This is a genomic window from Bacillus sp. RC51, from assembly GCF_044908115.1.
GTDB classification, from domain to species: Bacteria; Bacillota; Bacilli; order Bacillales; family Bacillaceae_G; genus Bacillus_A; species Bacillus_A mycoides.
Genome location: NZ_JBIYCW010000023.1, coordinates 1 through 50,898 on the forward strand (window position 1 = coordinate 1; position 50,898 = coordinate 50,898).

Below are 50,898 nucleotides of genomic sequence, written 5' to 3' on the forward strand. Positions count from 1 at the left end.
ATTATTATTATATAACAATTAAACAGTTATAGGTAGAAAAAAAGACACCCTAAGGTGCCTTTCTCCGACTTGAACCACTTTAATTTTAATAATATGTATTGGATTTCCATCCAAATATTATTTTAGGGGTCACCATATCATTCTGGGAAAATTGTACGCTAAGAGATTTATAAAGGTCGTTGGTACTTAATATACGTTTATAAATATTTCGTTACATGTTTATAAACATGACAAACCTTGATTTCATAAGGAGTAAAGTTTCTTCCTTAAAGGTATAACTTTATAAACAGGTGGTTTTTGAAACGAGAAAATGTATAACTTAAGTGAATTTGAAAGTAAACTAATGGCTAAAAGTTTACATTGGAGTTTTGAATCATTTTATAACTAATTTTGTAATAAATTTCTCAATATAGATATACTTGTTAATTATGGTTATAATATTCAAAATTAACAAGAAATAAATTATAATAAAAATGTGATGGTTATTCCCTTTGTTTACTCCTTGTGCTAAAGATAAGATTGTGTTCCCGATCTTATCTTTTTTCTTTGTAGATTTTTGATACAAAAAAAGAATCCTTATAACAAGGATTCTGCAACAGGAAATAACAAAATATAAAAGATTGTATCTCTGGTGCACAAGATAATTGAGATAGAAGAGAATTTACATTATATCTTTGTAAGAGATATTTTGCGTATTGAGTATTCTGAATAAACTTTTCATACATAAATTAAAACTCCATAATAATAATCTTTTTTTATATCTCTTTACAGAAAAATATATAAATTTAGTTCTTATTATAATGGTAATCCTTTGGCTACTCTATTTTGATACTCTTTAAGGGGTAGTGTAATAGATTTATTTGGTGCATCTATTGGAGTTGCTTTAACATATATCTCAGAATAATGACCACCTTCACCGCTAAACTCAGATTGAATATCTACTACTGGTATTTGTATATTTTTATTATCTGGTTGTACATAAGATTCAAAGTTTAAATATGATGGTGTTGGTTTTGAACCATTCGTAAGTAAAGAATACACTTTTGAATTGTAAAAATTAGGACGTGATTCCTGCCACGTCCATCCATATCCATTTTGATCATAGTAGGATAGTTTCGGAACATGAACTTTTGATTCCGTTTTAAATGTTCCTGAGAAATTAGCGGCTTTCACTATACCAAAATATGTTGTGGTATAACCAGCCTTACAAATTACAGGCTGTGATTTAAATATAATTTGTTCTTCATGAGTAGATGTGTTAGAACTTGTATGAGTATAATTAAATTCAGATGAAAGTGTGATCTCTTGACCGCCTTCAGCAACAAAAGGAATTTTAACTGCTAACGTTGATTTTGAAGATACTCCTAATTTAGCCCCTTCTTGGTTTGAATAGGTAAAAGACTCTGTTGTTTTGATACTTTTTTCAGGAGAATACCATGTTTGATCTACTAATCCATCATTTTTGTATGATAGTAGTTCTATTTGTTGTGTAGGTCCCCAACTATCAAAATGTGCTGTTATATCTAAGTTATTAACATCAGTATGATATTCGGGCTTAGATACATATTTAGTTGCAGTATTTGGATTAGCTGCAGTACCTTCTGGAGTCATTCTATCTTTTATATCTTGTATAAACTTATCTTCATTATAAACATTATCACTCTTTGTATTAACATTTAATATTGTACTTTTTGTAGCATCTGCAAAAGAAGTAGTAGGCATACTTACTACTCCTATACTTAACATACATGCGAATGGCATCATTACAGCCATTTTTTTATATGATTTCATCAATATTCCACCTCTCTTAATAGATTTAGCATTATGCTATTAATATATCTAATTGACAGAAAATACTCAACATTCCATTTAATTAGTCGCTATCGGATAAAATTAACTAGTTTTTTACGTTTTATTACATATATGCATCTAGAAATATGTTAATTTTTTTTGTTAATGTCATATTTAAGATAAAAAGATATATAGAAATTAAGAAATCTACTGTTAATTGTCATAAATTCTACAATGTTTTTAAATGTGTTTATCTTTCTGGCGTACCGCCAGCATTTCGGAAAAAAACCACGCTAAGCCAAAAATACAATAAGCTGTCCATATAGACAGCTTATTTACATAATTATCGAAAACGGAAGTAAATAATTCAAATATATTTCTCGATAGTTTAACATCTTCTTTTCAATTACAATTTATGTTGATTTGGTGATAAACTATGATTTTATTAAACAAAATAAGGGGAATTAAAATATGAACCTATTTGCTTACATAGTTGGTATATTTTTAATTATTATTGGTGGTTATAATATTTATAAAAGTCTTTGTTTCAGATTTTCCAAATATGGTACAACTATAAAAACAATGGTTATACCATTTTGGGTTATTCAACTTGGGGGATCTTTACTACTTATAAGTTTAGGAATGTTTCTAATAATGATTTAAAAAAAGCTAATTCTATATAAATTAGCTTTTTTAGTTTATGTAAAATTCAAAAGTGAAAATCAATGTATACCGTATTCACGTGAGGTTAACATAACGTCTCATTATCGGTAGCAGGACTCGAAGCATTACGTTGGACAATTGAAGAAAAAGAGAAATTAACAAAAGCTGATTTATTACAAATATATAGTAAAAGATGGTTAAGGAAACATGGATTATCCACACCTTTACAAAGGTTTTGGAGATGAAATATAAATTTAATGTTGCAAGATCTATATGAGGTCTCGATACCCAAATGACATAAATCCTATATTAGGGGTCGCTATATTTTATGAGATAATACTTTCAAAATTTTAAGAGAACAGGAGTCAAAATTGACTCCTGTTCTCTTTTGTTAATTATTAAGAAGACACTATTCTTACATAGCAATTGTGGAAATAGCTTGCTTGTAGACTAGTTGTTGTTTACTCTGAACCATCATAAGAACGGTAAATTTATCCGTTGCAAGGATCTGCCCACGCACTGGAACGCCATTCTTTAAAAATACAGTAACTTCCCCTTTTTTCTCTTTCAATTGTTCATACATATCTTCTTGTAAATTAAACATGAAATGCGCCCCCTGGTTTGTTTGGATTTACTTTTCTTCTAATACCTGCTGCTTTTCACTGTTGGATATTTGTGATTCCCATTCGCTTTCTATTTTTCTAAACCATTTTCCTATTTTGCTTAGATAATATCTTTTTACTTCGCCATTAGGAATCCAAATTTCACGTTCCTGTATTTGATTCATCACTTCATGAAGAATCTCATCATGTTCATACTTTCTAGGTTTTCTATAATGTATTTTTACAAACTGTGTATATTCTCTACGTAACCAATTAGAAATATGTTGTCTTTGTCTTTGCTTGAGATGTGACCATTTTTTATTTGTTTGAAGGATTTTTCCATTTACTTTTATGTGGTTTTCCATCGACACTCCTCCCCTTTTACTAGCAAAACGAATATATAACTATCGTATCACATTTAAATTGAAATACTGCTCTAGGTACATATTTCGCAAGAAATCTATCCAAAACACACAATACAGTTTCCATTAAGGCGTCACCATATCAAAAAAGAAAATTGTACGTTAAGGAAGCTTTTTACATGAAAAAGATTATTCTTTTTATAATATTTTTCTTTATCCTAACTAGAAATTATTTATCAATATCTATCTAGGAAGAAATTTGGAGGTATTTGTAAAAAGAAAAAGAATGTTTATAATTGCTAGATAAAAAAATTAAAAATGTAGGAGGATGTTAAAATGGAAAAAACAATGATGGTAGGTACAACAAATATGATGATGTCTATGGAAAAAATGATGTGTGAAATGAAGTGTATGAAGATGATGATGAACAACATGATGCAAATGAATGTAAACATGGATAAAGCTATGATGAATACAATGCATGAATGTGATGAAATGATGACTTCTACTATGTCTATGATGAAAGCTATGAAAGAGAAATGCTGTTAAAAGATATTGGTATTTCATTCCGTATGGCACATAGTTTTCTATATGGTTTTTAGCTGTCATATATGAATGTACATTTGCATTTTATTTCTTAGAAGACGGTTCAATATTGACCGTCTTTTTCGGTTGTTTTCCCTATGCCAATCACAGAGGGAAATAAATATGAGGTAACTTACAATGGCCGTGTGATTAGTACTTTTGTTGTCCGAGGACATTAATTAATCAAAAAGAACTGAAGTCAAAATTGACTTCAGTTCTTTTTCTGGAACCTTATAATCCATTTTTTATTTGATTCGACCATATCCTGCAATATATTTACTCCAATACGTACTATCTAAGCTAGCTTCACCTACTCCGGAATTACTAGCACTATAAAACTTGTTATTACCAATATACATACCAACATGAGTAATACCTGATTTGCCCGCGACCGTTCCTTTAAAGAAAACTAAATCTCCTGGTTGAAGAGCCTTTTTTTCAACGCGTGTTGTTTTATTATATTGATCTTGTGATGTACGCGGTAATTTAATCCCTTGTGTTCCATATCCCCATTGCATTAATCCCGAACAATCAAATCCAGTTTTAGGACTATTTCCACCATATTTATATGGTTTACCTTCATATTTTTTCATCTCTGCATAGACTTTGCTAAATTGGCTCGCAGTTAATATAAATATTATAATTCATTCTTCCGTACTTACAGTATAAGGCTAACTCATAACAAAAAATCCCGTATACAATTATTAGTATTGGATTTGTTACTAATGACAGGAGTATCTTTTTGCATTTTCCTTAAATATAGAAATCACTCCTAATTACATGAATTACTGATATTAAGTATATCTTAAATTCCAATTCACCTAGTATATATACGTCTTTATGATAGCTGAGCAACAGACTTTATTCTGTATGTGCCATAATATTTTTTAACAACTTTATTAATATTATCAAATTCAATTCCTGCGTTTTTGGCGATTAGCTTCCTACAGTGAAGCTTGGTTTTTTTTGCTGTCCTTTTTTGCAGTTGCTTTCTTAATACGTAGGCTGAAAGCTCACGCACAACTGCTCTGGCAATTTCTTTTAAAAGTTCAAACAATAATTCCTTGTTATATTACCTCCTTTTCTTCCGAATGGAAAGAAGGGAGAAATAATAAGTTAAAGAAAGCAATAGGTGTTTTTACTGAGACACATTGATTACTCTTATTACTCATTACAACAAAGTTTATTCAACTGAATATATTATGTTTTTTATAAAATAATACAAACCCTGATACAATATGACTACACTGTATCAGGGTTAATTTTTGATGTTGCACTATCCTCTAATACATATGATAACTATAGTTATCATATGATGGAGATTAGTTAGGCCAAGACCCTGTCCACGTATTGTGCGCACTTTTGGAATGGTGGTCTACTAACCATTAACAGCCGCGAATTGGCTGTTATACAGATTGGCGTAGTAGCCGCTGCGCTCCAGCAGCTGCTCATGACTGCCGCTCTCGACGACATCCCCGTCCTTCATGTAGAGGATCATATCTGCCTCACGGATTGTCGACAAACGGTGGGCGATAACGAAGCTCGTTCTGCGTTCCATCATCTTCAGGAACGCCGCCTGGATACGAATCTCCGTAAGCGTATCAATGCTGCTCGTTGCTTCGTCGAGAATTAGCATAGGCGGATTAACCAACATAACCCGAGCGATCGTCAATAGCTGTTTCTGTCCCTGGGATAGGCTGTCACCGGAGCCATTGATTATTGTATTATAGCCCTGCGGCAGCCGCTTGATGAAGCTGTGGGCGTTAGCTGCCTTAGCGGCAGCAATAACCTCCTCCTGGCTAGCATTCGGTTTCCCGTAGGCGATATTGTCATGAATTGTCCCGCCAAACAGCCAAGTATCCTGTAGCACCATCCCAAAGGTATGGCGTAAGCTGTCACGGTCCATATCGTTAATGTTAATACCATCTATCGCAATCTCGCCGGCATTAACATCATAGAATCGCATTAACAGATTCACTAACGTTGTCTTGCCAGCACCCGTCTGTCCCACGATTGCGACACGTGTTCCTGGTTCGACAACTAGGTTCAAATCGGTAATAAGGGGGCGGTCAGGCTGGTAAGCGAACTTCACATGATGGAATGTAATCGTCCCCTGCTTAGCTGGGATATGAACTGCATCTTCAACGTCCGGTGACTCCGCCGATTTATCAAGTACCTGGAAGATACGTTGTGCAGAGGCCGTAGCTGATTGCAACTGTGTAATTATTCCGGTAATCTCGTTGAACGGTTTAGCGAACAGATTGGCATAAATCAGGAAGCTCGATAGTCCCCCGACCGATATTCTAGACATAATGACCATAATACTCCCAATTAAGGCGATGATTGAGAAGGTAACATTGTTCACGAAACGGGTGGATGGATTTGACAGAGAGCTGACGAATTGTGATTTTACCCCGGTGTGATACAATTCATCATTTCGCGCTGTAAACTCCGCAAAAGAGTGGTCTTCATAACGGAAGGCCTGAACAACCTTCTGCCCGCCGATCATCTCCTCGACATAGCCATTCAGCCCACCCAATATACGGGCCTGATCACGAAATAACTGCTGAGAGCGCATCGTGATGAACCGCGCTACGAAGAAAGTCACTGGTGCAGATAACAGCACGACGATGGTCATGAGCGGATTCGTATACAACATGAACGCGATCGCCCCGATGATTGTAACAACACCGGTTAATAATGTGGAGAATCCCTGCAGCAACCCGTCCGATATGGCATCCATATCGTTTACGAATCGGCTGATGCTGTCCCCTTGCGGATGATTATCATGATATTTCAGTGGCAGTACATTCAGCCTGTCGAACATTTCGCTGCGCAAATCATTTACTGTTTGATTAGCAAGTCGATTCGTAAGATATGTCAACAGCCAACCGAACAAGCCTCCGATGAGATACACCAGACTAAGCTGTATAAGCAGTCTGAATATGTCCGCGAACTCAACAGCACCCTTGCCGACCATATGGTCGATCGTAATCCCAATCATAAATGGACCGATCAAGCTGGAGGCTACGCTAATAATCGCACTAATGAAGGCCCAGATTGTATACCTTTTATATTTTCCTGTATAAATTAGTAGTCTTCCCCATGTTTGCTTCATGTTCATTGTTGTCCTACCTCCTCATTAGCGAACTGTGAGCGGCAAATATCTTGATAGACACTACAATCTCGCTTGAGTTCAGCATTGGTGCCGATGCCAGCAATCCGTCCGTCTTCGATGACGATGATTTTATCCGCCTGCTGCACGGTGCTAACCCGCTGCGAGACGATGAATACCGTAATTCCCTGGCTGTTTTCCCGGATCGACCTTCTTAACGCCACATCTGTGGCAAAATCAAGTGCACTCGAAGAATCATCAAGGATGAGAATATCGGGACTGGCGACAATTGCCCTGGCGATTGTTAAGCGCTGCTTCTGCCCACCCGACAAATTAAGTCCGCCCCTTGACACCAGAGTGTTATAGCCTTCTGGCATTTTCGTTATGAATTCATCGGCCTGGGCAATGATAGCTGCCCGTTTGACTTCTTGATCCGAAGCTAATTCGTTACCCCAGCGGATATTATCGGCAATCGTCCCTGTGAAGAGCAGTGCCTTCTGCGGAACGATCCCGATTTCGCCGCGTAGCTCATGTAGACTATAATCCCTTACATCAATTCCGTTGACGAGTATTTGTCCGGAGGTAGCGTCATAAAATCTCGGAATCAAGTTCACAAATGTAGATTTGCCTGAACCAGTACCACCGATAATTCCCACAGTCTCGCCACGTTTTATCTCCACCGATATATCTGTCAGTGCCGGTTCACTCGTTGTACTATATCCGAAGGAAACATGATTAAATGTAACAGCAGGACCATCCTTCTTGTCTTCTATTTTCGCTGCAGACTGTTTTTGCTCCTCAGGCACAAGGTCAGCGATGGAAGGAACGGTTTCGAACACCTCATTGATCCGTGATGCTGAGGACGCTGCCTTGGTAAAAATAATAATCAGATTCGACACGACAATCAAAGCGAGCAAAATTTGCGTTACGTAGTTAATAAAGGCGATGATCTCGCCAGAAGATAATGTCCCCGCATTAATATGGAAACCACCAATCCATAGAATAGCGATAATTACTCCGTTGACAACAACCGTCGTTGCCGGATTAAGCAGCGCAGACACCCGCCCTACTCGGATTGCAGTGGCCGTAATGTCGTCGGAAGCCTCGCTAAATCTCACCTTCTCTGCCTGTCTCTTGGCGAACGCACGGATGACGCGAACTCCCGTCAAATTTTCGCTCAATACTAGTGCGATTCTGTCCAACTTTTTCTGGTATAACCGATACATAGGTGCTGTTTTGGTAATTATTAAATATAGAATAATAGCAAACACTGGTGTCGCCGCAATCAGAACAAGCGATAGTCTAAAATCAAGCAGCATCGACATAATGATTGCACCAATGCAAATGAACGGGGCACGAATCACAAGCCGAATCAGCATCGCTACTGCAATCTGGAGCTGATTGACATCATTTGTGATACGGTTGATCAATGATGGTGTCCCAAAGCGGTCAATCTCAGTATAAGACAGCGTCGAGATATGCCGGAACAGCGTATTACGCAGTGTTGTACCGAACCCCTGTGATGCCCGGGCTGCATAATATTGACAAATCAGCGAGCTACCGAACCCCATTATCGACATGACGACCATTAAACCACCCATCTTCCATACATAAGCGATATCATGCCTGCCTATTCCATGGTTGACAATCAGGGCCACAATCGTCGGCAGAAGAAGCTCGAAAATTGCTTCCACCAGCTTAAAGAAAGGGCCAAGAATACTTTCCTTCTTATAAGGTTTTAAAAATGTTGTGAGTCTAAACAAAGTATCATCCCCATCATAATTGTCATAAGGTCGCTTTTGATTATGAAGTGATTTCGATATCGAATCTTGAATTCACCTGGGCATTCCTGCGCTCACGTACAAACTATGTACGCTCCGCTCCTCATGGCCTAGCTTCATCCAAATTTCTCAGTACTAAAAAGCGGCCATTCTGAAATTGGACTAAAATATTTAATTTAATGCAATTCAAAAGGTTTGACGAATTTTATTTACCGGATATGATTAAAAAATAACATAACATCTTCCATATTAATAATATTTGATTAGTATCTAATCTATATGAAATTAATATGGCAATTCAAAAGGAGAACCTTATGGACATTAGGCAATTGAAATACTTCCTGATGATTGCGGAAGAAGGCCAGATTACCTCGGCCGCCAAAAAACTGCAAATGGCTCAACCCCCGCTCAGCCAGCAGCTTAAGCTGTTGGAGGAGGAGCTTGGCGTAAAGCTGGTAGAGCGCGGTGCACGCAGTATCCGACTCACGGACGCCGGGGAGATGCTGCGCCGCAGAGCGCAGCAAATTGTAGATTTAACAGATTCGACGTCAAGAGAGGTCAGTGACTTTGCCAAAGGATTGAAGGGAACATTGGCAATTGGAACGGTTTCCTCCTCTGGAGCAACGTTATTAAAGGATAGATTATCCGAATTTCACAAAGCTTACACCGGGATCAAATTTGAAATCCATGAGGGAAACACGTTCAGGGTCATTGAATTGCTACAGAGTGGGGTCATCGAACTGGGAATCGTCAGAACTCCCTTTCATAATGCGGGGATGGGATACAAATGTGCGGAAAACGAGCCGATGATCGCCGTGATGACCCCGGAGCTGGATTGGAGCAGCGGGCAGGATGCAATCCGAATCGAAGAGCTGCACGAGCGCCCTCTGGTCATTTACCGCCGATTCGAACAGCTGATTCGCGAGACTTGTCAGAAAGCCGGCTTCGAGCCAAACCTATTCTGTAAAAATGATGATGCACGTACCACCCTATTATGGGCCAATGCCGGCCTCGGAATCGGAATTATCCCGAAATCCGCGTTTGAGCTGGCGAACCACAGTAGTCTGATCTATAAGGAAATCGACAGTCCTTCCCTCCAGACCAGGATCGCGGCAATCTGGATTAAGGACCGTTACATGTCCTCATTGGCCAGAAAGTTCTTGGAAAATTTCAGTAAGGAATAATAAAAGAAAGGAGTGAACAGTCGGTTCACTCCTTCTCTCTCCAAATCTTTGAGGGCTTTTTTGATCTTTTCATGAGGAAAGATCAGGCGCCTCTGATTATTTATTTATAACTATTTTTTAATTAAAAAGGCAGTAGCTGCAAACTGGGCGTGTGATTTGATATTGCAAAGCTCTCTGGCATCAATTTTCTCATCATCTACCATTTTAAAAACAACAACAAATCACTTTACTTTATCAATAGCCAACTTCTAAACTTTCAATACTTGTAGTAAATTCCCCGCCAAACAGCTTTTCTAAAAATAAATGACAGCTACCGAAAGTGAGTCACAGATTGAATTACAAAAAAGAACCAGCTCTTATAGCTGGTTTAATTGTGCCAATCATGAATATGAAATAAGGATTTCTAAGTCTTAAAGATAATTTGAATCTGCCAACGAATGGAATAAAAATCATGTATTTGTACCATTTTTAATAATTTATAAATTCGTTGAAATGTTCGCATCAAATTCATCTGATTTTTTAGTATCTATTTTTTCCCCATCTATTGTCACTCTTATTTCTTGTTTTTGGTTTGCTGTTACCATCCAAGCATTCGGTAAATAACGATCTTCATGGGATAATGTAGAAGGTGAATTTATAACCTTTCCTCCTAAATATAGCGTAGCAGAAGAACCTCCATCCATAGCCATTGCATTTATTGCTCCTTTTTCATATAGAATATCTTGACACTCTTTTAACGTAGCTCCTATGCTATGTGTCTGCCTACCGTCAATCACTAGAAACATTATTGTGCCATCTTCTTTTTGTGCCATAATACTTCGCGGAGCAGAGCCCCAACCACCGTCTCCTTCTGTAATCATTTTTTCTCCATTAACAATTAACTGTGGCATAAATCCTGCTGCTGAAACGACTTGTTTATCCAAAAGTTGTTGGGTAGAATAATTCCCTGTTATCATTTGTCCAAACTTTGTTAAGCCCGTAATAATTGTAGGGGTATTTTTATCTATATTTGTATCAATTTCTTTCCCATTTTCTATTACTATTCCAGTTGCAATATTTCCTCCACCCCTTCCTGTTTCATCAGCAAATCCACTTGCATTCACTGCAACAAGTGCATGATTACGTTTTGCCATTACACTAATTTTTTCTCCCCTGTTAGCTCCTTGTGTTCCTTGATGGCTAACAAGTTTAACATTGAAGGGATTGCTAATGGTAATTAACTTCCCTTCGAAAAGAAAACGACTATCTTTATTACTTTTAATTGTTTCTACATCAATTTCTAATGGCTGATTTTTTAATTCTTCTAATCTTTTTCCTGCTATTTTTTTATAAATGGCCTCATCACTATTTGACCATTTTGGATGATTAATTCTATCTTGCAGTTTATCTAGTTCCTTTTGGGATAGGAATGTATATTTCGCATATTGTGGATGCTGAGAAGTTAGTATACTTCCAGCAATTGTTACACGAAGATCTCGGCCATAGTTAGTACCAAATAATATTCCTATGCCAATAAGTATGAAAATAGAAAAAAGAAGCAAAATTCGTTTGAAGATTTTTCTTAGATGTTTCATAGGTTTCTCCTCCGGCATTAATTACATTCAATGAATCCTTTAAGATATTATTTGCCTAAAGACAAAAGTGGTTATTTCCCTCATTCCCGAGTTCCCCATTATGTCTTGGCAAGCAAAGCAAAATATTTATTCTACATTTCGTATTTATTTCAGTGTATATTTACAAATTTAATAACGTTTTTGCAACCATGAAATAAATTACTAATCCTGTTCCGTCAACAAATGTTGTAATAAATGGACCAGAAACGACTGCAGGATCTAATTTTAATTTTCTCAGAATCAAAGGTAAAACAGCTGCAACAAGAGAGGCCCAAATAACAATAAATAATAAAGTGATTGCTACAACTTGTGCAACTTCTGTTCCAACTCCTAACATATAAGCACGAGTGAGCCCAGCTAACCCAAGTGCAAGTCCGAGAAGCATGCCAATTGCAAATTCCTTTTTCATTACACGGAAAATGTCTTTAAATTTCACCTCTCCAATACCGATTGCACGAGTAATTGTTGCTACAACCTGTGTTCCTGTATTTCCTCCAGTACCTACTAATAACGGTACAAAGAAAGCTAGGGCAACTACTGTTTCAATTTCGTCTTCAAAATACTTTAGTACTGTACCTGTATATGCTTCAGCAACAAAAAGAAGCAATAACCATGGTAGACGTTTGAAGAAAATGCTCCAAATACTAGATTCAAAGTAAGATTGATTTAACGGTTCACTTCCGCCTAACTTTTGGATATCTTCTGTAGCTTCTGCTTCCATAATATTCATTACGTCATCAAATGTTATAATACCAATCATTTCATTATTTGCTGTTGTTACGGGTAATGCTGCTAAATTATAATTCAGTAGCTTTTTTACAACTTCTTGCTGATCAACTTCAGCGTGTACTGAAATTACCTCTTGAATCATGATAGTAGATAATATCTCCTCATCTGCTGCTAGTAATAGCCCATGTATGGAAACGATTCCCTTAAGATAACCATGACTATCAAGAACATAGATATAAGATATTGATTCTACATTTTCAGAATGCTCCCTAATGTACTTCAATGTCATTTTTACTGACCAATTCCCTCTAACTGCAACAAAATCACTTGTGACAAGACTTCCTGCCGTTTCAGGTTTGAAAGCCATTAATTTTTTTACATTATGTTTTGTAATTTTATTTAAATACGCCATTAATTTAGCTTGTTTTTCCGGATGAACCGCTAGAAGTAGATCTACTGTTTCATCAATCGGTTGTAAATCTAGTAACTTTTTAGCTTTGTTTTCAGATAAGTGAATTAAGATATTATATTTTTCTTCTGTACTCAAATGTTGAAGAATTTTTGAGCTTTTTAATACAGGAATCTTATCTAGTAATATGACTTGATCTTCAATTGAAAACCGTTTTACTTCTTGCGCAACATCATACGACGGATGACGTAAAACTTTCTCTGCATCCAAATTATTTTGGGTTACAAGTAATTCATTTAATAATTTCTTCATGTTAACTCCTCCTTATATTGCTAAGGGAGACTCTAGAGTTTCATGAGTGGTTTTGAGTTATTTTATCTGTCTAAAATTTTTATTAGAGCATTAATAGTTACATTGCAATCAATTTATTATTTAGAACTACCTCCTTTTTGAATATAGACAAGATAAAAATAAATAACATTAAACAAAAAAACCTTTACTCAAAAAGGAGTAAAGGTTTTTTACAATACAAATAAATGATTATTAAGACAGCTCTGCAAAAATCCCAGAGGTGCCTTTCTATCAAATCGTATACCACTCCCTCGTTGAGTTTTAGCACTGTATAGCATAGGTTTTTATAACCAGCTACATTAAAAAGGGCCTTAATCCGACCGTTCCTGTTGACCCATTGGCGTCTCTCGACATTTTTGGGCAGCAGCGTTTCTCTATACAGGAGCCTCACCTAACAAAGATTATTGAATTACTTCAAAATTTAAACCAGAATTTAATATTTGTCAACTAACTTTCGATTCGATTCATAATAAATTCTTTTTTAGAGAAATGTAATTCGACTCTATTGTAAATTTGAAATTCAACTTAAAAGATATACAATTAGTTCGAAGAAACGTTATAAAATATATGAAATTTCGTATAGGAAACTTATTGTTTATGATTTATTTGTAACTTTATAGCAGAAGTTGAATTATTAGTCATACCGTACTTCAAAAGAACATTCTTCAAAAATCTTATTTTATGATTAAAATCTTCTTTACCGTTTATCAAATTTATATGGTTAAACCACTTAATCAAATAATCCACTACAGGCCGAAAATAAGTATCTATACGAGATGATTAAATACATTTCCTTGCATTATTTCTCAAAATTCATAAAACAATAAAGAATATAAAATTAGCAATATGCTTACTTGACAAGCAAAAAAAAAATATTTATGCTGGCTACACGAAATAAATACATAAAACTTATATTGCTAAACCTGTTAGGTGAGGCTCCTATACAAACACAGGCTATTGCCCAAAAATGTCGAAAGACGCCAATGGGTAGAACAGGAATTGTCGGATTAAGGCTCTTCTTAAGATAGCTAAGTAATCAATTTCCATTACTTTACGTTGTATAGTGCCAAAGCTCTACTAGGGGGAGGAAAGCTTTATTTAGTCATGCCAATTTAAATCCCCCCTAGTATGTAACTAGGGGGGATTTTTGCGTAAGAAAACAGGGTGTAAGCTATAGAATCTTTCAAAACAAGAATACTATTTAGTAGTTGATGAGAACAAGATTCTACTCATTAGCAAATGTAATATTAAGTGTTAATGTAATCAGGAGGATATTAAAATGAAAAAAATATTAAAACTCGATTATCTATTGCTCCTCCCTCTATTCATAACATGTACTTTAGGTATTATCATGATGTATAGCGCGAGCTCCATTGTTGCTGTTCAACATTACGGTTATAACAGTAGGCATTTTGTTGATTCTCAATTAACAAAGCTATTTTTAGGAACAATAGGGTTAATAGTTTGTGCTATTCTCCCATATGAAATATGGAAAAAACGAATAGTCTCTATCTGTATTATGGTTGGGGGAATTTTTTTATTAATTATGGTTTTGTGGAAAGGAAAAGTGGTAAATAATGCTCAATCATGGATCTTTGGAATACAGCCAGCTGAATTTCTTAAATTAGGAACAATACTTGTAACAGCCCGTTTTTTTGCATTACGACAAGAACAAGCTAAAAATATTTGGAGTGGTAGCGGAAAACTTTTATTTTTTTTAGCTGCAATTTTTTTCCTAATCTATAAACAGCCAAACTTAGGATCTGCACTTTTAATATTAGGTATAGGTTTTAGCATATTTCTTTGCTCTGGAATAAATGTAAATCTATTAATTAAAAGAATTATAATCGCTTCTATTTTTTGGTTACCTTTTTTATACTTTTTAATTCAATTTAGCTTGTCAGAAGTTCAAAAGACACGTATTACTACAATTCTCAATCCCTTTGTTGATGCGCAAGGAAAAGGATATCAACTTGTAAATTCTTTTATTGCCATTGGCTCTGGAGGAATTACTGGACGTGGATTCGGAAATAGCATTCAAAAAACCGGCTATCTTCCAGAACCACATACTGATTTTATAATGGCAATAGTTTCTGAAGAACTAGGGTTTATTGGTGTATTTATTGTATTGGCAGGGGTTTTGACTATCGTTCTTCGTTCCTTAAAAATTGCACAACTATGTGTAGATCCATTCGGAAGTTTTATAGCAATTGGTATAGGATGTATGATTGGTATGCAATCCATTGTAAATTTAGGTGGTATTACGGGACTATTTCCTCTTACTGGTACCCCATTTCCATTTGTTAGTTTTGGTGGAAGTTCTTTAATGGTCAATTTAATAGCAATAGGAATATTGCTTAATATTTCAATTTTCAATAAAATTAAGTTTAATAATTATAATATATAATTCTATTTTTTAGAGATTATAAAATTTAACCTCATTGAGCAATCTATGTTCAAATAATTTCTAATTAGGTTTTTAACTGTATGAATATTAATTTTAATACCAAAAAAGGCAGGAGCTTTTGGTGAAAACTTGTTAAATAATTGTTTAATCAATGTATGTGTCTTTTCATTATATGTATTATTCATCTCAATCACATACCCTTCACCTAAAATGATTAGAAATATATTGACTTGTTATTTTTCTTGTATTGAATTTAATTGGATCACTGTTGTATTGTCGTATCGCCTATAAAAAAAAGAAAACTTAATTAAGTTTTCTTTTTTTATGTTATTCCAAATCTGATTAGTTTTCATAAAGTATCTTATGTTTCCGCTGGAACGGATAAGTTTTAATTTCATCTGTATCTAAATTTTCATGAAATAAATGAATAGCTATAATTTGTCTACAATCATAGGTATGGTAATAATATGTACCAGACTCCATACACATTGCGCTTGTATAAATGGTATTATCTAATGTACCTTCTTCCGTTATTACTCCACCTTTTGGAACCTCACAATTTGATAAGATATGAAAAATGGCCGATATGCCCTCTTCTTCGTTATCTATACCTTGAATATTTTGTTTGCCATACGCTGCCCGAACAAACCTTGATGGTGGGGTGAAATCCCCAGGGAGTCCCATCGAACCTGAACCTTGTCCAAAAGCACTTAATGGTACATCCCCCCATTGTGTTGGCGCATATGGCTGCGATTTAAGACCGATATATTGTCTTAAATTTTGTAAATGCCAGTTAAACTCAGGACTATTGGTCATTACCCCAAGAGGATTATCATATATTTTTAGTCCTTCAGTTGTCGGCTCTAGTACAATACAATCTCCCCATTTATCCGCTAAAATCCAATGTAGCGGTGGAGTAACCCCTAAAACAGGTAATGGTACATCCAAAAAGGAAATACTATCTACAGAGTTCTTTAACTCTTCGACAGAATTGAATTGTGTGAGACTCCATGCCACAAAATCAAATGGAGCCAGATTCGTTTTATTTTCATCTATACTGTTACTATAACTTGCGAATCCTGGAAAATAGAGTGTTGCACATGTCATACCTGATTCATTTACTCCGTCCGCCAGGATGATCCTTCCTTGATGGTTAATCCCCATCCCTACAACAGCTTGTTTCGCCTCGATAGTTTCACCAGTTATATTGTTCCATTGATAACTACGAGGAACTATTATTACTTCTTGATTGAAATCTAATGTAAAATCCATCGTTCTTGCAAAAAGATGCTGACCGCTTTTTGTCTGTAATGTCAAACTGGTACACATAAAGAACGCCCCTTTATTTAGTTTATTTGAACAAAAACCATTTAATTTCTATCCTTAAGTTAATAGGCATGTATCGTGACCTTTATTAAAAAATATGATTGCTAATTTTATTTCGATCTTCCTTGCACCCAAGCAGCAATATCATTTATAACATACTCAGGGATATTAGCAGGACTATAATATTCATCCGGTTTACTTAACTCCCCATCTCCTTCTGTAAAGAAGTGATTTAACTTTGGATATAGTCGATAATCAACGTTATCTCGCTCTTTTAATTGTTCTTTCCAAAGAGGAATCTCGATTTTTGATTGAACTTGATAGTCTCTTTCTCCTTGAATAATAAGAAGCGGTGTCTTTTGTTCTTTTGACATTTCTGCTGCTTTAATTTTACGAATAGAATCCCAAAATACTGCTGATCCTAAATAAAAATCTTTTGGAGGATTCTGACTAGAGAAATTGGGATCATTTAATAATTCAAATTGCGATTTGTAAAATTTATATTCATCCGATTTCATTGCTCCAATAGAAAAAAGATACTCGAATTGATCTAAAACAACATCTTGGATTGTACGGGCTGGTCCTCCCATCACAATTGCTCCAGCTATATTTTGATTTTGGTCTTTTTCAATCATTTTCGGAAGCATCAGTCCACCTTGACTATGACCAAGAATATAAATTTGATTCTTATTTATCATAGGTTCATTTTGAAGAAAATGAGTCACAAGAAGAGCATCATCTGTTGTCTCTTTATCAACTGTATAAAAAGGACTGTATTGTGTTTTCAATCCATGTTCATAAGTCCGTTTATTATAGCGAAGGACAGCAATTCCTTTCGAGGCAAGACCTTCAGCTAAATCGCGAAATGGTTTTAAAGCAAACGCTGTTTCATCCTGATCGGTTGCTCCAGATCCTTGCACAAGAATAACTGCTGGGAAAGGACCCTTACCTTTTGGAACAGACAATGTTCCTGGTAATGGAAATGCACCACTTCCAACTACTACTTCTTTATCAACAAATGATTCAGGCTTACTATATGATGGACGCTCTGCAACAGGACTAAACGACATGCTGAGTTGAAAATCGTCTATTTTTCCAGATGGATCTAGTTTAATTAGTAAAGGTACAGTAAATTGTTCAAAAGCTAATTTAACTTCTATATTCGCATGCACGGAATTTGTCTCTTTTTGTATTACCTCTCCAATTCCTATAAAAGAACCTGCTTGTAATTGCAATGGGAGTCCCTCCCAATAGCTCTTCAGCCATTCTTCGGATATTATTTTCTGTAATGACCTTGAGGTTAAATCAAATGCAGATTTATAATCTTCACTATTCATATGGCGAATAAATGAAAGAGTAGTAGATATAATAGGATTTTCATCATCAATATTGTCTACTTTTTTTATAGTTGTGTTTGTTTCCTTTAATGTCGGAATAAATTGATGGTTAAACGGATTATTATATGTATTGGGATATACACTTGTTTTCAATACATCCATATTCCGTTCCTCATACAGACTTGAAGCAATCGCGAAATTTTTAGGTAAAGTTACTTCCTCCGCATATGAAACTGAAGGAATCGTTATTGTACAAATTGCACTGACAAATAATAACTTATTACCTATTCTTTTTTTCTTGCCCATATTTATTGATTCTCCCTTCAAAATTTAAAATTTTTAATACAGTATGCCAAATACTATAAGGGAAATAAAAATTATCAAAGAGATTAATAATCTACTTTACGATTCCCCCTAACAAATTAAAAAACTATTATAAACAAACTTCAATAAAAAATGCCTTCCCCCTCTTTTTATAACTCGATTTTTTGATTAGATGGATGTTATCTAAAACAAAATTATTTATTGCATGTGCTTCGTGCTGATTAACTCTATAGTCGATCGCCAGCAGACAATCGACTATAGATTCTTATAATTATTGTGTTCGCTAATTGAGAATTTAACGAACACTTGGGTGATATGAGTTAATCCCCCTTTCTATCTCAGATGTAAATGTAAAAGGACATAAAACTCCAAACTATTTAGACAAGAAAGTCTAAACTTTCGCTTTTAGATATTGGTTGGGACAAGAAACTCTAAAACTAAATTTTATAGATTTACAGAACTAACCCCATTTAATTTTGTTTAAGATACTCCCATTCTTACCTAATGACTTATACCATCATTCTTGTTAATTCATTCATATTAATGTAACGATTCAAATGGATTATGGGAATTACATTATCTTGAAGGAAAACTTTCCCCCCCCAACAATTCATATATGATTCAAAAGGTCTATGTATTTTTGAAGTCCTTCAAAATGTTATCTTGATCCTTTCGACACATTGATTTTTATAGAAATATACCTACTTCAAAAGGCGTACCTTTTGGTATGCAGTATAGAGAATTTATAAAAAGATTATTTGATTAATATAGATGTATCTCTGCAATTTATTTTCTTGAAATGGTATAAAATGAAAAACAAATTATCCAAGATTCAATAAATTTCTTTAAGAGTATTTACAAATGCGTCATCGCATGTTAACGTATAAAAAAATACATGCGATGACGCATTTAATTGGAGTGATTAGATGAAACTAGATAAAGTAATTGGGGTTGAAGAGGCAGCGGTTTTATGGGGATTATCACCTGGATACATAAAAAATCTTTGTGCAAAGGGTGAAGTAGTATCAAAAAAAATTGGGAAAACGTGGGTGATAGATGCTACACAAAACCATCCAGCTTTATGTTCATACATTAAGAATATTCAAGGAGGTCCATTTGTAAAGGAAGTATGTATAAGCGAAAAATCTAAAAATGTAGCTATTCAGTACGTTGATTCTTTTAATGAATATGCCATGTTAAATAAAAATCCAGGTAATGACGCTAAAACCTATGAAGAATACTTCGGAACAGGTGACAGGATTAATAAAATACTAACTCAAGAAAGCGCTCGTTTATTACGTCAATTTCCATTTTTGGAAAATGTCTTAATTAATATTCCATATAAAGGGCTAGTTTATGAAATTGAATTGAACCGAGATAAATTGAACAACTATTTGGGATACAAAATAGAAGATTTAAGTATACAAGATAGAACGTGGCATCAAGATTTTCTAGAAAAACATGCATATCCCAAAGAAGGTAGAGCTAGATTAATAAATGAATTTGTAACAGTTAAATAATTTTTAAATTATTTAACTGTTACAAATTGTACCTTTTGGGACAAAAAAAGAATCCTTTTCATAATAAGGATTCCTAATTAAAAATATGTATTTTTTGCATCCACATCAATAAATCAAATATGGATTATACGTTTTTAATTCCATTATTAATTCTTTGCTGTAATTGTAATCGTCATACCTGATTTAAGTGTGACGTTGTAAACTCGATTATCATTCAAGTTGGTTAATTGTGTTTGGATTTCATTAGCTGTTTCTTCATCATAAGAGATTTTAACAACTGTTTCATGAATCGGCACTTCATTATCCAAGTTATCATCTACCCAATACAGAAGTCCTTCTTTTTCTGTTGTGTTAAATCCTATTTTAATTGCCTCCTCCAAAGTGCTTTCAGGAGTTAAATCATTTGGGTCATTAGGGTCTTTTGTAGCAATCCTGCGCTCAGATGCTGTAACACCGTTTGTTAAAATAATTGAAGCGGTTTTTGATTTTATCTTATCAAACTCATTTTTAAACGTATTATCAAACATATTATCAATTATCTCCCTTATATCTATTAGTATAAAATGTAATGATCTAATAAAATATTCTATAGAATTTATTGATTTCCTTTGTATTAATCACTTCATTTGTAGAGTTTTGAGTATGTAATTTAGTTCATATTTTTGTAAAATTCATTTTCAAAATATGAACATTAAACATGTTTTAAAATTTGTACCTTTATGAACATTGGTCATTTTTTAGGACGGATAATATTTAAAAAGTAAAACTAAGTTTATATCTTTTTATAATTTGTAAAACACACCATTAAATATCCAAATAAAAACCCAGTGATTTCATGCACACATACTGATATCACTGGGTTTTATAAGTTTAACATTTTGTATGTTTTGTAAAACTAATTTTCTTTTGGAAGTACAATTCTTTTATACAATTGAACTGTAGTAAAATAGTAAATCAAGTAAATTACTACAAAAATAATAATTGGTACCCAAATACGATTGTACGGATCAGGCAAAAGAACGCTGAACATGTTCATACCAACTAATACGTGAACAATACCCACAATTGCTGGGACTAAGAATACAAAGAATAACTCCTTATAAATTGATTGTGCTAATAACTCTTGGCGAACACCGATTTTACGAAGCATTTGATAACGTGTACAATCTTTGAATGCACCAGACAGAACTTTAAACATCAAGCAACTTGCCATCATTGCTAAGTACGCAATTCCGACGAAGAAGCCCATGAACATCAATCCACTTAACATACCATGAAGAGAATTATACATTTGATATTTACTCTTCAGTTCTTCAGGTTTCATACTTGTATATTTAGCTAACTGTAATTCGTCAAGTTGTTTCCATTCTTTTAAATATGATTTAAAATCATCTGTTTTCCCCATAAACATAGTACTTTCTGGACCCTTTATACTATGATACATGTTTTTGTCTACAATTTTTATTTTATGATCAGGATATATATACTTTGGCTGGATTGTTTGGAAAGCGTCGCTCCATTGTTGCGGTGTCTTCTTCACGTTTGCACCAATTGGCAACTCTTCTGAAACTCTCTTTGTTTTCCCAAACTCTGCTCTTTCATTTTTATTTTTCAATACTAAAGGACGATTTTTCTCTAAATCCTCTTTTAAATAATAAATCGACTGACCTTCTATTTTGTAATGATATTCAAGCTTCTCTGTAAATAAGATAGTATTCAAAATTTTCTTTTCTTCAGCTGTTGGATTATGAACGACTGAATCGTAAATTTCACTACCATTAACTAGTTTTATTACGTTGTTTTTAAATGCCATACCACACGCAATTCCGCCAGTGCCAAGAGCCACTAAGATTGCTACCGTGGCAAGCACATTTGTTAGGCCGTTAATGCGGAAATTTAATTGTGCAAAAGTAAAAGCATTGAGACCTTTTTCACTACGTTTTTTATTACTCTTTAACTTATTAATCATAACTGGGAGAAGTGATCCAAATAACATGTAAGTACCAACGGTTGCTGTGATTAATCCAACGGCCATTAATCCCAGACCCATTAGCGGGTTTGCATATTTCATATAGATTAGTGATGCATAACCAATACCCAATAAAATCACACCAAGGATTGCAACTACAACTGTCATTTTTCCTTTTATGGCGACACGTTCTGTTTGTTCATCTGCATGTACAAGTTGCAGTACAGAAATACGAGATAATTTAATACTATTTATAATTGCCGATAATACAAATAGTGCAAAGAAGAAGACGCAAGTAATAGCTATAGATGGCAGATAAAATGCTTTATAACCTTCGCCAGCAAACTCGAGTTGTTTCATTAATAGCTGACCGATACCTTCTGCGAGCCCTACACCAACTGTAATTCCAATCACAAGAGATGCGGCACCTAATATAATTGTTTCGATAAACATAAGTAAGGTAACTTTATGCTTTTTTGCTCCTAACATCATATACATACCAAATTCTTTTTGGCGAAGAGATGATAAGAACGAGTTTGCATATAAAATATAAAAAAATGTGATAAACGCTAACAAAAAGGACCCAATTTTAAATACAGACACAATATCCCCAATAGAAGAGTTAGATTCAAGGAACGCCTTATTGAGTGCTAATGTTTGAAACATATAAAAAGTTGAAATAGAGACAATAAGACCAACAAGTAAGACAATGTAATCTTGCAACTTACTTTTTAGGCCTGACATGGAAAGCTTAAATAACATGATTGAACTTCCTTCCTTACGCTTTTTGTGTGCCTAAGTCTGCAAGCACGTCTAAAATTTTTTTATAAAATTCATCACGTGTACCACCGCGATGAATTTCTTTATATAGCTCACCATCTTGAATGAATAAAATACGCTGACAGTAACTTGCACTGTACGGATCATGCGTAACCATCATAATAGATACCCCTTGCTCTTTATTTAAGTTTGTCATCGCATCCAGTAAACTCGTTGCATTTTTAGAATCAAGCGATCCTGTTGGCTCGTCCCCTAAAATAATTGCTGGTTCATGCACTAACGCACGTGCTGCTGCTGAACGTTGCTTCTGTCCACCAGATACTTCAGATGGATACTTTTGAAGTATTGCTGAAATGCCTAACATATCAGCTACTTTTTCTACTTTCGGTCCAATATTTCGTGATGAAACACCTTGAAGTGAAAGTGGAAGAGCGATGTTTTCGTAAATAGATAAGTTCTCTAATAAGTTAAAGTCTTGGAAAATGAATCCTAACTTTTGTGAACGGAAATCAGAAAGCTCACCTTGTTTCATTTTCGTAATATCCGTTCCTGCAATTTCAACAACGCCGCCCGTTGCTTTATCTAACGTTGAAATTACATTTAATAATGTCGTTTTACCAGAACCAGAAGGTCCCATAATTCCGACAAACTCACCCTCTTGAATTGAGAATGAAACACCTTTTAACGCGTGTGAGTGATTCTCACCTTTTTTACCGTACACTTTTTGGACGTTTTTCACATCTACAACTGGTTTTGTCATATATATCCTCCTACGTTTGTTTTTTCATTTCTTTAAAATAAGCTGCTATTCTTATTTGCTTTTAATAAAATTTTCATGTTGCATCCACCTTAAAGCTAAAATGAAAACTTTCTTCTTTATCTACTTCACTCACCTCATCGCTTTCAATATATACATGATAAACTATGAAAATTAGAAAACACCCCGTAAAAACCTTAAGAATTCTTAAGATTTTATAAAAAAAAAGCTTATGGAACCTGTAATTCCATAAGCCATTCTATTTGATTGGATGTTCAACAATAAAGGACATCCAGCCGTCTTTATACTCTGCATGTATATTACCATGATGAAGTTCAACAATTCTTTTTGAGATAGCAAGTCCTAGACCATTTCCCTGGTCATCTTTTCTTGCCTTATCTCCCCTGAAAAACCTTTCAAACAATTTATTTGGATCGCTAACAGGTGGCTTCTCGACTTTATTTGATACTTTTAAAATTGCTTTGTTACCTATTAGTTCAAGACTTATTGATAATTCGGATGGTTTCATGCTGTACTTTATCGCATTCATAAACAGATTTTCATAAACACGTACCATTTTTTCTATATCTATGAAGATAGGTATTGTTTCTTCCGTGATTGATTTTTGAACGATTAAACTTTCCTTTTCAAATATAGGAATGTATTCTCCAACTATTTGTTCTAACAAACCTGATAAATCAACTTCATTAAAGTTTAACTTAGTATCGATGCCTGATAAACGGGTATACTCAAATAGTTCATCTATTAGATATTTCAATCTCTGTGATTTTAAATATGTGGTTTCGAGATACTCCTGTAATTGTGTTTTACTGTCGTATTGCCCTCTTTTTAATAAATCTACATAGCCGATAATAGATGTCAACGGTGTGCGTAAGTCATGAGATACATTGGTTATAAGTTCATTTTTTGTACGTTCCAATCGCCTTTCCTGTTCAAATGTATGCTCCAATTCCTTAGACATATAATTTATATTTTGAGCAAGTTGGGTCAATTCGTCCTTCCCCTTAATCCCAATTGTCAAACCCAGTTTTCCATTGGCAATATCATTCACATTATCAGAAATGAGCTTCAAATATACTATTTTCTTTCGAACCAATATCAAAAAAATTATTATAAAAGTAAAGATTGCGAACGCGATTAAGAAGAATATTGCGAAATAGAATGCAAACATACCCAAACGGTCGTATTTTATAAATAATGGTACTATGATGTATAGAAAATTGAGGATTGTTAAACCAAACGAAGCAAAAAAACTAACTGCAACAGCAACAAGAAGTTTTATAATTATTTTATTTCTAAAACTAACCCTCTTCATATTTTATACCCAATTCCCCAAACAGTTTTAATATAAATGGGATGTTTAGAATCCTCTTCGATTTTGTCTCTTATTTTTGTAATATGCACCATGACGGTATTATCTGATTTATAAAAAACCTCTTTCCAAACGGCTTCATATATTTTTGCAACACTCAGGACAATCCCTTTGTTACGGGCAAGTAGTTCGAGAATATCAAACTCTTTTGGAGTTAGCCTTGTTTCCTTTCCCCTTACCCATACTTGACGTGTATCTGTATTCACGGTTAAATCACCAATTTCTAGGATGCTTTTATTATGATTTATTGACGTATTGTATTTTTTAAACCTTCTTAATTGGGATTTTACCCTAGCGATTAATTCCAATGGATTAAACGGTTTTGTTAAATAATCGTCTGCACCAGAGGCTAGACCCTGAATTTTGTCTATATCCTCAGATTTTGCAGATAGCATAATGATAGGCATATTGCGGTCTTCCCTAATCTTCATACACGCTTCAATACCATCCATATTAGGCATCATAATATCTAAAATAATAAGATCAAACTCCTTTTCTTCTAACAGTTGTAAAGCTTCCATAGCATCTTCTGCCTTTTGAGTTTTCAGACCTTCATTTTCCAAATAAACAGAGATAAGATTTCTAATCTCTTTATCATCATCGACAATAAGAATTTTTGACTCCATATGATTCCTCCATATTTTTTCTCGTATTAAACAGCTAAAGACATAAGCAGGTGAGACATTTCTATCTTCTCTTTTTCTTAAGCTTGCAAACGGAAGACAAGAAATAACATAATGTATATACGTAATATCGTTCTCCCTAATATATTGTTCAATATTTACTACTGATCCATATACAATAAATAAGTTCCCTTTTTCTTTAACTTTTGCTTTTAGTAAAAAAATAAAATTCCTTATTATTTTCCACTAATTAAATAATTGTCTTGAGATTTCTTCTTTTAATTAATTTTTCTGTGAATACACCTGTACTCAGTCCATATTTGACAATGTAATTTACTTTCTTCAAATTAATTCCTTCAATTATTTTGTCTCCAAGAAACCTTAAAATTGGAATGGCTGCACCAACTGATTTTTAGTGCATTATATACAGAAATAAGAAAGCGAATTGTTTTCATACCTAATCATCCCACAGGTTTGAACTCATAATCATACTCTAGAGTCCAAACCTTAAGAAAAAGGGGCAAAAGTTCTTAAGAATTCTTAAGCTTTCTACAGCATTTTGTCATAAGAATATATGACGACTCTCGAAATGTTAGCGGTATCCCCAATAACACTTACTATTCGTCAATCCGAAGGACAAAAAGAACTTGTAGGAATCCCTACAAGTTCTTTTTTAAATAATGTAAAAAAGTTAAAACAAACTATCTCATAATTTGAATCGGAGCAAACACTATAACCACGGGTTGATTATAGTATACAAAAAATATTAATATATGACCTTTATATATTTGAAAATTATGTGAATTTAGAAAAGAATAACAAACAACGATCTTGACTCCATAAAAACTCTAATTATACATTTTGAATAAAACACTGTGAACTACTCGCCACTTAGCAAAGCTTGAAGTGGGAGCTTCTCAGTTCCACGACGAAAGTACCCTTTCGTCTCCCTGAGCGTTACTTCGGGGTGTTCCCCCCCCTAGATGTCCAACGCTTGGACGCTCTTTTGGTACGGTTGATATTTTACGCAGGAACCGAATGGCTTGGTTTTCGCACTCTATTTTCTTCCTGCAACCTCATATATCAAGTTATCAAAGAACTTCATATAGCTAGTTTATCAAAAGTTTTTGGCTATGCCAAACCGAAATTCATCTCCCATCTACCGCTGGGCTACGCCCTTCACACGCTTGAGGAAGGAGAATTCTTTCGGGGAATTCGTTAAAATTAGCTTCTCTTTAACAATCTTTTTTCTCTGATGATTTATGTTTTACTCTATAAGAGAGAGCGGTAACTTGTTGGGAATATCTAAAACATTTTTCAGATTTTTCGGAAATCCATTTTGAAACAGGTCTTAGTAAACTATTTATGCTGACAATAAGAATGGTTCCTGTTATAGCTATAAGTAAATAGCCGCTACCTGCTAATGTTCCTACAGCCGCAGAACACCATAAGGTTGCTGCGGTATCCAGTCCTCGAACTGTCAATCCATCTTTCATAATAACTCCAGCACCTAAAAAACCAATCCCGCTTACAATTTGAGAAGCTATTCTTGTAGGTGTATTATCAGTTGGAGTGAGTACACTTAATAGTACAAAAAGTGCAGCACCAACGGAAACAAGTACATTTGTACGTAATCCAGCAATGCAATTGTGCCATAGACGTTCTAAACCAATTATTGCTCCAACAAGTATTGCTACAAGTAACCTGAGTAGAATGTCTAGTTCCATATTTCTGTCTCCTTAATTTCCATCCTTAATGATCATCATGCTCTAAATTGACTTGTTGTAATGGAATCACCTTTGTTTTTTTTATAATTTTATAGCCGAACCAAAATACAAGAAACAGCAGTAAACCAATATAAGTAGCAAGTACTTCATACCAATCGACATGTGACCCTATAATGACTGAATAATTCTGTCCTAAAATAATAATAGTACATATTACAAAAGCTAAAATAGGACCGATAGGATACCACTTTGCTTGATACGGGAGCTTATTTAAATTCTTTCCTTGATGTAAAAAAGCCTGTCGAAAACGATAATGGCTTATAGCAATCCCTAACCATGCAATAAATCCACAAAGTCCCGAAGCATTCAAAAGCCATATAAACGCTTGCCCTTCTCCAAATAAAGAAGCTGCAAACGCTACGATTGCCACAGCCGTTGTCATAAGTAATGCATTAATAGGAACACCTTGTTTATTTACTTTTTTTAAACACTTTGGAGCTTTCCCTTCTCTTGCCATTACCCATAACATTCGGGTTGCAACATACATTCCAGAATTACCAGCTGATAGAACTGATACCAAGATAACTGCATTCATAATAGAAGCTGCAAATGCGAATCCAATTTTCTCAAATACTAATGTGAAGGGACTCATTGTAATATTACTAATATCATTGTTAACTAGATTCGGATCTGTGTAGGGAACTATGACTCCAATTACGCAAATGGTAAGTATGTAAAATAAGAGAATTCTCCAAAAGATTTGCCGCACAGCTTTTGGAATATGCTTTTCAGGAGCTTTACTTTCTCCAGCTACAATTCCGACCATTTCTGTACCTTGAAAGGAAAACCCCGCAATCATAAACACACTAAAAATAGAAAGAAAACCTCCATGAAAGGGTGCATCTCCAATTGTTAGATTGTGAAATCCAATGGGATTTCCTTTGAAAATTCCAAATATCGTGGCTATTCCTAACATAATAAACACGACTATAGTAATAACTTTTACAAGTGAAAGCCAAAACTCCATTTCTCCATAATGTTTCACTGAAAGAATATTAATTCCAAACATAAACAGGATGAATAACGCACTCCAAAGAATAGATGGACTGTATGGAAACCAATATTTCATAAGAATAGCTCCTGATGAAATTTCAACTGCAAGAGTAATAGTCCAGCTAAACCAGTAATTCCAACCAATTGCAAAACCAAATGCAGGATCTACAAATTTAGAAGCATACGTACTAAAAGAACCCGATGTAGGCATATACGCTGCCATCTCTCCCAAGCTGGTCATCAACAGGTAAACAATACACCCCATCAACAAATAAGCTATAATTGCTCCACCAGGTCCTGCTGTATGAATCGTATTTCCGCTTGCTATAAATAACCCAGTCCCAATGCTTCCACCTATAGAAATCATTGTTAAATGTCTCATCCCTAATTCTCTTCTTAATTCAGAAGGCTGGGAATTAGAAGGGAAAGAAAAAAGTGGATTTTTCGTTTTTATGGGTGTCTCTTTCAAGTGCCTCATCCTTTTTTGAATTATTTTCCAGAAAAAGAGTATAAAAAAAGACACCAAAGTTCACCCAGTGTTTTTAAAAGTCACCATAGTATCCCCTCTCGAAACGCTTACGAGGTTAGCTGTCGGATTCGGGCCTTGAGAGTAGCCCTACCTTCATTTAAGAAGGATTCACCCCAAGTGCAATCGCACAAAATTTGGTTCCCCCGCTCCATATGGATTCAGCGAATAGTGATATGAATTTATGTACAATATATTACTCCTATGCCCTCTTGTTTGTAAACAAGAAAATAAACGTTTTTTCAAGGGTGGATTTTTCGCGCTGTACACTTTATTTATAATTTGAATTCTTAAATTAAGTTACATACTTTAAAAAAAGTGAGAATTACAAGTATAGTAATGCATGAAGAAGAGTTTGAATTAAATAAAAATACTGTGCCACATTTTTATTGAGTCTATTATCTACTAGTGTCTTTACTATTTTTAATTACATGGACTACTGATAAGTGGGGTTATGGTAACTAAGTATATATTGTTTTCGTATGGGGAGGGTATAATTTAGAAAATACATGTTAATCAAAGTTAGGAGGGAGTTCATGGGAAGAGAAGTATTATTTGATAATCAAAGTGTAATTTTAAAGTTAAGTGGGGTAACAGGGTTCTTTGCTTTAAAATTAAAATTAGAAATTCCTTATAATACTATTAAGAATGTATATGTACAAGGACAAAAATATCTAAACTTTGACGTATTTGTTGAAGCAAAAAACTATAAACTAAATGTTTAAAGATCTACAGAATAACATTATTTTCGTTAAAAAAGAAATTGTGTTATTTTTAGAACAAAAACGCTATTTCTCTAATTGGAATTTTCTGTGAGAAATAGCATTTTTGTTCAAAATATGCAATTATCTATGGTAATCGGATTTCTATGTTTACTAAATTACCTTGGAAATTTAATTTCTCTTGTTGAATTAATTTGTGAACACGGAAAGTTAAATAAGTATCACCTATACGTTGTTCATTCTCCCCCATCACTTTTCCAACAATACGGATCGCACGTTGATATTCATTTGACGTATTATCCAAGATGGATACATCATAATAATCTTCAGATACAGTAGTTAGTTGTCCATTTACTAATATTCTTAAGACACCATTCGTTTGGGAGTGTTTTTTCCAATCTTGTATTAAACTTTGAACTTGTTCTTGAGACAATTTTTTTTTCGTTTGAATGGCTTCTAAAACCAGTTCAGAAGGCAATTCACCTAAACTTTTTAGTACATGTGGAATTTCTTTGTCCTGTAAATCACGCACTGTAAATTCAATATGATGGCTAAAATCTGTAACATTCACTTCTTCAACCTGCATATTTTTATCATGAAGCAGTGATAAAACAAACCTTACACCAATGACATCAGATGCATTTTCGCCATACCATAAGATTACTTTACTCCCACTTGGAACCTCTTCTACAATTTGCGAATTCTGTTTAAGCGTAGTTTCAATCCAATCTAAGTAATCTAAGTCTGAAGTGGGGCCAACTGTTGTTAACACCTCTTTTAGCCATTGTTTTCTTTCTTGCATTCCTTCAATAGAATCTAATTTATAAATAGGACCTATCGAAAAATCCTCATTAACACAAATCACTTTTTCATTTTTGTACTCATTTCTTTGTTGAAAAGCATTCTTTAAATTTCCATATGCAGAATCTCCAAAGGTAATATGTATAACATTCATAATATGTAATCTCCTTATTAACTTAATACAGCTATTTTTCTCTATATAGATAGGATATATGAGAATTCCTCTTACTAAAGTTATTATAAATAGCTTACAAAAAAATAACTACCAAAATTACATTACACTTTTGTAAGGTTGACGATTTCCTATCATTGCAGATGATTTTATCTGTAAAAAAATTGAAGGTCTTGTTTTTAAAGTTTTAAAGTGACATTTATCATCCTATAACGAAAATTATGTAAATACGCCTCCCTCCTTCAGTAAGCAAACAGATGTTTTTTTAGATACATTGAATACAGAGAATACTGGATTATGTTAATTGAAATATATGTGTTATTCATAAAAAAACGTAATCCTTTTTAATCTAGCTTGTTTAGAAAGAATAACGCTTTTTGACACTTGAGGGCAGTGAAGATTTTTAAGTCGATGGGCATGTGGCGGTACCCCATCGCTATCAAGCTAAGCTTTTACAAAGTCAATTTTAGGCGAGATTGTTTCTTTTTTCTAAAGGGAAAGTGTAGGTGATTGAAAGATTTGCATACGAAATAAACCCTAACGGGTTTCACTTTTTTGAATTAAGCGGCTTGATTGTCCGACATAGTACAATTGTAAACGACACCTAATATATCAAAGACCGTTTTCTTCTTATATCGATGAGATTTCCGCCCGTTTTGCTGTAGGAGATTGAACAGACGAAGTAACACTTTTGATAGCTCTTGGGTGTTTTTTTGTATAGTTTGGAATAGAAGAAGAAAATAGTCTTTAATCATATATATGGCTGTATACTCACTAAGCTCTCGTTTTTTCTTCATGAGGAGCAATTGGCGCATTTGAAACATGATAGAAGAACAGAGTAGGATGGCAATCAATTGACCATATAAATGGCACTCCAATCGTTCTGGTTTTATCTTTTTACAATGATGGATTTGAAAGAATGACTTCCACGTTTTAAATAAAATTTCGATTTGCCAACGCAAAGAATACCAGTCATGTACCTGTCCCATCGGGACAATATCTGTAGAGGTGTTTGTCATATATACATTGATACCACTGAGTCGTTTACTACGAGGAGAATACTTCATTCCTTTCTTTTTTTCTCTTACAGCTTGATCTTGTAATCGTTTTTGTTGCTATTGTTTTGTTAATCGATGAACAATTACACGAGCTGGCACTTTATCAATCATTCCTACATAAGCATCAGCTATTTCAAATGTTTGTCCTGGTTGAAGGGAGTTCATTAACGTCTCCATATCTATCTGTATATACTCCGTACCTTTCTTAATTCTTCCATCTTGAAAATAATCAGGGTTAGGATTTTTTTGATAAATACGTGTATTCGACTTGATACGAGAGATATAGTAGGCCTCTTTATCTTGTATATATTGAAGGTCTTTTAAATGAAAATAGCCTAAATCTCGGATACATAAATCATTCGCTGTCACAGTTGGGGCACACAGGGAACCGTAGGTTCGATCATGTTGTTTCCCTGGACCTGTATGAATATGAAGGAACTGTCCACTTAATAAATCATACTCAAGCTGAATCTTTACTCCCGCTGTATGGCTGCATCCTCCTGCACCTGGATAAACGGATGAAAAAGGATCTGGAAGTTGAAATGCAGTTGAATCTAAAATACGAATACGCTTGAAAACAGAAGTATATGGAGAAGAAATCGGCATAGATGAGGTTAATTTTTTGTTTAATAGTTCGGCTAGTAGGTGTTGTAAAAGTTGGACGGCCGCCTTATTAAACCGTTGATTCAGTCCCTCAGGACTGATGAGTACTTCTGTTGATGCTTCTAAACAGCTAGATAACTGAGTTAAAGAAGTCATAGCTACATTTTGGCTCACCCATACACATAAAGCTACTAAATCTTTTGCTTGATACTTACTGGTTCGTTGTACAAAACCAACATCTCTAGCAAGATCCCGTAAGGTATTTGGAGATAAAAAGCTTTGGATCTCTTGAGCAAATAGTTGTAATTCGTCAGACACAGAAACAGACATAAAAAACGCCATCCTTTCCTATGATTCTACAGAAAGAATAGCGTATTTTTTCATTTTAGGGTGACATTTCTTTTTATTAGCTTGATAGCGATAGGATAGCACCACATTGCTGTCAAGCTATGCTTTTAAAGTACTCCCAAAACGAAAAATTGTACATATGGGTTCAAAATAAAGTCACGATGTTTTAAATATGGATGCAATGTTTCTATTAATAACTGACTAAATCTGATTCAATAACGCTTGACTGAATTAAGTTCAGTCATTTATCATTGAATCAGATTCAGTCGTAAAAATAATACGGTAGGAGATAAATTATGAAAAGAATATCAAAAGAACCTGATATAAGGCGTCAAGAATTAATGGATATAGGTTTTGAACTTTATATGAAAAACGGTATGGGAGGATTTAGCATAAAGGATGTCGTTAATCATGCAGGTGTAGCGACAGGTTTATTTTATTATTACTTTAAATCTAAAGAAGATTTTGTTGATGAGATTTTAAATGATTTTATTGTAAAAAATATAGAAATAATTCAGCAAATACTTACTTCGAATGAATTGCTCGTTATGCAAAAAATGAAAAATTCTCTAGATATATTTTGGACATTTGTTGAAAAACTAGCACCATACAAAGATGCGAGTTCATTTCAGACAGAACAACATTACCTACTTGAGCAAAAATTATTCATGCAATTACGCCCACTAATTCAGCAGGTAATTGAAGACGGGGTGAAAGTGGGGATTTTCCACACCGACAACTCATTTTTAACTTCTGGATTTATTTTATATGGTCTTAGTAGTATTGCCCATTCGGAGATAAATTTAAATCTTGATACGAAGAAAGAGATGATTAATCTAATATTAACCACATTAAAGTACGATCAAAAAGAAGATATCTAAAATAGCACCATGGAAATTCTATTCCTAGATATGTTTTAAAGAAATACTTTGGTTTTATTCAGTAAACTGACTAACAATAAGTTTGAAAAACGATTGTTGGAAAAACAATTGATTAAGAATACAGGAGAATTAATATGAAAATTTATATTGAAGGAAAAAATATTTCCAATGAACAACTTACAAAATGGAAAAGAAAACGTATTAAAAAGACTTTTCGTATACTGGGGCATAAAGAGTCACAAATAAAAGATACGGACGAATTAGTAAAAAAACTAACTGAACTAAAGATGCGTTATTCCTATAATGAAATGTACGATAAGTTAAAATCTAAACTTAGTCTAGGCGAAATGATTATGCGTCTCTGTGTTACTTTTTCTGGAAAGAGACGAAAATTTTCCAAAACAGATTTCCACTTAGATGGAATTACAGCAGAGGACATTTCACGTGAATTTGATAATCTTATGCTAAAGCAATCACCAGAAAATGATCTAGTAAATTTATCCGCTTGCCCAGATCATTATGTATTAAGACCTATAGAAGAAAATGGACAAGAGGTCATTGAATTTACTGGTAATTCTCCATTTCCTGTTCAATTCTTCATTGTTTATGGTGACGAAACAGGATTAAAAACACCTAGAGACAACTCTTATCAGTACCAATCTGCAGGTGTTGCACGTACGAAAGACGGTACTGTTATTGGTGGAGTTCGACACCAATTCAAAAATACTAACAAGGGGGTTGAAGTAAGAGCTAGTGTTGAATTTCCAGCACTTTGTCCTAATAGCCTTATTAAATCTCATCAAATGCATTTAGCATGTGAGTTTTCTTATTGGCTACAATGGATAAAAGATCAAAAAAATTAATAATGACAGAGCCTTCTTGAAATAAAAAACATAAGTTTTTTAAATGTAATTAATCCTGAACGTATTGTATTCATTATATGTGACGACGACTGTGAAATAATTAATGTCGTCGTTTTAATTTTTTTAAAAGAGAATATTTCAGTGGAAAAGACTGAATTTTAATTCGATAAAATAGGGGGGATTTCTATGTTTGCAATACTTCTAGCTATAAGTTTCGGAGCTATTTTTGCTGTGCAAACAGCCATTAATGCCAAATTAAGAAAATTCGTGATTTCTCCGTTTTTAGCTTCAATGATCTCATTTGGTGTAGGACTAATTTTCTTACTTATCACACTATTAATTAGTGGTTCACCATTAGGTATTCCATTAGACTTATTTCTGAGTCAACCAATCTTTATATGGCTGGGGGGAATTGGTGGTGCAGTTGCTTTAACGACCAATATACTTTTATTCCCTAAATTAGGTAGTGTACAAACAGCGATAATGCCCATATTGGGAATGACTTTAATGAGTATGTTAATAGATAATTACGGTTTGTTTAATTCAATACAGTATTCTTTTGGATTAAACCGAATCTTCGGTGTGGTATTAGTTTTAATAGGAGTCTTTTTAGCTATAGCTATACAAGAGACGAAAAATAAAAAACAACCTTCTCAAACAGACAGGGAAAGCATGTTAAATCAATGGATTTGGCGTATAGTAGGTATAATAGCTGGAATGTTACTGGCTATACAAATTGCTATCAATGGTCAATTAGGAAAGGTTCTTCATTCTTCTTCACAAGCAGCCTTTGTTTCATTCTTTGTAGGCACCATTACCTTAATTATAATTGCCGGGATAATGGATCGCTCTTACACAAATATTAAAGAACCTATTAAGCAGTCAGCTCCATGGTGGATATGGATTGGAGGGATATTAGGTGGGGCTTATGTTCTAATAAATGTATACCTCGTTAATCAAATTGGAAATGGACAAACTGTAAGCCTTACTTTATTTGGTCAAATCACTGGTAGTTTGCTGGTAGAACAATTTGGCCTGCTTAATTCTTCGAAAAATCGAGTCAAACCAATACAAATTTTCGGTTTAATTGTTATGATAGCTGGTGTTTCTTTAATCCGGGTATTTTAAAGCATTCATCAATATCTTCTTTTGGGAGTAACGAATAAGTTCAGTAGTTTTTTATATTTTTATTAGTGCCCCACGGCAATCAAGCTAAATTTTAATGTACCCCCACAATGAAAATTTTCTTTCACTACAGTTAATTACTTTGAGAAATCAGCGTTTTTTCATTTTAGGGGTACTTTGTTTTGTTAGCTTGATAGCGATGTGGCGGTACCCCACATCCATCAACTTAAGGATTTAGACTATTTTTGAAGCTAAAAGCACGTTACTGTTTTGTATCCCACTTTTCTAAACGGAAGTAGAACAATACCCCATCCTCCGTATTGGTTACACCGTATTCTGCAGTATGTAATTCGAATATGTTCTTTACAATCGAAAGACCTAGGCCAGTACCACCGCATACTCGTTTTCTTGATTTATCCACTCTATAAAATTGATCCCATATTTTCTCTATATTTTCTTCTGCAATATGCGATCCTTTATTTTCAAACCCTATATATACGCCATGTTCTTCTTCTATTACCTCTATCACAATCATTCGTCTCGCATCTGTATAACGAATTGCATTCGTAAACAGATTCGTTATCACTTGTTCCAATAAATTAGCTTTTCCCTTCACACGCACATCATCAATATTCATTTTGATTTGCAGTGACTTTTCATCAATTTGACCGTGTAAATCTTTTTCAGCCTGTTGAATAAAATCCCCCATATTGACTTGTTCCATCTGTATTTGATACGTTCCTGATTCATATTTAGCCAAATTGAGCATCTCATCAATCAGTACATTCATTTTCTCTATTTCTTTTTCTAACGCTTCCCAATAATATTGGTTCATTTCAGGCGCAATCCCGTCTTGCAACATAGATGCCGATACTTGCATGACACTGAGTGGTGTCTTCAATTCGTGTGAAACACCTGCAATAAAATCTTTTCTTGTTTGTTCTAATTGCTTTTCTTTTTCTAAATCTTCTTTCAACTGATTGATATACCCTTCCATTCTCTCTGAAAGCTGATTAATATTGGAGGATAGCTCCCCAATTTCATTTTTAGACTTTATAGAAAGCTGGTCTTCAAACTCAAATTCCATGATTTTTTTGGTTGCTTCATTAATTTTCAATAATGGTTTTGTAATGATTCTTGAGTAATAGAAAGACACAATAAGCGATAGAACCAGCACAAATGCAATAATATATACATAGTAATCGCTCATTATATCTGTTGCTTTTGTAATTGGCTGTAGAGAAGACAATGAATAAATAAATTCTTTCACTTGTCCATCTTTTAATATTGGTTTAATGGTTTCTAAATACTTGATTCCATTTATACTAATCTCGTTTTGTACCCATTCTTCTCCGTTTAATTTCACTTTATCGGTAATCCACTCCGATTGAAATTGTAAAATACGATTTGCAAACACTTCGTTACTATATAATGTGTTATCAATTTTTGAATTGAAGTAAACTGGGAAACTTATTTCTTTTACAATTCCTTCTAAAAAATAATATTTTTCGCTTTCTTCTTTTGAAAAAATCTTCATCCCATTTTTAACACCTGACATCATGATTTTGTCTATTTGATAATAGGTAGGCGAGACAAACCCTCCATCATAACCTTTTATTTTTAATGTTGTAGGAATAACTATGTCTTTATTTGACCCTTTACTTGCAGTATCCATAATAGCTATTTTGGTCGTCTTATTAATTAAACTTGTAATTAAAATACTGAAATTAGGATCCATATCTTTCTTTGCATTAATTAAATTATTAAATACAACTTTAGATGTTCGACTTGGATCATTTTTATTTATCGCTTTTATATAATAATCTCCTGACGGTAATTTCTTAATATTTGCTGCTTCATCAAGCCTTGCAATCATAATGCCTTTCTGATTTTCATATGAGAGTTCTTTACTCTGCAGTTTATTTTCATCCTGTTTATAAGCTTCATAAAATGTATTATACTGTTGTAATTGCTTCTGAACATGTTCTTTTTCTTTATCTATATACAAGTAATTCATCACATACATTTGTCCAAAAAATATAACAGCAATAATCATACAGCATAATAAAAACGTTAGAAAAAACAATTGAAAAACTATTTTCTTTCTCATCTTCTGTCTACCTCGAATTTATAGCCCGTTCGAACAACAGTTGTAATATGTTTTGCCCTGTCGCCTAGCTTCACACGTACATTACGCATATGTGCAGTTAATGTTTTATCATCTCCAACATAATCATATCCCCAAATGTTCGTAATTAACGTGTCCCTTGTCAATACTTGCTCCTTATGCTGCATTAACGATAGTAAAATTTCAAACTCTGTATGTGTAAAATCTACTTTTTTTCCATCTATAGAAACAGAACGTGCCGATTTATCTAAATAAATACCACATAAATCAATGCAGTCCTGGAATTGTACAATTTGAGTTGTCTCTTTGAATAAACGCTTTGCTCTCGCTAGTAAAATAGCTGGTTTAAATGGTTTTGTTACATAATCATCGGCTCCTAGTTCAAACCCAAGTAATGTATCATCCTCATCACTTCGAGCTGTTAATAGGATAATAGGAACAGTAGAGTTCTTACGAATACGTCTACACACTGACCATCCATCCATGACTGGGAGCATAATATCTAATATGATTAAATTGATATCATCATGTGCAGTAAATAATTCTAATCCTATTCGGCTATCCTCCGCTGTTATTACTTCATATCCATCATGAGAGAAATATTGTGCTACCGCCTCTCTTATGATTTTTTCATCTTCAATAATCAACACTTTTTTCATATAATTCTCATCCGATCTATGCTTATCTATATGGAAATGGTCATGGCTTGCCTTCCCATTTGAACCCATGATTGTTCAAAATCATCTCGATTAATCGCTATATGTTTCTCTGTCTTTAGCGGATCATTAATATATACATATTGGTCATCATAATTTGTCACTACGACACTATGCTGATGATATGTCACTTTCATTTCCCCTTCGTATGTTCTCCATGTATAAAATTGATCATCGGGTAACAGTTTAAAACGAGCATTTGTTAATACCCATACAGGGAACCCTTGATCTATCGCCTCATAGATTTGCTGAGGTTCTTTGTGGCTTAAATCCTTCACTTTTTCTTCTGGGACATATAACTTTGCCAATTTTAAAATCGGTTCCACATATACACCTAATCCAGGTTTATCAAAAGTAGCCATATTCCCGATAAACCCTTTATGCATATTTCCCTTCAAACCATTTCTCTGAAATGGTACATGTTTTATTTTTGAAGCAAGCTCCATCTTGTCGACTTGCGCACCTGAAAACTGTAGTACCATTGCAAGGCTCGTTACTTCACAACCACGCATCAATTCTGGCTTTTGTAAAATCAGTGGAACATCCAATGGTCTTGCAATTTCTTTCTCTTGTCCTATAGGCACATTTTCATTTTCAACTACCACTTCATTGGCGGATTCTACAGATACATTACGCTTTTCTTCTACTTCTAATCTTTGTTTCACTTCATTTGCTAAGGCACGTTGTTTATTAGTAATTGTTGGGCTATCATTATTTGACATCTCAATACTTGTACCTAACACCACTAGAGTGAATAAACAGAATGTTGTCGTTCTAATTTTATTCATGAGTATCTCTCCTTATTACTTTCTAAGGAGAGTTTAATTTGTTCATATCTATATAAAATCATATTTATAGAAAGACAAAGTAAAATTTATATCAAGATTATATAAAAACGACTCTTACACGTATTAATCGTATGTGTAAAAAATCGTGCTATCGATATGCAATATTTACTATTTTTATGCATTGAACCATTTCATCACACATCATGAATTCAAAAACAGGGAAAAAATGCACCTACTTACAATAATGTAGTTTGCTTAATATGTTTAAAATTCACACGGTATACTTTTCATATCTGGATTGAATACAAAAGTACCGATTCAAAAGTCATACATAAACGAAACGTTTACTCGTCTAATTTAGACCAAATCCATACATCAGCATTATTTTCGTGTTGATTATTTGCTTGTTCAACTTTTTCTATATGATTCGTAGTATTCCAGCTAATTAAAGTTCCATCCTATCCTCCATATTGATTTCACTGATTCTTTTATAAATTTAATTTCTTAATACATACATCGCCTCACACGAGATTGATATTTACTAGTACACGATAACCGGTTCATAAGTGCTTAAATTATCATACACATTTTTTGCAATACTAGGAGAAAGGTTAACACATCCTCCCGATCCTCCAGTTAAATAGGCATTATTTGCCCAGTTTGTTCGCCAGCCAGCATCGTGGAATCCTTGACCGCTATTTGTGAATGGAACCCAGTAATCTACTTTAACTGCATAATCACCTTTACCTACTGCGCTACCTTTAAGTGTATACGGTGATCGTTTATAAAGAACGTACCACACACCTGGTGAAGTATCTTCACCCGTGCTATGTTTCCCAGTTACTACATTTGTTGTAACTGCTAATTTTCCATCCTTGTAAATCCAAATTTGTTGCTCTGCAATTGAAATTTCCACATACGTGTCTCCGATGCCATTATTCGATGTTGTTTCATAGCCGATCCCTTCCTTCTTCCAACCATTTCCGTGAATATTAGAAGTAGAAAGTGATTTTTCGCCTTTCTCAAAGCCTTGTTGAATTTGTTTTGCTTCTTTTTCAACATCCAGTGCCCAGCCATAGCCTTGTCCTTTTACTGATATGACCGCCCCAGAATGAGTTTTAAATGTAAAATCTTTATTTAATGTTGATTTAGCATTGTTAATTTCAGTAACCTTGTTCTTAATATTGCTCACATCGATTGTAACTTTCATATCCTTTGACATAGAGGCATTTTGAATTAAACCTTTCGCTTTTAAAGGATAAACTTCATTCTGCACTTTATAATCAACGGACTGCTGAAGAAGATTTTGTAGTGCTTTCTCCTCTTTTTTGATAATCGGATCGTCTTCTTTGATAGGCTGTATGTATACAGACTTCAAATGAATTTCGCTTCTATGCTTCTGCTTGTCATAATCTTTCAGTAAACTCGTAATGTCATACTGTTTTCCTTCAACACTTTTGGAGATAACAACTTTGCCTTGTTCGAGCTTCGCCATAGCATCTTGAGGCTCTTTTAATTTTTTATTCATAGAGATGAGCTTTTCTTCTACAAGTTTTTTCATCGTTTTACTACGATATTGATCTGCCTTTTCTGGTAACAATGAATAATTCTTTTCCTTTGAGGAAGGGAAAAGTGTCCACTGGCTTTTTAATAGTTTCTTAATTTGAGGCAAATCTTTTTCTGCAAGTTCCATTTTTGTATCTTTTTCATCTAAAATTTGTTGTTGGTCTACATAGACTTTGTTTGCTAGTCCAGATATTTTTAATTTCTGTATTGCCTGATCAGCGCTCAGACCACCGACTTTTGTGTCGTTAATTGTAACATTCGAATTGAAGTGGGTTGCCTGATAATAAATCATTCCCCCAATGAGAAGTGTGATTATACCACCACCCACTGCAATAAGATTCCAATTTGTAAAACATTTGCTTGATCTTACTCTTTTTTTATCAGCTTCTTCAACTGACTCATTTATTCTATTGTTGTTCATCAAACTTCCCCCGTTTACACCAAAGTCAATAGATTTTAAACTAAAATTATTGACTAATGTACCTTATTATTCTTAAAATCCCATTATCTTTGAACAGATTCTATCGCAATTAATTGATCTAATTTAGACTTTTAATAAACGACACATAAAAAATGATAGATAAATTTTTCATTCACACTAAATATTTTTATATAAGTAATAAATCATTATAAATCATTATAAATAGTGGCCCCACTCTATGCCTGAAAATCTAGCAAAACAAGTTTCCCAAAACGATAAATATGAAATTCGGTGCCACAAAAAATACAACTTTTCCATTTAGGGGCTTTAAAGTTGTAACTTGATAGCTACGGCCCCCATCGCTATCAAATTATTTCATATTTTAAAAATAGTTCCCAATTCCATGTCTTTCTACAGTATTCATTCAGATTACTGCCTTAAGTCAATTTAGTTCTACTTCCTTATTACATAGTTTTAGTTTGCATACTTCCCCTGATTATTTTTCAAATTAAAATACGCATCTAAAACCTCTTTACCAATTATTGAATTAACTTTATTGCCTTTGTCATTAATTATCCATGGGACAACAACAGAAAATGCCACCTCCGGTTTATCATATGGAGCGTACCCTGTTAAAGTTAAATTATAACAACGAACACGATTGCCTTCCTGATCCTTACCAACACTATTATCATCACCTCCATAAACTGTTTGTGCTGTTCCAGTTTTACCAGCAGGCTTATAAGGAAGGTTTTTGAAAGTACTCACACCAGTTCCGTCACCTTCTTGAAATACACGTCTAAACCCTTCCTTTACTCGATCTATATATTCTTTTTTCATATCTACATGGTTCAATACAACTGGTTCCATTGATTTCACAATTTTACCAATGTCTTCAGTTTTTGTAGTTTGTTCTCTAATTTCCCTCAAAATTTGTGGTTTCAATCGATTTCCTCCATTTGCAATAGTAGAAACATACTGTGCAAGTTGTAAAGGAGTATACGTATCGTACTGTCCGATAGCTAAGTCTAACAAGAAACCTGGTTGATAATTTTCTTTTTTCATTATTCCAGATGTTTCGTTTGGGAGGTCAATTCCAGTTGGAACCCCTAATCCGAATTGCCCAAAATAATATCTCATTTTTTCAAATGCACTTGCCTTTATATCTAATGAACTATTTGGTACGTAATCTATTCCTGCTATTTTTAATGCCGTATTAAACATATAGACGTTAGAAGAAACTTGTAAGGCTCTTAAATCATCAACAATCCCAAAATCTTTCCAAGATTTCTTCTCCTTTGTCCCTTTAAACTTCATAGGCGCATCATTAAAGTTTGTACCAGGTGTAATAGCCTTCGTTTCAAATCCCGTTAACACTGTGGCACCTTTTACAGTTGATCCAAGCTCATATGAGCTCGTCATCGTACCTAAAGCATAATCAGCTATTTCTATGTTCCGATCTTTCTTCCCTAATTTTTTACCCGCCATAGATAATACTTCTCCAGTATTCGGATTCATCATCACTACAAATGCCCGATCTAAAAGAGGCTCTGACCCCTTATAAGCTTTTAATTGCTTTTCAAGAATTTCTTCTACCGCCTTCTGTAATTTCATATCAATTGTCATAATTAAATTATTGCCATTTTTCCCTTTAGAGATCGTTTCCGTTTGAATAACATTCCCTTTTCTATCAGTAACATTCTTAACTTCTGCCTTAGTTCCATGTAGTACGTCTTCATATCGTTGCTCGATATAACTCTTTCCAATACGATCATTGCGATCGTAATCACGAACTAAATAGTAATCTAAATTTTCTTTTGGAAGCCCCTCTTCAGTACTTGTTATATTACCTAGTACAGAACGGAATAATTCACCATTTACATAATTACGTTCCCAGTCAATAGTTGCATCAACTCCTGGAAATTCAGATAAGTTTTCACTAATTGTAGCGTATTCTTTCTCAGATACATTTTTCTTTATAATTTGTGGTGTCATTTTATAACCTGAATTCATTCTCCCTTTAATAGTTAATATCTTTAAGTCTTGTGGACTTAATTCATTCAATTCCTCTGCTGTGACGCGTCCTCGTCTCAATTCATCTATTTTCTTATCAAATTCTTTTCCTTCAATATTTTGTTTACGTAGATTTTCTTCATCTTTTTTTGTAATCTTTTTTTTCATTTTTTCCTTGTTTAACTGCATCCAGTAATCTTTTTTGTCTGTTTCAGTCAACCTATTTATATCTTCTTCTGTTATTTCAAGTATTTTCGAGAGCTTTTTTGCTATTTTTAAGATTTCTTCAGAAGTGATATCTTTCCCCTTTGTATACGAAATGGTACGAACAGCAGTATTATTAACCACTTTCTCACCTTCCCTATCAAAAATTTGACCACGTGGAACAGTAGTACTAACCGTCGCATTTTCTTGCTTTTCAACTGCATTCTTATAACCCTCCCCGTCAACAATTTGTACTTTTCCAAGCCGAATGATAATAGCTGAAAATGATAAAAAAATGCACAAAAATAGTATATTTAACCTTATAGATACCCTGTTTTTTTGTAATGTTTTTGATTGCTTCATATTAATCTCCTTTTAATACTCAATACAATGAACTAATATCCTTAAAAAATCCCCATCACGTAACCCAAAAGTATTTCCCCCTGCATTTACATTATGTCTACAATAACTATTTGAAAATTTTCCAATAATAAAATTTCCATACTCACTAGATAAAAACATATGCAACAGAAAACAACATAAATTTTATATAAAGATTATATAAAGATGTATATTTCAAGAAAAAATTTAGGGTGTAAATTCATGTGAAAAATAAATATTTAATACGTAGAATTTATATAAAAGTTCTCAACAGACTGATTTTTTATATAAATCTGTTTATTCCAAAAATGTATAATTGTAACATACGAAATAAAAGTTATACGTTGATTAAAGATATTGTCGTAAGTAATAATGTAATTCAAGAAAAATTCAAAACACATAGCCATCATTATTTAAAGTTTAAGCTCTTTAAAGTATAAATGTATTAGTATATTTGAGCTTTAGTACATTGAGACCCCCATAGTTTCTATGTACTAAAGCTATTTTTACAGTTAAGAGTTAAAAATCTATCTTTAGTACATTCTATACTTATCAATCGTATTATGAAAAATTGTTAAAAATAATGGAACACATCATTCAAAATGATCACAATAACATATAAAGGTGGAGAGAACGTTGGATTTTCGAGACTTAAAAATTTTTCAAACCGTAGCAAGAGTTCAAAATATTACCGCAGCTGCACGAAACCTTAATTATGTACAATCAAATGTAACAGCGCGCATTAAACTGCTAGAACAAGAGCTAAATACATTGTTGTTTTATCGACATGCTCGGGGTATCACATTAACTGGTGATGGACAAATATTTCTTAAGAAAGTTAATAAATTGTTAAAAGAATTCGAAGAATTACAAAATACATTTACAGATGATAATAATCCCACAGGTCTTCTCAATATTGGAACTGTAGATACTGTTCATCCCTTACCAACCATTTTGGCCAGCTATCATAAACAATTTCCTAATGTAGATATCTCTTTAAAAACTGATGTTAGTCAACGTCTGATCTTAGACATCCTAGAATTTAAGCTAGATGGTGCTTTTGTAACAAGTCCGATTCAAGATTCTTCTTTAGAACAATATAAGGTAAGTACGAAGACACTTGTTCTATTTTCAAATCGTCCTACATTTGATATACAAGATTTGAAAAATGAAACATTTTTAGTGTTTAGCCCCGGATGTGGCTATCGTTTTGTTTTAGAAAAATGGTTGAAAGATGAAGGAATTCTTCTTAAGAAAATTATGGAGTTTAATATGTTAGAAATGATTTTACATAGCGTATCACTTGGTCTAGGCATTACGGTTCTTCCAGTTACAGCTCTAACTTTTTTCTCAAACATTCCCAATATTTATTGGCATGAAATACCTGAACAATATGGGAAAATTGAAACAACATTTGTTAGAAATAAGGATATGGCTTTGTCGCTTACTATGAGAAAATTCATAGAAAATATACAGAGTTTATAGTAAATATCTATAAATAATAATATTTTTATAACAAATATGACTTCCTTCACACATTTCAATTGAAACATATTCCTTTGCGATTTCTTCTAAACTTCTCATTCCTATAATTGATTTGAATAATTTACGGAAAATAACCGCAGTTGATGGTGACCTTCTTTTTGAAGCGATAAAAAAATTAAATGGTGAAGGAATCGTCGCGAAACAAGGGGGGGTACAAAATTATAAATTGGATTGCGATTAGTGGTTACAATAAATCAAGAACAGTTTGGTATCTATGTGATCCTATCACTAAACGTTCATTGGTTACTGCTATAAACCGCAAAGTAAAAACACTGAGATTCGTCATCTCTGTGTCTCCTTTTTATAAATACATGTCGGTTATTTTGCAATTCCCGCCACAATTCTCCTTCTCCCCAACTAAAAGAGTCCTCTGAACAAGCAATATATGCTGGAAAGCAAAATAGAAAGATGCACATTATTACAGGAATGTATAAAATGACAAAATCTTAAATCATTCACAAAATGTTAATATCGTGGGGATTATGAAAATATCTAACTCTTTAATATAGTAAATATTTTCTTATATAAGGGATTACGTCTGGGTAATGCGTACTTACAACGATAGCCCAATAAATTAAGTAATATGATTCTGGTGCAAAAATAAAATATAGGAGAATAAAGGGTTCTGGTGCAAATATTTGAAGAAGGACACGAATAATAGTAGATTCCTAACGGAATTGTATTTTATGCTATAAGTCCAAACACTTGATGAATGAACTCTTTTTGATTTTGGACAGACTGATTCGGTAAATTAATCTGTCCCTTTTTTATCATATGCATGGCTTCAACACCACTCAATATAGAGGTTGCTGTTTTAAATGACTTGAATCCCAACATAGAACGCACACGTTTCTTAATAAAACGATGATCTTGTTCCACTATATTATTGAGATATTTAGCTTACCTTAGTTGTATGCCTTCAGGCAAATGTTTCTCTTCTTTCAACTCTTGAATCGCTACAGGATAGGCAGGGTTCTTATCTACTGTTATCACGCGAGGTTTAGAAACATACGAAAAAGCCAAGGCTTTCTTGAAAAAGCGCTTGGCTGCTTGTTTATCTCTTGATTTACTTAGATAAAAATCAATTGTATTGCCCTCTGAATCAACCGTACGATATAAGTACATCCATTGACCTTTTACTTTAATATAGGTTTCATCGGCTCTCCACGAGTCATTTGTTGATTTAAGATGATGTCGTACTTTCTCTTCTAATTGAGGTCCATATTGATGAACCGAGCGCATAATCGTTGTGTGAGCAATTGATAATCCTCTTTCCTCCAGCATTTCCACCAGGTTACGGAAGCTCAAATTGTACCGCAGGTACCACCTTACTGTTAATAAGATTAGTTCGGGCTGATAATGCTTCCAATTAAACAAATTCTCCTTTTCCATACTGATCACGCACCCTTTCTAGAGTAATAGTATCAGTATGTCCAAGATTTATAGATTCATTGCAATTTTCTCGAAGTTTTTGCACCAGAACCCCTTAAAATACAATATTATTCGAAATTATTCTATTAAAAGTAAAATACAAATCAGTTACTTTTATAGCTATATTGATTTATAATTTTATGAACGAAAAAAGCACTCTTTCGAGTGCTTTTTCTAATACTGCATAAAAAATTATACTTTTCCACTCTTAAAACATATTGTAAATAAAGTATACTAACTATCTCAATTGAAATTATATAAAGGTATAAAAATGTAATTTTATTTAAACAAATCTATTTTTTAACGACAAAGAAATTTTATATGAGTTAGTTTAAGCTAGTCTCTTTCTAAAATTTTATCGAGGTATTTATTTAGAGAAATATTAAATACTTCTTTAAGAATCTGCTGATATTCTTCTTCATTTATAGTTCGTTTACTTTTTTGGCCTTTTCTTGTTTCTGTAAAACTTTTTTTAGTAAGTGAAATATGTCCATCTTCAATTAATTTGCAGACAATGTATCCTTTGTTAAAAGGTGATTCGGGGTGCTCTACAATAATATTTTGTATAGCATTTACTTTGTTTGTATCTATTTCATCTAATGAAAACGCAAACCCAGTGCACCATGTATTAGTAGGTTCAGAATTAAGGAATTGGGCACTCTCCCCATCTTCTCCTTTTTTCAATTCTAGTAGGTAAGTTCCTTTTTCAGTATTCTGTTTACGAATACGATATTTTCCCGTTTGAGATGAGATCACTTCACCACTAAATGGAACTGGGTGTAATGGAAGATGTGAGGCAAGCCCCCCATCTATAATATATTTCTGATTATTATAATTTAAAATAATAATCACATGTCCATCGTCAGGCTTCCACTTATCACCACCTAAATCGTAGACCGTACCAGATATACGATAGACATCAAATCCACAATCAAGTAAAAAATAATATAATACGGTATTGAGCTCGTAACATAGTCCTCCGCGTTGAGTTAGGAGTAATTTTTCTTGAACATTTTTTCTAGTAATTTTCCGGATATTTTTGTTCATAACGTCTAAATTTTCATAAGGTATTACATATGCCATTTGCTGAAGAATTTCATGTAAATTTTCAAAGCTTACATCTTCTTTCGGAGATATCTGTAACCGTGAGAAAAATTTTTTTTGTAAATCAGTCAACATTGTATATAACCTCCCATTTATAGAAAATTTAACCATTAAACACAATGATACACTAAATAAATATATAATCAAGTGTAATAAAAACAAATCAAGTTATTTTATGGCTTGTTTTTACATAAGAAGCCTCACCAGATCAAAAAAAGAAAATTATAAGCTTAGACATAATTCAGGCAAACTTTCATTTTCTATTGATGTTCTTCTTATTTACAGGGCAATTAACTTTTGCTGGCTAATTTTTTAATTTCTGGAAAAATATACTTATTTATCCCTTTTCTCATATAGTATCTTTAATAATCATTTATGAAAAAGGCGAAAACAATACTATTGGTTTTATCTTCCCTTGTTGTTAAATACAGCAATGGTATCCCTGATAGAGTTTTATACTACTTAAATATGAGATTAAAAAATTAATTTTAAAAGAAAAGAGAACCCATATAGGCTCTCCTTCCTTGGCATACTTACAACATGGAGAATGTTGAGACAACTCTTTCAAAACTTTATTAGGGGAAAGTTTTAAAAAATGTACTCACAATAACCTTTACATAAATGTAATATATAGTAAATTGATATAAATTTTTCTAATTATTTGTAACTTTCTGACACCCATTATAACCCTTGTCCTACAAGAAGGTACCAAAGTATCGCTATTAAGCTAAAAAAACAAATATCCCCAAAAAGAAAAAACAAGTTAAATTACCCATAGATAACTATCTTACAATCAATTACATCCTTATTTTTTGATATCAAATAATAAAGATGTAATGTTTAAAGGGGGATTCAGATTGGTTAAAAACTGAACTTTACAAATAGTTATTTTAATACTTGGTGTAAGTTCTTCTGTATTAAGTAAGAACGGATATTTTTCTCCAGTTATAGAATGGTCTTTACTGATTATAAGTATTATTATAATCATTACTGCAGTATAGGTTGATTACTACACGTCTTTGTATATCAACCTTAATATCTTTCCATTTTCGCTAAATTAGCTAATAGAAACTCCTCTGTTATTCAATTTAGAAGTGATATAATTAAATAAACGATACCATCTATGAAATTCATATTAAAAATAACCGGTTATGCTCAGACCGAGGACATGGATGCAGGAGGTTAACCGATGGCACAAGTACAAATACCCAACCAACGAGTAGAAAAAAAGCGCAACTTCAAATTAGTTAAGTTTACAGGGATTGCTGTTTTGATGATTGTTCTAATCACGGCTGCATTCACCATTTGGACACCTCAGCCAAGCATTTGGGTGCTCCAAATGCTTGGCAGCAAGAATAATCCTGAAAATTATGGCTCCCACCCATCCGATTTGCCGGCTCTTATGAAACAAACTCGGGTTCTCTCTGACATCTCATATCCATCCAAGTACCAAGAAAATAAATTGGACCTTTACCTTCCTCAAACCGATTCGAAGCCACTGCCTGTGATTATCTTTATCCACGGTGGAGGCTTTATTAATGGAGACAAGTATATGCCTGCGGATTATTCAAGGGCGCTTGCCTCGGAAGGATTTGCTGTAGTATCCATGAATTACGAGTTAGCGCCAGGGGCCACTTTGTTTGATCAGACGAAGCAGGTCGGCGAGGTATTGTCTTATTTGCAGCAGTTAGCTCAAAAATACCCCTTGGACCCATCGCAGGTGATCTTGGCCGGTTCCTCAGCGGGAGCTTTCTTGGCCGGGGAGTTTGCCCTGATCCAAACCAATTCCGAATATGCAAATCTCGTGGGAGTCCCGCAATCCGTATCGACGAATACAATCAAGGGCTTATTACTATATAGCGCCCCCTACGATATTACAGCATTTCAGCATAGTGATCTAAAGCCCGTGCAACAATTCATAATCAAACGTATGGGCTGGGGCATTTTGGGTGATAAGAACTGGATGGACAATCCGAAGTTTGATGTCTTAAATCTGTCAAAGTATATCACTAAAGACTTCCCTCCTGCATTTGTAACCGACGGCAACACGAATTCATTTGAAACACAAGCCAGGACTTTCGTCGCTACACTTCAAGAAAAGGACGTCCCAGTTACTTCTTTATTTTTCAATCCCAATGAGATAAAAGCTGGTCACGGCTACCAGTTTGATATGGCCTCTCCAGCCAGTATACTTAGTCTGAAGCAGACAAAGACGTTTCTGAAGGGGATCACTTCCTCTAACTAATCTTTGAGGTATTTGCCCGATCAATCTGTTTTATAAAAATCATATTCTTATATTAAAAGAGCAACTCCATTTTGATCAAACTTTATTCTAAAACTACAACCTTCAAATAAAATAATTATATTTGAGGTAACACCACATCGCCATCGAGCTAAAAAAATGTATCTATAAAGCGAATAAATACGCTATTCTTTCCTATGATTCTACAGAAAGAATAGCGTATTTTTTCATTTTAAGGAAATTTAGTTTTGTTAGCTTAATAGCGATGGGGCGGGACCCCTTTAATCATTTAGGGCAACTTTCTTACTTTGATTTGTTGCTTTTGCAGTTGCGATATATACCCCGATTAATACAGATATCATTCCGATTATTTCTTTCCAGCTCATGATTGAACCATAGAATACTACGGAAATTTTCGTTTTGGGGAGCAACCAATTTCTTGACTTGATGGCGATGTGGCGAGACCCCTTACCAAACTTCTAAATGAAATGTATAGCTGAGTAGTTACCTTATTTTTCAAAAAAACATTCTGATTATTTCTTTTTCACTTCTTCTACAAATTCCCATGTCTCTCCGTTATCTTTTGATTGATAAAGTGCACTACTATCGCCATTGTAGTCTCCATCTGCCCCTTGTCCAACTAACATATTAAAAACCCCATCTTTCTCATATGGCAAACTAGGAGAATCAAAAGGACTTATTGTGGACTGTGTATGATCTAATTTCACTTCATGCGGCGGATATTCTACCTTTTTGAAAGATATCCCCCCATCATCTGTGCGATATAACTCTCCCTCATTACCAGAAGGTCTAACTGCTCCTAAAAACCCAAGTTTATCATTTATAAAAGTGATTCCTG

At 33.9% G+C, this 50,898-nt stretch carries 34 protein-coding genes, 5 pseudogenes and 3 riboswitches; of the genes and pseudogenes, 10 read left to right on the plus strand and 29 right to left on the minus strand.

The features are described from left to right. Positions 1 to 795: 795 nt before the first annotated feature. From ABH959_RS27780 to ABH959_RS27790, 3 genes are all read right to left on the minus strand, one after another. Positions 796 to 1,791 (minus strand): ETX/MTX2 family pore-forming toxin, encoded by a 996-nt coding sequence (locus ABH959_RS27780; RefSeq protein ID WP_404493421.1) that lies wholly within the window; start codon positions 1,789 to 1,791, stop codon positions 796 to 798. A 1,078-nt stretch (positions 1,792 to 2,869) separates the two neighbouring features. Further along, positions 2,870 to 3,058 (minus strand): RNA chaperone Hfq, encoded by a 189-nt coding sequence (gene hfq, locus ABH959_RS27785; RefSeq protein WP_113937249.1) that lies wholly within the window; start codon positions 3,056 to 3,058, stop codon positions 2,870 to 2,872. A 27-nt stretch (positions 3,059 to 3,085) separates the two neighbouring features. Further along, entirely contained in the window at positions 3,086 to 3,421 is a 336-nt protein-coding gene (locus ABH959_RS27790; protein ID WP_404493423.1) for a transposase, read from the minus strand. Positions 3,422 to 3,754: 333 nt separating this feature from the next. On the opposite strand from ABH959_RS27790, the gene ABH959_RS27795 reads away from it, so the two are divergent. Next, the gene (locus tag ABH959_RS27795) at positions 3,755 to 3,967 is read left to right on the plus strand and encodes a hypothetical protein (RefSeq protein ID WP_086390030.1); all 213 of its coding nucleotides are present in this window, start codon (positions 3,755 to 3,757) and stop codon (positions 3,965 to 3,967) included. Positions 3,968 to 4,248: 281 nt separating this feature from the next. Here ABH959_RS27795 and ABH959_RS27800 read toward each other — a convergent pair. The 4 genes and pseudogenes from ABH959_RS27800 to ABH959_RS27815 all read right to left on the minus strand — a co-directional run. After that, positions 4,249 to 4,632: pseudogene (locus ABH959_RS27800) on the minus strand (C40 family peptidase); the annotation flags it as partial. Between the two features lie 209 nt (positions 4,633 to 4,841). After that, positions 4,842 to 5,060 (minus strand): hypothetical protein, encoded by a 219-nt coding sequence (locus ABH959_RS27805; protein ID WP_113937247.1) that lies wholly within the window; start codon positions 5,058 to 5,060, stop codon positions 4,842 to 4,844. A gap of 321 nt (positions 5,061 to 5,381) precedes the next feature. After that, entirely contained in the window at positions 5,382 to 7,127 is a 1,746-nt protein-coding gene (locus ABH959_RS27810; protein WP_404493426.1) for an ABC transporter ATP-binding protein, read from the minus strand. Then, positions 7,124 to 8,881, minus strand: a complete 1,758-nt coding sequence (locus ABH959_RS27815; protein WP_404493428.1) for an ABC transporter ATP-binding protein — start codon at positions 8,879 to 8,881, stop codon at positions 7,124 to 7,126. Before ABH959_RS27815 ends, ABH959_RS27810 begins: the two co-directional genes overlap by 4 nt. A gap of 332 nt (positions 8,882 to 9,213) precedes the next feature. Between ABH959_RS27815 and ABH959_RS27820 the strand changes: the two genes are divergently transcribed. Then, positions 9,214 to 10,083 carry a LysR family transcriptional regulator gene (locus tag ABH959_RS27820; RefSeq protein ID WP_113937244.1) on the plus strand — a complete coding sequence of 290 codons (870 nt, stop codon included), beginning with the start codon at positions 9,214 to 9,216 and terminating at the stop codon, positions 10,081 to 10,083. Positions 10,084 to 10,559: 476 nt separating this feature from the next. Here the strand turns inward: ABH959_RS27820 and ABH959_RS27825 are convergent, their stop codons facing one another. Then, complete coding sequence (locus ABH959_RS27825; RefSeq protein ID WP_113937243.1) at positions 10,560 to 11,657, minus strand: phosphodiester glycosidase family protein; 1,098 nt, start codon at positions 11,655 to 11,657, stop codon at positions 10,560 to 10,562. Positions 11,658 to 11,817: 160 nt separating this feature from the next. Next, positions 11,818 to 13,146 carry a magnesium transporter gene (gene mgtE, locus ABH959_RS27830; RefSeq protein ID WP_404493430.1) on the minus strand — a complete coding sequence of 443 codons (1,329 nt, stop codon included), beginning with the start codon at positions 13,144 to 13,146 and terminating at the stop codon, positions 11,818 to 11,820. Between the two features lie 277 nt (positions 13,147 to 13,423). After that, positions 13,424 to 13,591, minus strand: a riboswitch (M-box (ykoK) riboswitch). 509 nt (positions 13,592 to 14,100) lie between these two features. After that, positions 14,101 to 14,277, plus strand: a riboswitch (M-box (ykoK) riboswitch). 187 nt (positions 14,278 to 14,464) lie between these two features. On the opposite strand from mgtE, the gene ABH959_RS27835 reads away from it, so the two are divergent. Continuing rightward, complete coding sequence (locus ABH959_RS27835; RefSeq protein WP_113937241.1) at positions 14,465 to 15,592, plus strand: FtsW/RodA/SpoVE family cell cycle protein; 1,128 nt, start codon at positions 14,465 to 14,467, stop codon at positions 15,590 to 15,592. 104 nt (positions 15,593 to 15,696) lie between these two features. Here ABH959_RS27835 and ABH959_RS27840 read toward each other — a convergent pair. The 3 genes and pseudogenes from ABH959_RS27840 to ABH959_RS27850 form a co-directional block, all read right to left on the minus strand. After that, positions 15,697 to 15,777 (minus strand): annotated as a pseudogene (locus tag ABH959_RS27840) (serine hydrolase); the annotation flags it as partial. 157 nt (positions 15,778 to 15,934) lie between these two features. Further along, a complete protein-coding gene (locus ABH959_RS27845) occupies positions 15,935 to 16,921 on the minus strand; it encodes a choloylglycine hydrolase family protein (RefSeq protein ID WP_002069031.1) in 987 nt (328 codons plus the stop codon). A 107-nt stretch (positions 16,922 to 17,028) separates the two neighbouring features. Further along, on the minus strand, positions 17,029 to 18,561 hold the full coding sequence (locus ABH959_RS27850) for an alpha/beta hydrolase (RefSeq protein WP_113937240.1): 1,533 nt from the start codon (positions 18,559 to 18,561) through the stop codon (positions 17,029 to 17,031). Positions 18,562 to 19,505: 944 nt separating this feature from the next. Between ABH959_RS27850 and ABH959_RS27855 the strand changes: the two genes are divergently transcribed. Continuing rightward, positions 19,506 to 20,099, plus strand: a complete 594-nt coding sequence (locus ABH959_RS27855) for a helix-turn-helix domain-containing protein (protein WP_404493433.1) — start codon at positions 19,506 to 19,508, stop codon at positions 20,097 to 20,099. Between the two features lie 146 nt (positions 20,100 to 20,245). On the opposite strand, the gene ABH959_RS27860 is transcribed toward ABH959_RS27855, so the two are convergent. The 7 genes from ABH959_RS27860 to ABH959_RS27890 form a co-directional block, all read right to left on the minus strand. After that, complete coding sequence (locus ABH959_RS27860) at positions 20,246 to 20,626, minus strand: hypothetical protein (protein WP_144513798.1); 381 nt, start codon at positions 20,624 to 20,626, stop codon at positions 20,246 to 20,248. A 368-nt stretch (positions 20,627 to 20,994) separates the two neighbouring features. After that, a complete protein-coding gene (locus tag ABH959_RS27865; RefSeq protein WP_113937238.1) occupies positions 20,995 to 22,830 on the minus strand; it encodes an FtsX-like permease family protein in 1,836 nt (611 codons plus the stop codon). A gap of 16 nt (positions 22,831 to 22,846) precedes the next feature. Next, positions 22,847 to 23,608, minus strand: a complete 762-nt coding sequence (locus ABH959_RS27870; RefSeq protein ID WP_269481746.1) for an ABC transporter ATP-binding protein — start codon at positions 23,606 to 23,608, stop codon at positions 22,847 to 22,849. Positions 23,609 to 23,864: 256 nt separating this feature from the next. Beyond that, positions 23,865 to 24,941, minus strand: coding sequence for a HAMP domain-containing sensor histidine kinase (locus ABH959_RS27875; protein WP_113937236.1), 1,077 nt, complete (start codon positions 24,939 to 24,941; stop codon positions 23,865 to 23,867). Next, positions 24,938 to 25,624, minus strand: a complete 687-nt coding sequence (locus ABH959_RS27880) for a response regulator transcription factor (RefSeq protein ID WP_016093763.1) — start codon at positions 25,622 to 25,624, stop codon at positions 24,938 to 24,940. The genes ABH959_RS27875 and ABH959_RS27880 overlap by 4 nt, the downstream gene beginning before the upstream one ends. Positions 25,625 to 26,856: 1,232 nt before the next feature. Continuing rightward, the gene (locus ABH959_RS27885) at positions 26,857 to 27,348 is read right to left on the minus strand and encodes an MgtC/SapB family protein (RefSeq protein WP_113937235.1); all 492 of its coding nucleotides are present in this window, start codon (positions 27,346 to 27,348) and stop codon (positions 26,857 to 26,859) included. Positions 27,349 to 27,373: 25 nt separating this feature from the next. Then, complete coding sequence (locus ABH959_RS27890; protein ID WP_080448148.1) at positions 27,374 to 28,870, minus strand: amino acid permease; 1,497 nt, start codon at positions 28,868 to 28,870, stop codon at positions 27,374 to 27,376. 88 nt (positions 28,871 to 28,958) lie between these two features. Continuing rightward, positions 28,959 to 29,104: riboswitch (cyclic di-AMP (ydaO/yuaA leader) on the minus strand. A gap of 359 nt (positions 29,105 to 29,463) precedes the next feature. Between ABH959_RS27890 and ABH959_RS27895 the strand changes: the two genes are divergently transcribed. After that, the gene (locus tag ABH959_RS27895) at positions 29,464 to 29,652 is read left to right on the plus strand and encodes a hypothetical protein (RefSeq protein ID WP_002069016.1); all 189 of its coding nucleotides are present in this window, start codon (positions 29,464 to 29,466) and stop codon (positions 29,650 to 29,652) included. A gap of 124 nt (positions 29,653 to 29,776) precedes the next feature. Here the strand turns inward: ABH959_RS27895 and ABH959_RS27900 are convergent, their stop codons facing one another. Both ABH959_RS27900 and ABH959_RS27905 read right to left on the minus strand, forming a co-directional pair. After that, positions 29,777 to 30,604, minus strand: coding sequence for a DUF1835 domain-containing protein (locus ABH959_RS27900; protein WP_404493436.1), 828 nt, complete (start codon positions 30,602 to 30,604; stop codon positions 29,777 to 29,779). 578 nt (positions 30,605 to 31,182) lie between these two features. Further along, positions 31,183 to 32,613: pseudogene (locus ABH959_RS27905) on the minus strand (IS4 family transposase). Between the two features lie 314 nt (positions 32,614 to 32,927). Here ABH959_RS27905 and ABH959_RS27910 point away from each other — a divergent pair. The 3 genes from ABH959_RS27910 to ABH959_RS27920 all read left to right on the plus strand — a co-directional run bounded on the left by ABH959_RS27910 (position 32,928) and on the right by ABH959_RS27920 (position 35,503). Beyond that, a complete protein-coding gene (locus tag ABH959_RS27910; RefSeq protein WP_060487330.1) occupies positions 32,928 to 33,512 on the plus strand; it encodes a TetR/AcrR family transcriptional regulator in 585 nt (194 codons plus the stop codon). A gap of 134 nt (positions 33,513 to 33,646) precedes the next feature. Next, positions 33,647 to 34,375, plus strand: coding sequence for a hypothetical protein (locus ABH959_RS27915; protein WP_404493438.1), 729 nt, complete (start codon positions 33,647 to 33,649; stop codon positions 34,373 to 34,375). Positions 34,376 to 34,561: 186 nt separating this feature from the next. Further along, entirely contained in the window at positions 34,562 to 35,503 is a 942-nt protein-coding gene (locus ABH959_RS27920) for a DMT family transporter (RefSeq protein ID WP_404493440.1), read from the plus strand. Positions 35,504 to 35,762: 259 nt separating this feature from the next. On the opposite strand, the gene ABH959_RS27925 is transcribed toward ABH959_RS27920, so the two are convergent. The 5 genes from ABH959_RS27925 to ABH959_RS27945 form a co-directional block, all read right to left on the minus strand. Beyond that, a complete protein-coding gene (locus tag ABH959_RS27925; RefSeq protein WP_033707378.1) occupies positions 35,763 to 37,610 on the minus strand; it encodes a sensor histidine kinase in 1,848 nt (615 codons plus the stop codon). Continuing rightward, positions 37,607 to 38,287 (minus strand): response regulator transcription factor, encoded by a 681-nt coding sequence (locus tag ABH959_RS27930; RefSeq protein WP_002069011.1) that lies wholly within the window; start codon positions 38,285 to 38,287, stop codon positions 37,607 to 37,609. Before ABH959_RS27930 ends, ABH959_RS27925 begins: the two co-directional genes overlap by 4 nt. A 26-nt stretch (positions 38,288 to 38,313) precedes the next feature. Then, positions 38,314 to 39,132: a C39 family peptidase gene (locus ABH959_RS27935; RefSeq protein WP_033707376.1), complete on the minus strand. Its 819-nt coding sequence runs from the start codon at positions 39,130 to 39,132 to the stop codon at positions 38,314 to 38,316. Positions 39,133 to 39,673: 541 nt separating this feature from the next. Beyond that, entirely contained in the window at positions 39,674 to 41,119 is a 1,446-nt protein-coding gene (locus tag ABH959_RS27940) for a L,D-transpeptidase family protein (RefSeq protein WP_113937230.1), read from the minus strand. 474 nt (positions 41,120 to 41,593) lie between these two features. Continuing rightward, positions 41,594 to 43,699 (minus strand): peptidoglycan D,D-transpeptidase FtsI family protein, encoded by a 2,106-nt coding sequence (locus ABH959_RS27945; RefSeq protein ID WP_113937229.1) that lies wholly within the window; start codon positions 43,697 to 43,699, stop codon positions 41,594 to 41,596. A gap of 654 nt (positions 43,700 to 44,353) precedes the next feature. Between ABH959_RS27945 and ABH959_RS27950 the strand changes: the two genes are divergently transcribed. After that, complete coding sequence (locus ABH959_RS27950) at positions 44,354 to 45,202, plus strand: LysR family transcriptional regulator (RefSeq protein WP_078179259.1); 849 nt, start codon at positions 44,354 to 44,356, stop codon at positions 45,200 to 45,202. 744 nt (positions 45,203 to 45,946) lie between these two features. Here the strand turns inward: ABH959_RS27950 and ABH959_RS27955 are convergent. After that, positions 45,947 to 46,654, minus strand: a pseudogene (locus ABH959_RS27955) (IS6 family transposase). A 375-nt stretch (positions 46,655 to 47,029) separates the two neighbouring features. Next, entirely contained in the window at positions 47,030 to 47,872 is an 843-nt protein-coding gene (locus ABH959_RS27960; protein WP_078179299.1) for an arylamine N-acetyltransferase family protein, read from the minus strand. 1,114 nt (positions 47,873 to 48,986) lie between these two features. Between ABH959_RS27960 and ABH959_RS27965 the strand changes: the two genes are divergently transcribed. Beyond that, positions 48,987 to 50,042: an alpha/beta hydrolase gene (locus ABH959_RS27965; protein WP_404493443.1), complete on the plus strand. Its 1,056-nt coding sequence runs from the start codon at positions 48,987 to 48,989 to the stop codon at positions 50,040 to 50,042. 530 nt (positions 50,043 to 50,572) lie between these two features. On the opposite strand, the pseudogene ABH959_RS27970 reads toward ABH959_RS27965, so the two are convergent. Beyond that, a pseudogene (locus ABH959_RS27970) lies at positions 50,573 to 50,898 on the minus strand (WD40/YVTN/BNR-like repeat-containing protein); the annotation flags it as partial.

Bases quoted from the DNA above. Each gene is read 5' to 3' on its own strand.
- ABH959_RS27780 (WP_404493421.1), bottom strand. From the start codon at position 1,791: ATGAAATCATATAAAAAAATGGCTGTAATGATGCCATTCGCATGTATG.
- hfq (WP_113937249.1), bottom strand. From the start codon at position 3,058: ATGTTTAATTTACAAGAAGATATGTATGAACAATTGAAAGAGAAAAAA.
- ABH959_RS27790 (WP_404493423.1), bottom strand. From the start codon at position 3,421: ATGGAAAACCACATAAAAGTAAATGGAAAAATCCTTCAAACAAATAAA.
- ABH959_RS27795 (WP_086390030.1), top strand. From the start codon at position 3,755: ATGGAAAAAACAATGATGGTAGGTACAACAAATATGATGATGTCTATG.
- ABH959_RS27810 (WP_404493426.1), bottom strand. From the start codon at position 7,127: ATGAACATGAAGCAAACATGGGGAAGACTACTAATTTATACAGGAAAA.
- ABH959_RS27820 (WP_113937244.1), top strand. From the start codon at position 9,214: ATGGACATTAGGCAATTGAAATACTTCCTGATGATTGCGGAAGAAGGC.
- ABH959_RS27825 (WP_113937243.1), bottom strand. From the start codon at position 11,657: ATGAAACATCTAAGAAAAATCTTCAAACGAATTTTGCTTCTTTTTTCT.
- mgtE (WP_404493430.1), bottom strand. From the start codon at position 13,146: ATGAAGAAATTATTAAATGAATTACTTGTAACCCAAAATAATTTGGAT.
- ABH959_RS27835 (WP_113937241.1), top strand. From the start codon at position 14,465: ATGAAAAAAATATTAAAACTCGATTATCTATTGCTCCTCCCTCTATTC.
- ABH959_RS27845 (WP_002069031.1), bottom strand. From the start codon at position 16,921: ATGTGTACCAGTTTGACATTACAGACAAAAAGCGGTCAGCATCTTTTT.
- ABH959_RS27850 (WP_113937240.1), bottom strand. From the start codon at position 18,561: ATGGGCAAGAAAAAAAGAATAGGTAATAAGTTATTATTTGTCAGTGCA.
- ABH959_RS27855 (WP_404493433.1), top strand. From the start codon at position 19,506: ATGAAACTAGATAAAGTAATTGGGGTTGAAGAGGCAGCGGTTTTATGG.
- ABH959_RS27860 (WP_144513798.1), bottom strand. From the start codon at position 20,626: ATGTTTGATAATACGTTTAAAAATGAGTTTGATAAGATAAAATCAAAA.
- ABH959_RS27865 (WP_113937238.1), bottom strand. From the start codon at position 22,830: ATGTTATTTAAGCTTTCCATGTCAGGCCTAAAAAGTAAGTTGCAAGAT.
- ABH959_RS27870 (WP_269481746.1), bottom strand. From the start codon at position 23,608: ATGACAAAACCAGTTGTAGATGTGAAAAACGTCCAAAAAGTGTACGGT.
- ABH959_RS27875 (WP_113937236.1), bottom strand. From the start codon at position 24,941: ATGAAGAGGGTTAGTTTTAGAAATAAAATAATTATAAAACTTCTTGTT.
- ABH959_RS27880 (WP_016093763.1), bottom strand. From the start codon at position 25,624: ATGGAGTCAAAAATTCTTATTGTCGATGATGATAAAGAGATTAGAAAT.
- ABH959_RS27885 (WP_113937235.1), bottom strand. From the start codon at position 27,348: ATGGAACTAGACATTCTACTCAGGTTACTTGTAGCAATACTTGTTGGA.
- ABH959_RS27895 (WP_002069016.1), top strand. From the start codon at position 29,464: ATGGGAAGAGAAGTATTATTTGATAATCAAAGTGTAATTTTAAAGTTA.
- ABH959_RS27900 (WP_404493436.1), bottom strand. From the start codon at position 30,604: ATGAATGTTATACATATTACCTTTGGAGATTCTGCATATGGAAATTTA.
- ABH959_RS27910 (WP_060487330.1), top strand. From the start codon at position 32,928: ATGAAAAGAATATCAAAAGAACCTGATATAAGGCGTCAAGAATTAATG.
- ABH959_RS27915 (WP_404493438.1), top strand. From the start codon at position 33,647: ATGAAAATTTATATTGAAGGAAAAAATATTTCCAATGAACAACTTACA.
- ABH959_RS27920 (WP_404493440.1), top strand. From the start codon at position 34,562: ATGTTTGCAATACTTCTAGCTATAAGTTTCGGAGCTATTTTTGCTGTG.
- ABH959_RS27925 (WP_033707378.1), bottom strand. From the start codon at position 37,610: ATGAGAAAGAAAATAGTTTTTCAATTGTTTTTTCTAACGTTTTTATTA.
- ABH959_RS27930 (WP_002069011.1), bottom strand. From the start codon at position 38,287: ATGAAAAAAGTGTTGATTATTGAAGATGAAAAAATCATAAGAGAGGCG.
- ABH959_RS27935 (WP_033707376.1), bottom strand. From the start codon at position 39,132: ATGAATAAAATTAGAACGACAACATTCTGTTTATTCACTCTAGTGGTG.
- ABH959_RS27940 (WP_113937230.1), bottom strand. From the start codon at position 41,119: ATGAACAACAATAGAATAAATGAGTCAGTTGAAGAAGCTGATAAAAAA.
- ABH959_RS27945 (WP_113937229.1), bottom strand. From the start codon at position 43,699: ATGAAGCAATCAAAAACATTACAAAAAAACAGGGTATCTATAAGGTTA.
- ABH959_RS27960 (WP_078179299.1), bottom strand. From the start codon at position 47,872: ATGTTGACTGATTTACAAAAAAAATTTTTCTCACGGTTACAGATATCT.
- ABH959_RS27965 (WP_404493443.1), top strand. From the start codon at position 48,987: ATGGCACAAGTACAAATACCCAACCAACGAGTAGAAAAAAAGCGCAAC.